The 57,671-nt window shown below is 49.1% G+C and carries 53 protein-coding genes and 3 pseudogenes (1 of these 56 running past the window's edge); 24 read left to right on the plus strand and 32 right to left on the minus strand.

The genetic code is table 11. The features are described from left to right. Nucleotides 1-38: 38 nt before the first annotated feature. The 13 genes from AC2FC2_RS22660 to AC2FC2_RS22720 form a co-directional block, all read right to left on the minus strand. Nucleotides 39-494: a hypothetical protein gene (locus AC2FC2_RS22660; protein WP_129942263.1), complete on the minus strand. Its 456-nt coding sequence runs from the start codon at nt 492-494 to the stop codon at nt 39-41. A 195-nt stretch (nt 495-689) separates the two neighbouring features. Further along, nucleotides 690-929: a hypothetical protein gene (locus AC2FC2_RS22665; protein WP_129942262.1), complete on the minus strand. Its 240-nt coding sequence runs from the start codon at nt 927-929 to the stop codon at nt 690-692. 502 nt (nt 930-1,431) lie between these two features. After that, nucleotides 1,432-2,157 (minus strand): plasmid SOS inhibition protein A, encoded by a 726-nt coding sequence (locus AC2FC2_RS22670; RefSeq protein ID WP_129942261.1) that lies wholly within the window; start codon nt 2,155-2,157, stop codon nt 1,432-1,434. After that, nucleotides 2,154-2,591 (minus strand): conjugation system SOS inhibitor PsiB, encoded by a 438-nt coding sequence (gene psiB / locus AC2FC2_RS22675; RefSeq protein WP_048795550.1) that lies wholly within the window; start codon nt 2,589-2,591, stop codon nt 2,154-2,156. Before psiB ends, AC2FC2_RS22670 begins: the two co-directional genes overlap by 4 nt. A 34-nt stretch (nt 2,592-2,625) precedes the next feature. Beyond that, nucleotides 2,626-4,689 carry a ParB/RepB/Spo0J family partition protein gene (locus AC2FC2_RS22680; RefSeq protein WP_129942260.1) on the minus strand — a complete coding sequence of 688 codons (2,064 nt, stop codon included), beginning with the start codon at nt 4,687-4,689 and terminating at the stop codon, nt 2,626-2,628. Nucleotides 4,690-4,776: 87 nt separating this feature from the next. After that, nucleotides 4,777-5,067: a ribulokinase gene (locus AC2FC2_RS22685; protein WP_129942259.1), complete on the minus strand. Its 291-nt coding sequence runs from the start codon at nt 5,065-5,067 to the stop codon at nt 4,777-4,779. Nucleotides 5,068-5,758: 691 nt separating this feature from the next. Then, nucleotides 5,759-6,163, minus strand: a complete 405-nt coding sequence (locus AC2FC2_RS22690; RefSeq protein ID WP_129942258.1) for a DUF1380 family protein — start codon at nt 6,161-6,163, stop codon at nt 5,759-5,761. A 56-nt stretch (nt 6,164-6,219) separates the two neighbouring features. Further along, nucleotides 6,220-6,645 carry an antirestriction protein gene (locus tag AC2FC2_RS22695; RefSeq protein WP_129942257.1) on the minus strand — a complete coding sequence of 142 codons (426 nt, stop codon included), beginning with the start codon at nt 6,643-6,645 and terminating at the stop codon, nt 6,220-6,222. Between the two features lie 423 nt (nt 6,646-7,068). Next, complete coding sequence (locus tag AC2FC2_RS22700) at nt 7,069-7,290, minus strand: YubE family protein (protein WP_129942256.1); 222 nt, start codon at nt 7,288-7,290, stop codon at nt 7,069-7,071. A 16-nt stretch (nt 7,291-7,306) separates the two neighbouring features. Further along, on the minus strand, nt 7,307-7,951 hold the full coding sequence (locus AC2FC2_RS22705; protein WP_129942255.1) for a DNA methyltransferase: 645 nt from the start codon (nt 7,949-7,951) through the stop codon (nt 7,307-7,309). 571 nt (nt 7,952-8,522) lie between these two features. Further along, nucleotides 8,523-8,864, minus strand: a complete 342-nt coding sequence (locus AC2FC2_RS22710; protein ID WP_129942254.1) for a hypothetical protein — start codon at nt 8,862-8,864, stop codon at nt 8,523-8,525. After that, a complete protein-coding gene (locus tag AC2FC2_RS22715) occupies nt 8,857-9,240 on the minus strand; it encodes a plasmid partitioning/stability family protein (protein ID WP_129942253.1) in 384 nt (127 codons plus the stop codon). Before AC2FC2_RS22715 ends, AC2FC2_RS22710 begins: the two co-directional genes overlap by 8 nt. A 5-nt stretch (nt 9,241-9,245) precedes the next feature. Further along, the gene (locus tag AC2FC2_RS22720; protein ID WP_129942252.1) at nt 9,246-10,202 is read right to left on the minus strand and encodes a plasmid segregation protein ParM; all 957 of its coding nucleotides are present in this window, start codon (nt 10,200-10,202) and stop codon (nt 9,246-9,248) included. 285 nt (nt 10,203-10,487) lie between these two features. On the opposite strand from AC2FC2_RS22720, the gene umuD reads away from it, so the two are divergent. Both umuD and AC2FC2_RS22730 read left to right on the plus strand, forming a co-directional pair. Continuing rightward, nucleotides 10,488-10,913, plus strand: a complete 426-nt coding sequence (gene umuD / locus AC2FC2_RS22725; RefSeq protein WP_207213227.1) for a translesion error-prone DNA polymerase V autoproteolytic subunit — start codon at nt 10,488-10,490, stop codon at nt 10,911-10,913. Beyond that, on the plus strand, nt 10,913-12,187 hold the full coding sequence (locus AC2FC2_RS22730) for a Y-family DNA polymerase (RefSeq protein WP_129942250.1): 1,275 nt from the start codon (nt 10,913-10,915) through the stop codon (nt 12,185-12,187). Before umuD ends, AC2FC2_RS22730 begins: the two co-directional genes overlap by 1 nt. 59 nt (nt 12,188-12,246) lie before the next feature. Here AC2FC2_RS22730 and AC2FC2_RS22735 read toward each other — a convergent pair whose 3' ends face one another. The 5 genes from AC2FC2_RS22735 to AC2FC2_RS22755 form a co-directional block, all read right to left on the minus strand. Continuing rightward, nucleotides 12,247-12,552 carry a molecular chaperone gene (locus tag AC2FC2_RS22735; protein ID WP_129942249.1) on the minus strand — a complete coding sequence of 102 codons (306 nt, stop codon included), beginning with the start codon at nt 12,550-12,552 and terminating at the stop codon, nt 12,247-12,249. Between the two features lie 56 nt (nt 12,553-12,608). After that, complete coding sequence (locus AC2FC2_RS22740; RefSeq protein ID WP_129942248.1) at nt 12,609-13,292, minus strand: ParA family protein; 684 nt, start codon at nt 13,290-13,292, stop codon at nt 12,609-12,611. Between the two features lie 201 nt (nt 13,293-13,493). Further along, nucleotides 13,494-14,279, minus strand: coding sequence for a site-specific integrase (locus AC2FC2_RS22745; RefSeq protein WP_219016820.1), 786 nt, complete (start codon nt 14,277-14,279; stop codon nt 13,494-13,496). Continuing rightward, the gene (locus AC2FC2_RS22750) at nt 14,279-15,100 is read right to left on the minus strand and encodes a hypothetical protein (RefSeq protein WP_129942247.1); all 822 of its coding nucleotides are present in this window, start codon (nt 15,098-15,100) and stop codon (nt 14,279-14,281) included. Before AC2FC2_RS22750 ends, AC2FC2_RS22745 begins: the two co-directional genes overlap by 1 nt. Nucleotides 15,101-15,242: 142 nt before the next feature. Then, entirely contained in the window at nt 15,243-15,482 is a 240-nt protein-coding gene (locus AC2FC2_RS22755; RefSeq protein ID WP_490659947.1) for a hypothetical protein, read from the minus strand. A 582-nt stretch (nt 15,483-16,064) separates the two neighbouring features. Here AC2FC2_RS22755 and AC2FC2_RS22760 point away from each other — a divergent pair. Beyond that, nucleotides 16,065-16,754, plus strand: a complete 690-nt coding sequence (locus tag AC2FC2_RS22760; RefSeq protein WP_128865557.1) for a hypothetical protein — start codon at nt 16,065-16,067, stop codon at nt 16,752-16,754. A 31-nt stretch (nt 16,755-16,785) separates the two neighbouring features. Here AC2FC2_RS22760 and AC2FC2_RS22765 read toward each other — a convergent pair whose 3' ends face one another. Beyond that, nucleotides 16,786-17,475: an RES family NAD+ phosphorylase gene (locus AC2FC2_RS22765; protein ID WP_128865556.1), complete on the minus strand. Its 690-nt coding sequence runs from the start codon at nt 17,473-17,475 to the stop codon at nt 16,786-16,788. A 449-nt stretch (nt 17,476-17,924) separates the two neighbouring features. Between AC2FC2_RS22765 and AC2FC2_RS22770 the strand changes: the two genes are divergently transcribed. Further along, nucleotides 17,925-18,548, plus strand: a complete 624-nt coding sequence (locus tag AC2FC2_RS22770; protein WP_129942245.1) for a DNA-binding protein — start codon at nt 17,925-17,927, stop codon at nt 18,546-18,548. A gap of 246 nt (nt 18,549-18,794) precedes the next feature. Here AC2FC2_RS22770 and AC2FC2_RS22775 read toward each other — a convergent pair whose 3' ends face one another. Continuing rightward, nucleotides 18,795-19,073: a hypothetical protein gene (locus AC2FC2_RS22775; protein WP_128865618.1), complete on the minus strand. Its 279-nt coding sequence runs from the start codon at nt 19,071-19,073 to the stop codon at nt 18,795-18,797. Between the two features lie 486 nt (nt 19,074-19,559). On the opposite strand from AC2FC2_RS22775, the gene AC2FC2_RS22780 reads away from it, so the two are divergent. Continuing rightward, nucleotides 19,560-22,262, plus strand: coding sequence for a TrlF family AAA-like ATPase (locus AC2FC2_RS22780; RefSeq protein ID WP_128865624.1), 2,703 nt, complete (start codon nt 19,560-19,562; stop codon nt 22,260-22,262). A gap of 495 nt (nt 22,263-22,757) precedes the next feature. After that, the gene (locus tag AC2FC2_RS22785) at nt 22,758-23,063 is read left to right on the plus strand and encodes a hypothetical protein (protein WP_165366496.1); all 306 of its coding nucleotides are present in this window, start codon (nt 22,758-22,760) and stop codon (nt 23,061-23,063) included. Here AC2FC2_RS22785 and AC2FC2_RS22790 read toward each other — a convergent pair. The 5 genes and pseudogenes from AC2FC2_RS22790 to AC2FC2_RS22810 form a co-directional block, all read right to left on the minus strand. Then, nucleotides 23,059-23,225: pseudogene (locus tag AC2FC2_RS22790) on the minus strand (IS6 family transposase); the annotation flags it as partial. The gene AC2FC2_RS22785 and the pseudogene AC2FC2_RS22790 sit on opposite strands and share 5 nt — an antisense overlap. Nucleotides 23,226-23,379: 154 nt before the next feature. Further along, nucleotides 23,380-25,854 carry a DEAD/DEAH box helicase gene (locus tag AC2FC2_RS22795; protein ID WP_128865617.1) on the minus strand — a complete coding sequence of 825 codons (2,475 nt, stop codon included), beginning with the start codon at nt 25,852-25,854 and terminating at the stop codon, nt 23,380-23,382. Nucleotides 25,855-26,406: 552 nt separating this feature from the next. Beyond that, nucleotides 26,407-26,676, minus strand: coding sequence for a PAAR domain-containing protein (locus tag AC2FC2_RS22800; protein ID WP_128865616.1), 270 nt, complete (start codon nt 26,674-26,676; stop codon nt 26,407-26,409). Further along, nucleotides 26,673-27,827 carry a type VI immunity family protein gene (locus AC2FC2_RS22805; RefSeq protein ID WP_128865615.1) on the minus strand — a complete coding sequence of 385 codons (1,155 nt, stop codon included), beginning with the start codon at nt 27,825-27,827 and terminating at the stop codon, nt 26,673-26,675. Before AC2FC2_RS22805 ends, AC2FC2_RS22800 begins: the two co-directional genes overlap by 4 nt. 16 nt (nt 27,828-27,843) lie before the next feature. Beyond that, on the minus strand, nt 27,844-28,932 hold the full coding sequence (locus AC2FC2_RS22810) for a VRR-NUC domain-containing protein (protein ID WP_128865614.1): 1,089 nt from the start codon (nt 28,930-28,932) through the stop codon (nt 27,844-27,846). A 575-nt stretch (nt 28,933-29,507) separates the two neighbouring features. On the opposite strand from AC2FC2_RS22810, the gene AC2FC2_RS22815 reads away from it, so the two are divergent. Together AC2FC2_RS22815 and AC2FC2_RS22820 are read left to right on the plus strand one after the other, a co-directional pair. Beyond that, nucleotides 29,508-30,080, plus strand: coding sequence for a cytochrome b/b6 domain-containing protein (locus AC2FC2_RS22815; RefSeq protein WP_001515348.1), 573 nt, complete (start codon nt 29,508-29,510; stop codon nt 30,078-30,080). Nucleotides 30,081-30,279: 199 nt separating this feature from the next. Next, nucleotides 30,280-31,203 (plus strand): cation diffusion facilitator family transporter, encoded by a 924-nt coding sequence (locus tag AC2FC2_RS22820; RefSeq protein WP_000167917.1) that lies wholly within the window; start codon nt 30,280-30,282, stop codon nt 31,201-31,203. A gap of 256 nt (nt 31,204-31,459) precedes the next feature. Here the strand turns inward: AC2FC2_RS22820 and AC2FC2_RS22825 are convergent, their stop codons facing one another. Next, nucleotides 31,460-32,101, minus strand: coding sequence for a recombinase family protein (locus tag AC2FC2_RS22825; RefSeq protein WP_001567361.1), 642 nt, complete (start codon nt 32,099-32,101; stop codon nt 31,460-31,462). Nucleotides 32,102-32,268: 167 nt separating this feature from the next. Between AC2FC2_RS22825 and AC2FC2_RS22830 the strand changes: the two genes are divergently transcribed. From AC2FC2_RS22830 to AC2FC2_RS22865, 8 genes and pseudogenes are all read left to right on the plus strand, one after another. Continuing rightward, nucleotides 32,269-35,256, plus strand: a complete 2,988-nt coding sequence (locus tag AC2FC2_RS22830; protein ID WP_000124025.1) for a Tn3 family transposase — start codon at nt 32,269-32,271, stop codon at nt 35,254-35,256. Nucleotides 35,257-35,282: 26 nt separating this feature from the next. Further along, nucleotides 35,283-38,011, plus strand: a pseudogene (locus tag AC2FC2_RS22835) (Tn3 family transposase); the annotation flags it as partial. Between the two features lie 501 nt (nt 38,012-38,512). Then, a complete protein-coding gene (locus AC2FC2_RS22840; protein ID WP_175320712.1) occupies nt 38,513-39,109 on the plus strand; it encodes a fimbrial protein in 597 nt (198 codons plus the stop codon). 52 nt (nt 39,110-39,161) lie between these two features. After that, the gene (locus AC2FC2_RS22845) at nt 39,162-39,863 is read left to right on the plus strand and encodes a fimbrial biogenesis chaperone (protein ID WP_112913013.1); all 702 of its coding nucleotides are present in this window, start codon (nt 39,162-39,164) and stop codon (nt 39,861-39,863) included. A 12-nt stretch (nt 39,864-39,875) separates the two neighbouring features. Beyond that, entirely contained in the window at nt 39,876-42,371 is a 2,496-nt protein-coding gene (locus AC2FC2_RS22850; RefSeq protein WP_175320713.1) for a fimbria/pilus outer membrane usher protein, read from the plus strand. Further along, nucleotides 42,362-43,354, plus strand: coding sequence for a fimbrial protein (locus tag AC2FC2_RS22855; protein ID WP_413510885.1), 993 nt, complete (start codon nt 42,362-42,364; stop codon nt 43,352-43,354). The genes AC2FC2_RS22850 and AC2FC2_RS22855 overlap by 10 nt, the downstream gene beginning before the upstream one ends. A 58-nt stretch (nt 43,355-43,412) precedes the next feature. Beyond that, nucleotides 43,413-44,030, plus strand: a complete 618-nt coding sequence (locus AC2FC2_RS22860; RefSeq protein ID WP_413510884.1) for a fimbrial protein — start codon at nt 43,413-43,415, stop codon at nt 44,028-44,030. Nucleotides 44,031-44,481: 451 nt separating this feature from the next. Further along, nucleotides 44,482-45,179, plus strand: a protein-coding gene (locus AC2FC2_RS22865) for an IS1 family transposase (protein WP_209634078.1) whose coding sequence is annotated in 2 segments (ribosomal slippage) — nt 44,482-44,731 and nt 44,731-45,179 — 699 coding nt in all. Because the reading frame shifts where the segments join, the coding sequence is not laid out codon by codon here. Between the two features lie 7 nt (nt 45,180-45,186). Here the strand turns inward: AC2FC2_RS22865 and AC2FC2_RS22870 are convergent. Continuing rightward, nucleotides 45,187-45,696, minus strand: coding sequence for a ComF family protein (locus tag AC2FC2_RS22870; RefSeq protein ID WP_209634110.1), 510 nt, complete (start codon nt 45,694-45,696; stop codon nt 45,187-45,189). A gap of 252 nt (nt 45,697-45,948) precedes the next feature. Here AC2FC2_RS22870 and parA point away from each other — a divergent pair, with 252 nt between their 5' ends. Both parA and AC2FC2_RS22880 read left to right on the plus strand, forming a co-directional pair. After that, nucleotides 45,949-46,569 (plus strand): ParA family partition ATPase, encoded by a 621-nt coding sequence (parA, locus tag AC2FC2_RS22875; RefSeq protein ID WP_008815938.1) that lies wholly within the window; start codon nt 45,949-45,951, stop codon nt 46,567-46,569. Nucleotides 46,570-46,608: 39 nt separating this feature from the next. After that, entirely contained in the window at nt 46,609-46,836 is a 228-nt protein-coding gene (locus tag AC2FC2_RS22880) for a plasmid partition protein ParG (protein WP_008815937.1), read from the plus strand. A 130-nt stretch (nt 46,837-46,966) separates the two neighbouring features. Here the strand turns inward: AC2FC2_RS22880 and AC2FC2_RS22885 are convergent, their stop codons facing one another. Both AC2FC2_RS22885 and AC2FC2_RS22890 read right to left on the minus strand, forming a co-directional pair. After that, nucleotides 46,967-47,251 (minus strand): type II toxin-antitoxin system RelE/ParE family toxin, encoded by a 285-nt coding sequence (locus AC2FC2_RS22885; protein WP_008815936.1) that lies wholly within the window; start codon nt 47,249-47,251, stop codon nt 46,967-46,969. Next, on the minus strand, nt 47,244-47,486 hold the full coding sequence (locus tag AC2FC2_RS22890; RefSeq protein WP_008815935.1) for a type II toxin-antitoxin system ParD family antitoxin: 243 nt from the start codon (nt 47,484-47,486) through the stop codon (nt 47,244-47,246). The genes AC2FC2_RS22885 and AC2FC2_RS22890 overlap by 8 nt, the downstream gene beginning before the upstream one ends. Before the next feature lie 316 nt (nt 47,487-47,802). On the opposite strand from AC2FC2_RS22890, the gene AC2FC2_RS22895 reads away from it, so the two are divergent. Next, nucleotides 47,803-48,291, plus strand: coding sequence for a DinB family protein (locus AC2FC2_RS22895; RefSeq protein WP_187501639.1), 489 nt, complete (start codon nt 47,803-47,805; stop codon nt 48,289-48,291). A gap of 119 nt (nt 48,292-48,410) precedes the next feature. On the opposite strand, the gene AC2FC2_RS22900 is transcribed toward AC2FC2_RS22895, so the two are convergent. Both AC2FC2_RS22900 and AC2FC2_RS22905 read right to left on the minus strand, forming a co-directional pair. Then, nucleotides 48,411-48,863: an acyltransferase gene (locus AC2FC2_RS22900; protein WP_033761045.1), complete on the minus strand. Its 453-nt coding sequence runs from the start codon at nt 48,861-48,863 to the stop codon at nt 48,411-48,413. A gap of 255 nt (nt 48,864-49,118) precedes the next feature. Then, entirely contained in the window at nt 49,119-49,355 is a 237-nt protein-coding gene (locus AC2FC2_RS22905) for a hypothetical protein (protein ID WP_155483167.1), read from the minus strand. 352 nt (nt 49,356-49,707) lie between these two features. On the opposite strand from AC2FC2_RS22905, the gene AC2FC2_RS22910 reads away from it, so the two are divergent. The 3 genes from AC2FC2_RS22910 to AC2FC2_RS22920 are packed head-to-tail and all read left to right on the plus strand — an operon-like array spanning nt 49,708 to nt 52,469. Continuing rightward, the gene (locus AC2FC2_RS22910; RefSeq protein ID WP_308317909.1) at nt 49,708-50,688 is read left to right on the plus strand and encodes a PD-(D/E)XK nuclease domain-containing protein; all 981 of its coding nucleotides are present in this window, start codon (nt 49,708-49,710) and stop codon (nt 50,686-50,688) included. After that, nucleotides 50,685-51,788 carry a hypothetical protein gene (locus AC2FC2_RS22915; protein WP_265694613.1) on the plus strand — a complete coding sequence of 368 codons (1,104 nt, stop codon included), beginning with the start codon at nt 50,685-50,687 and terminating at the stop codon, nt 51,786-51,788. Before AC2FC2_RS22910 ends, AC2FC2_RS22915 begins: the two co-directional genes overlap by 4 nt. 12 nt (nt 51,789-51,800) lie before the next feature. Next, nucleotides 51,801-52,469, plus strand: a complete 669-nt coding sequence (locus AC2FC2_RS22920; RefSeq protein WP_265694614.1) for a hypothetical protein — start codon at nt 51,801-51,803, stop codon at nt 52,467-52,469. 375 nt (nt 52,470-52,844) lie between these two features. On the opposite strand, the gene AC2FC2_RS22925 is transcribed toward AC2FC2_RS22920, so the two are convergent. Then, the gene (locus AC2FC2_RS22925; protein WP_013578376.1) at nt 52,845-53,423 is read right to left on the minus strand and encodes a recombinase family protein; all 579 of its coding nucleotides are present in this window, start codon (nt 53,421-53,423) and stop codon (nt 52,845-52,847) included. A gap of 160 nt (nt 53,424-53,583) precedes the next feature. On the opposite strand from AC2FC2_RS22925, the gene AC2FC2_RS22930 reads away from it, so the two are divergent. Continuing rightward, a complete protein-coding gene (locus tag AC2FC2_RS22930; RefSeq protein WP_325779464.1) occupies nt 53,584-56,568 on the plus strand; it encodes a Tn3 family transposase in 2,985 nt (994 codons plus the stop codon). A gap of 14 nt (nt 56,569-56,582) precedes the next feature. Further along, nucleotides 56,583-57,671: pseudogene (locus AC2FC2_RS22935) on the plus strand (Tn3 family transposase) (its annotated part continues 1,758 nt past the right edge of the window); the annotation flags it as partial.

The raw sequence follows: 57,671 nt of genomic DNA on the forward strand, positions 1-57,671 counted from the left end.
AGAGACTTTGTTTTATTCACGTAGCTACATCTGCATATCTATTGACATCTTTCGGCAATGTCAGCGTTTACCATTTCTCTCACGAGGTTTACTGATTTTTTACTGGCAGGGGTGGAGCGGTATTTTGACGTCTGCATAAATACATAGGTATTACCACTTTCGACATAATAAACAAATCTAGCCCCGATACGACTTATATCTGTTCGGCCAGAGACAATACCGCATACAGCGGCGCTATCTTTATGATGATAAACCCTAACATTGGAAAATGTCAGTCCAGCAGAAGGTTTAAAGTCTCTATCGCAGTTTTCTAAAACATCACTTTCACTGCTTACGCGAGCCAGAATTTTTGCTGAAGCGCACATATTCCTGCCATAATCATTCTCCACTTTGGTCTGCACGGCTTTTTTAGCCTCAGAGATCGTTTGTTCATCGGATTTATTGCAGCTTACTAATAGTGCTGTCGAGATACATACCACTAAAATTTTATTCAATCTGATTAGTTCCTGCTGGGGCATGTTGCGATAAATTTTTCGGGTGTCGTCACTGGTCCTCCGGTGTCTGCATTCGAGCTTGATCCAAGCACCGGAACCCTATTATCTTAATTCCTTTCTTCATTGGACACACAGGTAATTCTGCCCATCGCCCACCAAAAAAAATCTTTCATGGCTTTATCAAAGGGGTGAGGCTTAGTTTTCTATGTTGTGGGATTCAGCTATAAGACGAAAAATCTGAGTCATGTGATTAGCATCGACAGGGTCGGATATTTCATCTGGATGAGAGTATTTTGATACTGCGATTAAATCACGAGCATAATCATAAACAGGTGAAATCCCCGATTCCATTAATACACGATAGATATACCGGCAGGTGTCGATATTGTAGTTACCCGTTTTTTCTGGTTCGTTTCGAAGTTTTACTCTCGTCATATCAAGCACCTTTTGCGAATTGGATGTTCAAAAACAGTATATCGGCAACCTATCTCCAGATCTTGGTCTTTTTGACCTTCCATTTTGACGTTCAAGTAATTCTGTCCAGTTATCCCGCCCTTATCCCCGCTTCTGTGGATAATCTACATCTGGTGCCCCGCTGACCGGCGCACCACTCTGGTACCTTCGCGCCCATCCCCGCCGTACAGAGTGCTCCCGCCCTACGCAAATCGCGCGGTACTGCGTGGACGTTCCGGCACATTCGGAATAAATGTCCAGTGAACAACACGTGTAGATCGGAATTAAAGTTCTTTACTTAATCCAGAGATTTAAGCTTTGTTGTTTTCATAAATACATACGTCAGCTGTTCGCTCAAAGCAGACTGTCAGATTTGATTGTGTAGTGCCAGTGAAAACTGTCTGATCAAATCTGAGCTAATACATATCAGGCATGGCGACGTCATAGCCGCAGTGGCGAAGCCACCGCAGCTTGACGTTCGGTTTTATCGGCACACCAAGCGATTGGGAATACGCGCACGGTTATCCGATCGGGCCGCCCCTGGCAACACGGCGCTGATCTGACCTACCTGTAACCGCGCCTCCCAAAACGGCATCGCAGCCCAATGGTAGCGATCCAGCTCGGCCAGACAGGGGAAACGCGTCGTCCACGCAAAGACCATGTTACTCAGGTCAAACTCTTCGATCCCCTGCTGTTGCCAGCGTTTTAACCAATCCTCGTGATCGCCCGGGGCCACAAACGCCAGCTCAATCTCCGCCTGTGCCAGCCTGACCTGATAGCGGCGTCGCTTATGCCACTTCACCTGTTTTTCTAGCCGTTGTTGCCGGGTCTGTTTCATCGCCAGTTTGTGCTCAAAACGCTGCCGACGGCGGCGGCTGACCTCGGGGAACAGCGTATCTCGCGTATCACCGGGCAGCGGGGAATAACACTGCTCGCCCCGGCTGGCAATCAATGTATTCAACGCATCGACATAGTCTTCCAAACAGGAAGTCCGATGGCGATCGCCGGGGCGGTAGGTAATGTCGATCATACGCATGTCCTTGGCTGAAATAGTGGAGCGTCCGGTCAGTTGACGAAAAAAGGCGTTGGCATAGGCATAGACAGCCTGCCGTCTGCCCGTCTCGCGACGGGCCTCAACCTGAGCAATGGCAAACCATACCGCCTGCCGGTAGGGGTGCCACGGCACCAGAGCCATATGGTTCGGGATCACAGGCAATGTCCTCCCATCCGCAGTGCAACTGCCAGTTTCTCCGGTCGCCAGAACCCCTGCCGGTAATACACGGCAACAGTCGTCAGTACGCGATTAACGATCGCCGGTGTATAGGTATCATCCAGGTACAACCACGCCTGAGACTGACCATCGTCAAAGGGAAGTATCATCGACCAACCCGGAACATCGGCTCCCGCGCTGCACAGATACACCGCCGTGGCCTCATCGCCTGCCGGGCTTATACGACACACGACCGGCACCCGCCCGCAAAATTCACAGCCTTCTTCCGCATTGACCCGCCAGCCTTCCGGCACCGTCAACTGACTCAGTACGGCACAATTGAGCATCACTCGGTACTCCATACCCTGCTCACGGTACTGCTCCAGATCGAGCGGACTCATGCTCATCAACTGCTCAAGGTTCAATTTTTTCATGATGTTATTGCCGCCCAAAGGGCGGCACCTCCGGTCAGGCAGCAACGTTATCAGGATGGGCAATATCGTCAGCAGCATCAGCTTCATCGCTAGCGGGCAGCAGGCAATCAGGCACCCAGCCGCTGGCGCTCAGTTCGTCCTCGGCCAGCTGCGCGGCGTCGCCCTTCTTCATCTTGAGCACCGAGGCCGCCTGCGCCACTTTTCCGGCATCAACCAGCGCATCGCTCATGAGCTCTTTACTGATACGGCCAAAGTAATTGGCCTTGGTCGGTTGCCACCACTCGCGCAGATTGAAATCCAGCGCATGCTCGAGTGCCGTCAGTTCACCGCCAACTTTGCCATCCCTCGCAGGCCACAACTGGATGGCATCGAGAGACTGGCCGACGCAGTACGCCAGCAGCGCCACGACGTCGGCCTGTTCCCACGTCAGCAACCATGTGAAATCGGTATTCCACTCCGGCGGCAATTTGGCCTCCCACTGCGCGTGCAGCTCGCCCAGTTGGCGATCGGCGCAGCTTCCTTCCGCTGTCGGAGCTTTGGTCAGCAGTTCCGCGCGTTTGGGTGTCAGGTCGGTTTTGAGCAGCGAACCGGCGTAGCGTGAGCCGAACACCTTCACGGCCAGTGTGTGGGTGTGCAGTGCCAGCGCGACAGTCGGGTTCTCGACCAGCGCACCCATCACCGCCAGCGAGCGCTCTGCCGACAGGCAGGTGATCAACGCCGCTGACAGCCCTTTCTCCTTGGTTTTCGGTGCGGTTTCCGTGGTCGTCACTGTCCCGTCACCGTTGTCATCTCCGGCAGGCGCGGTTGTCGCTTCGCTCGCACGTAACACGATACCGCGCTGGTAAACCACGTCCCCGCCACGCAGAGACACCATTACCCCGCCAGTACTGCGCATCGCCTGCGGCCATGACCGGATAGTCGCCTGTTCGGTGAGCCGCTCAATATCGGCCTGAACAGCGTCGCTTTCGGCAATCATCACGTCAGTATCAGTATCGGCATCCGCTTCTTCGAATGCCGCTTCCAGCGCAGCAAACCGCGCTTTCAACCGGGTGATCTCGGCCTGTTCGTCGCCTGTGAATTCCGGCAGCGGTTCAGCCATCTCACGGTACAGCTCAGCATCTTCACCCCACGTTTTAATGGCCGAAATGCGGCCTTCCGCCCAGCTCCAACCCTCGGACTCGGCAACCTGCTGCGCCAGTGCGTGCAGTTTTTCGCGGGTAAGACGCTCCAGCAACGCCGGTTCGGTCAAAAAACCTTCGTCGGTAAACAGATCGAATTTGAAGGTGCCGCCAGCCGACTCGTAGGCTTCGCGCCCGACGAACGCCAGTTGGCTGTTGTCTTTGGCCGAGACTTCGTCTGTCAGCACGGCCTCGCGCAGGTGCTGCGGCGCGGCCGCCCAGCCGTGCGCGTTGATCCACACGTCACATTGACGTTGATGATCTTCGGTTGCCGACAGCGCTTGCAGCTGGTCGAGTGTGATTTTGTCGTCGGCCAGCGCATCGAGCAGTGCCGGTGCCATCGTCGCCAGCCTCAGGCATTTTTGAACGTGCTTGGTGCTGAAGCCCAGCAGGCCGCCAATCTGTGCAGGAGCACGCCCTTCTGCCGACATTTCACGGAAAGCGAAGACCTGATCAGCCGGGTGCATCTGCTCGCGCTGGCTGTTTTCCGTCAGGGAAATGATGCGCGCCATCTCCTTGCTGACGATCAGTACATCAACCGCGTAACCCGCATTGACGATGCCGTCCGGCGTAGTCTTGTCGGCGTCGTCTTCACGCCCCATCAACCACCGCAACGCCAGCGTGCGCCGCTCACCGGCGGCTACGCCAAACTGACCGTCCTCCATCTCGAAGACAATCAGGTTCTGCAACAACCCGACCGAGCGGATACTGGCGGCCAGTCCTTCGATCGATGCCTGTGAGGTTTTTTTCTTGCGCACGTTCAGGCCGTCCAGTTCCAACTGGCCGAGCGTGGCCGTTTTGCGCACGGCTTTTGCCAGTGCCGCTTCGATATTTTCCGCAACGACGCTTTTCTTCGTCGCGGATTTGGCCGTGCGGGTTGCTTTGGCCGTGGCTGGTGCTTTAGACTCGATAGTTGACATGTGATAGCTCCTTCAATGTTATTGCTGTTGTGCCAGTCCCGATGGCGTCAGGACTGACGGTGAGAAAGCAGCGGAAACGCTGCTTTTTTATCGCCTGAAATTCAGGCTCCAGTGGGTCAGGGTCATCTGATCACTGGCCGCAACCGGCCAGCCGTTGACGATCCAGACCGCGATGGTGTCGAAATCCCCAAAATCCGCGTAAACCTCCACCGCCCCTGCCGGAACAACCGGAGGCTCACTGGTGCCAGTCGAACGGCCACAAACCGCCTTCACGAAACAAAACAGGTCATACACTTGTGGTACGGTCAGATCGCAGTTGGTCTGTGCTGATGCTGCTGTAGGCTTCGTTGTCGCGTCGTTGACGTTTTGTTGAGCCATGTTGAAATCCTCCGTGGGTTGAAAACTGATGCCGCTGTGAGTATTCGCCGTCGCAATAAAACTGATCCAGCACGGCGAGGAGCGGCGGCAAGGGGCGGAGACAAAAAGTTTTTAAGACCGGAGGGAGGGAAAAGTTTTTGACGGAGTTCATATACCCCTTGCCGTTTCAGCGAGGCGTTGTGCTGTTATCAGTTGCGGCGGGAAGACTGACTGCGGCTAATGCAACCCGGCCGATTGAATAGGGATCAACCCGACACAACGGGCGCGACAGCGAACGTTGGGGCGGCCTTAAAGCGTGGACGGAACGACCGGCTACGCGGTTTTCCCTGAGCGGCGCGGCCTGTGGCCGCTGCAAGCGTGTCGTTGCGTCATGGGATGGAAGCCCGCAGGGGGGCGACGGTGTGCCGGCGCCATGCGCAGCACGACAGCCCGCCCGGACGCCCGATACCGGTATCCACTCAGTACAAAGCCCCATAACCAAAAATGCAGAAACAGGAAGCATCACTCGACCAGGACGATAAACCGTCATGCCCAATCCACCTAAACAGCCCCACGCACAGCAGCGAAAGAGGGCGGCGCAGCCGCCACCTTCGGTAGCCTGACGCCGAAGGCGGCTGGCAAGGTTTTTCCGCGCGGCCAAAGTACACAGGGCAAGCAGGCCGCCGCTCTGACGGCCCTTTGTGGTGATAACCTAGGGATGTAACGCGGCCCGCAACGCCTCGATAGCACATTGTCCCCTGGATGTGTCTTCATCCCAACTTTCCGGGTCGTCTATATCTATAGTAATCGCGGCCAGTTCCAACACGGTTTCCAGTGCGCTGGCGCTCACCTCGACCTGTCGAGTCCGGCTGCGACTATCGGCGATTTTCGTTATTGCATCCTGAATGTATTGTTGATTGATACCGTACCGCTGATAGTCTTCAATATCAGAGCAGCCAATGGTTTCCAGTATTGCCAGCACATCGCCGTCGTTAGGGTTCCACTCCTGTGCAAAGTAACGCACGGCGTGTGCGTCCCATATCAGCACGGTAATAGGTTCGTCGCTGCCATACTCACGGAATAATTCCGCACACACGTCTTTCACGCTGCCAAACATAATTCACCCTCCTTCTTTAATGAGGGGCGGCATAGCCGCCCGTATTCAAATCCCTGTCAGTCCAGCGCGCGGCAGATGTCGGCGCGTTCCGGGTGCGTCTCGATATAGCGCCAAAGCTGCTCTTCCCGCTGCATAAGCAACTTCACCAGTCCGGCATTGCCCCGATCGTGATGCAACCAACAGCGGCGATTGATGGCCAGTGCCGTCAACACGATACCGGCGGCGTCACCGCTGAGGGTCTTGTCAAACCAGTTATCAGCGTTGATCAGGTGCACACGATCGCTGTCAGGTGCCATATAGCCGCCCCCCTCCGGTAAACGGATGAAGTGCCAAAACCCGCCGGTGTACTGCGGCAGATAGCGATCGGCGAGGGAATACACCTGCATTTCAGCGGGCAAAAAATCCTCGCCAAACAGATCCGGCAGAAACGACAGACGATCGGATTCACAGACTTGCAGCGTGACGGAATGAGCATGTTGCATGGGACTACCTCCAGAGTTTCAGGGTTCGCGACACCGGCCGGTGCCGTACCCATTCGAAAGGCCGGCCCCGAGGGAGGGAGGCAGGGGCGCCACCGCAAGCCGCAGCGCAAGCCCGTTGCGGGCTGAATGCGCCGTAACGGGTGCGAACGGGTGAGGAGGCGGCGAAGCGTACCCTTGCAGCCCGACCGTGCCGGACTAGCGTTTGGGTACGGCACAGGCCGTCACTACGCCGGGGCCGCAAAGGGAAAAGATTTAGAGAGGTGTAGGCAGGCCCAGCCAGCGTCCTTTGCGGCGCCGGCATCGCCGGCAAGTGCCGCGTGGCGGTTCTACGGACGCGGGGCGTTCGATGCGCCCTGGCGTCCGCAGGCTTACAGCGAGGCAACCCGGGCAGGTTTCCCTGCCCGGCTGCATAATGCCTGCGGTTCAATCTTTGAAATGGTGATCCAGTTCGTTGATAGCCTGATAGATTTCGACGTAACGATCGTGCGCGTCCCGCAGGATCTGACCGGCCAGGCATTCAGCCAACACCTCGCTGTTCCAGAAATACACGCTGACCAGCTCGCGCAGCCGCAGGTGCATCTCACACATGTCGTTGGACAGTGCCGCAATTGCGGCGCGCAGGTCTTCATTCCCGGTGTAGTTCATCGTTGATTTCCCTTTATTATGCTGCGTACTGGGCGCGCAGGCGATGCAACCGCTGCTGACCGATGGTGTGGTACTGCGCCAAAAGCTCGATGCCGATATAGCGCCGCCCGGCCTGATCGGCGGCGACACAAGTCGAACCTGAGCCAGCAAAGGGATCGAGGACAATCGCGCTGGGCTGAGTGAACGACTCAATCAACGGTTGCAGAATGGAAACCGGCTTTTCAGTCGGGTGGTGACGATTGCCGGTGTATTCCCAGGGCTGCACATCAGAGCGCGGTTGCGCCGGCAATGCCGGGCGCCCTTTCGCCAAAATGTAGGCACACTCATGCTGGTAGCCGACAAAGGCCGATTTGGAGGCGTAGGGTTTGGTAAACACCATATGCCCGACGACGCGGAACCCGGCCTGTTTCCAGGCGGCCATAAAGGTGTCTACCCGGTTCCAGCCGTAGAAACTCACCGCCAGACTGTCAGGCTTGAGCACCCGGAACATTTCACGGAACGCCGGCCGCACCCATTCATCATTTTTGTCGTTGGCAATGCTGCGACCGCTGCGGTCGGTATAGCCGACCAGATAAGGGGGATCGGTCAGCACAAAGTCAATGCTGTTTGACGGAAAGTCGGCCATCACCTGCACGGAATCACCCAGGATATATCGGGACATAAGGAATACCTCGCCATTCGAGGGGTGCAGGAGGAGGCCGGTACGGCCACCGTTCCCTGCTGCCCGATGTCATGGCAGGCAGGCACCGCCGCGTGTCAGGCCGACCGTGGAATACCGAGTCGGGGGCCGTATCGCCGGCGAGGATATGCCGCGAAAGCGGCTTGAAGGACGGGCACAGCCCGCCGCCACGCCATCAGCGGGGGCTGCCAATATGTCATCGGGCTGCAGGTGTGATTTAACAGGTGGTGATGAAGATTCAGGTGAATTATTTTCCGCCGTCAGGCGGCGAGGAAAACTGAGCGCAGCGACATCCTTTTTGATGAAACCACACCACGGGCTAACAGCACTCAACTGATGAGCAGGGAAAAAATCCAGCTCCGGACGCAAGGCCGCAGCGCAAATGACTGACCAGGGGGAAGGAATGCGAACGGGCACAGCAGCCGGCGGCTTGAATTTTTCCGGCACGGTGCGACTGTTAAGCGGAGGGAGGGAGTAACTGCTGACGATGGAGTGAAGGTTGACTCAATAAGGGGGGCGGACAGATTCGCCGCCAATTCATAGTCTGGCAGTGTCAGCGCGGATCGTGGGTTTTATCCAACAAACCAAGACGCACCATGTAAGTAATAACTGATTCTGGACGACGCTGGTATTCCTGAGCAAAAGCATCGACATCGAGCATGCCAGCTTGAGCCAGTGCGACCAGTTTTTCTTTTTCGTCTTCTTCCCAGCGCGCACCATGTCTTGGATAGTTCTGCTTAAAACCCGCACCAAGAGAAGAACGGTTGACAAGCTCACCCTGAAGGGCTGCCAACGTCTTATTTTCGACATCCTCTATCAGCCCCAGGGCCTGCAGTTCACGAGCAGCCTTCAAAAACTGACGGACTTCCCGGCCATGATCCCTAACCTTATCCATTATTCGAGGTCCCGAATAACCCCCGGGCATTGGCCCGGGTTTCTTCATCCGAAGAAACGGGATCGGGTGCAGGTACGGCTGGTAAGACCGTCGCTCCCCTGCCCTGTCCCTGCAACAGCGCTTCCGTTTCTCGCGGATAAACTGTTTTCAGTAACTGAAGCAGATCATCAAACGAGGTGTTGTTATTCAGCAATTCGCTGAATAAATATGGTAGCCGTTCATCCTGCTTGCCAAAAGCAAAACCGGTCAGCAACGCCGCACGCCACAAACGTCCCCTGTCTCCCTGAGGGGTTTCGTCTGTTTTCTGGCAGACAAAACGGTCCGCTTCATTGGTTTCAGGATTCAGGTAAAACGTTATTTTGCGTCGCGTATCCATATTGATTATCCGATGAGGTACATGCCGTTAACAAGGTCGAACTGAGACGAGCTGGTTTTGTAGAAACGCCCTTCCCTGACCGCACAGTGTTTTCTGACGGCATCTGAAATGAGTTCCGCACCACCTCCGATGACCATCACATGAGAGTATCCCTCAAAGCGGCTTACTGCATCAATCACGCGATTCACCAGTTTGGTATGTGCACCTTCTATGGCTTCCCGGACAAGAGCTATGCGGGAGGTGTCATTGATGCGGGACGCCAAATACTCAACGTCGTTGCGGTGAATGATAATGTCGTCTGCAAGATAACTGCTCCCCTTAGTTCTAGCCAGCGAGAGAGCATCCTTCACGGCTCCGGTAATCAGCGATACCCCCAGTGAGGAATCACCAAAAATACGGGAAATTCCACGCATTTTTCCCATAACCTGAGAAATATCCAGCGTTGTTCCCCCCAGATCAATAATCAGTAAAGAGTCCAGCTCATCGAGATTCTTCACCACCTCAAAGCCGGCCGGGATAGATTCAGGCATCACATCGACTTGGCGGATAGTAAATGTACTGCCGCCATTCAGCTCGACCGGACGTAAAAGGTTATCCACCTTACGCTTAATATTGGCTTCGTTTGGCTGGTTGTTTTTATCGTAATACTCAGCCAGGGGCAGAGTAACGATAATGTCTACTTCCTGAGGAGAAATGCCGGAAGTAAGCAAGGCATGGTGAACAGCAATGACATTCACGTCACTGTATTGCCAGGCCACATTCGTCGTTACAACTGCGTCAGGGCTGATGGCATCAAAGGAATAATGCTCTCCATTGAGGATATAGTTAAACGCCTGCTGGGCACCAAACGCAACAGCCCATTCACGCTTAAAACTGTTAGGGCTGATGGACTGTTTAGTCACGCCCTTCTCATCCCACTGCAATTTGATATTGGTTGAACCATCATCAATAAAGACTTTCATTGTACCCACCTTTGTCGTCACGAGAATAATTTGAGAATAAATTGAGAACAATATGAATTGTACTGCATTGAAGGTGTTAATCAAGCGAAAATGAGAACAATTTGAGAATAATTTGAGAACTAAAAGCGCACAGACAGCGCTTGCAATAGTCCTCTGAACCTCACTATTTTTCTCGTTGAAACAGAGTATTGAAATAAACACTGCTGCTACATCTTGCTTTATCTAAAAATCCCCAAAATAATGACTGTATATAAATACAGTGAATAGGTGAGCAAAATGACATCAATACAGTTTATAAAAGCAGCAGAGGAACCGGATATGCTCGCATTACCGCTATTCACTGACAGAGTTCCCTGTGGGTTTCCATCACCGGCCCAGGACTACATGGAAAGCGAGCTTGATTTGAACGATTACTGTATTCAGCGGCGCAGTTCAACGTACTTCGTCAGGGCCATCGGCGAATCTATGTCCGATATTGGGCTTCACAGTGGTGATCTGCTTATTGTTGATAAAGCCGAACGAGCGCAGCATGGGGATATAGTGATCGCCGAACTGGAGGGCGAATTCACTGTGAAGCGCCTGCTGCTTACCCCCCACCCAGCCCTCCAAGCTATGAACCCTGCATATCCCACCCTGTATCCTGACCCGGAGCAGTTGCAGATATTTGGAGTGGTTACGGCCTTCGTCCATAAAACACGGAGTTGCAACTAATGTTTGCTCTCGCCGACGTCAACAGCTTCTACGCCAGCTGTGAGAAAGTGTTCCGTCCGGACCTGAGGGATAAGCCAGTGATCGTACTCAGCAATAACGATGGCTGCGTGATTGCCCGTTCGAAGGAAGCAAAACAGCTCGGTATCAAAATGGGGGTACCATGGTTCCAGCTAAAAAAAACCTGTATATCTGGAAAAATTTATGTTTTTTCAAGTAATTATGAACTATATGCGAGTATGTCTAACAGAGTCATGGCTCATATCGAGGAGCTGGCAGCACGTGTCGAGCAGTACAGTATTGATGAAATGTTCCTTGATATCCGAGGTATCGACAACTGCATGAATTTTGAGGATTTTGGCAGGCAGTTGCGTGGTCACGTCCAGAATGGTACAGGTTTAACGATCGGCGTAGGAATGGGTCCAACAAAAACGCTAGCAAAATCAGCACAGTGGGCTTCAAAGGAATGGGCCCAGTTTGGAGGCGTGCTTGCGCTGACTCCCGGCAACCGTAGACGAACTGAAAAACTGCTTTCACTGCAACCTGTCGAGGAGGTCTGGGGCGTCGGCCGCCGCATTTCGAAGAGGCTGGCCACTATGGGGATCACAACGGCCCTGCAACTAGCACAGGCGAACCCAACATTCATCCGAAAGAACTTCAATGTCGTGCTGGAACGAACGGTCCGAGAGTTGAATGGAGAAAGTTGCATCAGCCTGGAAGAAGCGCCTCCGGCGAAGCAGCAGATTGTCTGCAGCCGTTCTTTTAGCGAAAGGGTCACCACACAAGTGGCCATGCACCAGGCTATTTGCCAGTATGCAGAACGCGCTGCTGAGAAGCTGCGCGAAGAGCACCAATACTGCAAGCATATTGCGGTGTTTATAAAAACGTCGCCCTTTGCCGTCAACGAACCATATTACAGCAACATGGCCAGTGAGAAGCTGGCAACGCCAATGCGTGATACCAGGGATATCATCGCCGCTGCTATGAAATGTCTGGAGCGCATCTGGCAGGATGGATATCGCTATGCCAAAGCTGGAATCATGCTCAATGATTTTACACCAACGGGTGTCTCACAGTTGAACCTGTTTGACGACGTGCAGCCCTCTCCGCGAAGCGATGAGCTGATGAAAGTACTCGACAGCATCAACCATTCGGGGTTGGGAAAAGTTTGGTTTGCGGGGCGAGGGATCGCCCCAGAATGGCAAATGAAACGAGAGATGTTGTCACCGGCTTACACTACACGCTGGAAGGATATACCGAATGCCGTACTTAATTAATACAAAAAGAATACCTAATATGTACATAAAAAGTATTTTTAGTGTATCAATAAGGTATTTTATTTATTTTTATCAAAGGCCCCGTCTTTTGCCAGTTTTTCCCGGAAAGCTTCCAGGATGTAAGGAGTCATAAGCAGGCTGGTTGTATTGTTTTCTTTAAGCCAATCGTATGCCTCCCACAGGTCTTCCGGTATCTGCAAATTCTTAGGCTTTCTGCCAACCTTCGTTTTCTTTACCGCAGGTACTGGAGTCTCCTGTTCCTGAAGAATGCGTTTCTTCACATCACCGCCTGCGCTTTCTTGCAAGGGAGCGTTCTTTGACGCCTCAGTAAGGCGGTTGAATAGGTTTTTTTTGGTAGTAGACATAATAAACCTTTTAAATACAAAATATGTACATTTTTAGTATCGAAAACATGCTTAAATCATACTTTTTCGATAGCTGTTCTCATATCAAGGAACAGTGATCGCATTGCATTTCCAGCTCGGCCATGGCGAGTCGCAACCAGTTCAACAATCCCCATCCCTTCACCAAATCTAGCCGGAAGAGTCTTGTCTGTAGGAATAGCCGTATCAAAGCGAACAAGGTTATCGAACTGGCTTATGAATGTATCAACATCTGTAAAATTGGTACGCTGGGGATGAACCTTGTTTAAAAGAACATGGGCTATTTTCTTCTCGCCCATATCCTTTGAGATCTGCTCCAGTACTTCACTGAACTTTTGCAGTCCAAGAATCTCCGAAGGATCGTCAATAAATGGGGAGATAATCAGATCTGCCGCACCAACAGCAGCACGTGTCAGCGCTGAGTCAAAGCCGCCACAATCAACAAGAACGGTTTTACCCTGCTCTTTTGCTGCTACTAGCTCAGTAATGAATCGGTTGGTAACGCCTTCCATATCATCTGTAAGACGAATGACGTTCCAACGCTTGCCCTCTGGCCTGAAAGAATTGAATGTAGAAATAGATGAAGTGTCATCCGTATCGTAAAACACATCAGGGTTAATCTCAGGCGCAATATTCAGAGCAATCATCGACTTCCCTGTACCACCCTTTTTAATCCCAACAGCAACTATCATTCCAGTGTATGGATTTAATGCCTTTTTCATATCTTAAACATCCATAAAATGTACATAATAAATACCCAATAAGTACAAAATAGCACAAACACCAATATATACCCAAAAAAATCCCATTTAGATACAAAAAGTGTACATAATATGTATCATTAAAAATGAAAGCACTTCAATACACCCTGGTATTCAGCCTAGCATCAGCGTGCCTGGCACCAGTGAGGGATTAAAGATAGCCTACAAGATTAGGTTCCTCTTCAGCATGGCAATGGCGTCAAGTTCCGGCATCTGAAACTGAACACGATGCCGTGCAGCCACGTCGAGCGCAAACACCTTCGTGTACACCTCCGTCGAACTCACTGACTTATGGCCCATCAGGCTTTGCAGCACCTTGAGAGGAATACCCGCATACAGCATGTGCATGGCGTAAGAGTGGCGGAACGTGTGTGGTGTCACAGGTACGGAGAACGTCACGCCGTCGGCGGCAGCTGCTTCTACTGCTTCGTACAGCCAAGTCCGCACCGTCCGGTCGGTGATTTCCCAGATACGCGCCTTCTCCATTTTACCGTTTTGCTTGTTGCGTCGCTCCAGTGGAATTTTCAGCGTGGCCACCATGGTCTGCAATTGCGCGACGTACTGCGGATCAGACAGCGGCACCAGGCGGTGTGCCGAGCTGCCGGCCGGGAGCCGGCCTGCGGTTCGCGCGGCCTTCTCTGCCCGCTGCTTGAGCGTGGCCAACTGCGCGAACGGGTAGGGCGGTGCCAGCGAAAAATCCCCCCTTGTCAGCGCCAGCGCTTCGTTAATCCGGGCGCCGGTATTCCACAGCGTAGCCAGCAACATCTTGCGGTGCAGATCCGGCACATAGTGGAGCAGGGCGCTCACCTCCGGAGCCAGCAGGTACTTCGGCAGTTCGTCCTGTACCAGTGCCATCTGGCGCAGCGCCAGCGCAGCCGGGTAGTCGATGGACACTGGCAGCTGAGCTGCAGTTCCTGGCTGCTGCCCCAGGGTAACGAGCCCGGTCATCAGGAGGCCTCTCCGGCTGGAGGTATGTTCAGTGCTGACGCTATAATTTCCCGGTTTTCCTCATTACGCAAGTTTCCGAAATAGCCCACTTCCAGGCGCAGGGACTGGTGTGCAGCCTCTATAAGGTCAGAGACTCTCTGCAGGGCATTCTGTAGCTGCTGCGCGGATATCGTTATTGGCACATCCTGTTCATCCACGCCGTTACGGTGCACCAGGTCGTTTCGCCAGTCTGCGATGATGCCCAGCGGCTTAACCGGCCAGATGGGTGGGATGTGCAGCACGGTCCCGAAATAGCGCTCAATGGTTTTAACATTATGAAGCGTCATTCGGGAAACATAATTCCGAGCCGCTGGCCTGAACAGGTCAATATCCATTGTGCGCGCCGCGAGTTTCTCTTTATTACTTACCCGTGGTGCGGATTTCAGGTAGAACTCATCAAGAAACCGTTTGAGAGGCCAGTCATGTTCCAGCAGGGCCCTGGCGCAGTACATCAGGTACGCCTCCATCACCGTCACGGCATGGACGAACGACATCCTGTACACCAGTTCAGGCTGCTCTTTATCGAGCAGGGCATATAACTTCTTCAGCTCCTGATTTGCGTGCAGGTAACGCTGATGAACATTGTTCAGGGAAGCCACAAACAGCCCGTGTTCATGATCCCACTGAGCCTGATCGGCAAGCGCCTCCTGCTCCCAGTAGTACAGGTTCGCGGCATGCTCCCATTCTTCAGAGTCGGGGACAACATCCGGGTAATTTTCCGCAAGCCATTCATCAAATCGTTCCGCTTCAATATCCAGCATCAGGTCTTTCATGCTTCCCATAACGCCAGTCCCTCTCTGTATGACTCTATAAATGATAAATCCCGTCAGCCCTGGTTGCCATATAACGGCCTGGCTCAAACGGCAACAATTGCCCCTTAACATAACCCGACAGGCTATGCGCCCGGCATAAGGCTCACAGTCTCTAATTGAGCCAAGCAGGACGAAGATCCGGACACTCGAACTCACTATCCAGTAACGACATATGCCAACACACCAGTTCTTCATCCGAGAGATCAAGTGCCATCGCACTTGTCGGCAGGGGGAACAGAGGAGGATCTCGGGGATAGTCGGTCATTTTCCATCCATTACTGCCCGGGGCGTAAAGGCGCCGGGCCACTTCCTCTCCGGCGTCGTCCAACAACAACAGTAAGGTCATAGACACAGCGTCATCATCGGTAGGCTGGCTCGTCCGGTAGAACCACAGGACATTGTCATCCCTTTCATCCCAGACCATGCCCAACAGTTCAGGAAACTCCATATAATTTCTGTCCTTATCATCACTATATTGATAATACGAATAATAGTTATTAGCTATAGAAAAGATCACGTCAGTTATCGTTAACTGGAATATAACCACATAGCGCAATTACCGGATACCCGTCCCGGCATGATCCGATTTTTTTGCATTTAACGATTTTCCGGAAGTGTACCACGGCGCCGAAAGGCGCAAAGCGCCCTTTTTCGCCCCTGCGCGGTAGGTCAGGGGAGAAGGGGTAAACACAACATGCGTGGGCTCTAGCATCACCGAAGATACCACATGATGTGTTTTTAGCGGGAGCGACAACCGGACAGAAAGGAAAGATCCGGGACACCAGAACTCGGATCTGAAAATGATGTGATAAGTAAAAACAAAAAAAGCACATAGATTAATAGCTAAAAACTATAAAAGCGGAGCAAGAACAAAACTTGCACAACTTAACGATTTATCGTAATATGTAAGGCATGAAATCGAAAAGGAGGTTTTATGAACACACCAACCCAAAAACGAAACGGTAATGATCGTTCCTCCACTATGCATAATTTTATGGGCAACAGCATTGCTGCAGAGCGTCTTCAGAATTTTTTTCAGGATCTGGCAGAGGAAGTCCGGTCAGGGAAAACACCGATTGATCCTGAGAGCATGGGGAAGACCGACGCGATTTTTACCATGGATACCATCCTGAAGTTTCTTGAAAATCGTGCGGTTAACAGCCTGACGCCGGAAAAAAAACGTCAGCAGCGACGTTTACACAGTAAGGCCCTTTTCCTTCAGACGCTGGAGAATGACGGCGGGGTTTACAACTCAGCTAAAGCTGCAGAAATGGTGGGCAAGAGTAAACCCACTGTTAAAACCTGGAAAGATACCGATCAGTTACTTGCCCTTGATATTGACGGTGAGTTTTATTACCCGGTGTTTCAGTTCACTGATGAGGAAGAGACCTCGGATAAAGGTGTGCTCCGGGGTGTGGCCGAACTGCTGCCTATGCTGAGCAGCTTCAGTGACAGAATGAAATATTCTTTCTTTATGGAACAGAGAAATACTGTCCTGGATGGCCTGAAACCTGCAGGACGTACGTTTACCGTCGCCGACGTTCTGAAAGGCAATCCGGATGAAAAAGTGATGAATGAATTACGCCGGCTGGCTCGCAATTACGGCACACAGAACGCAGTTTAATGAAAGGGGGTGCTTGCCCCCCCTTTATCAGTTATTCCTCAACAGGAATTCCCAGTTCATAAACAAGAATATCCGCCGCTTCCTTACCCTGATATTCAAACTGACTGAGACTTGTCTGGCTCCGGGTTGTCGCCAGCCCGGTTCCGGCTGGATCGTCATGCCATAGAACAAGGCATGGGTCACCGGTGACATTTGACGGAAACTCCATTCCGTCAAACCCTGCTGAATGAACCTTTTCAGCCAGATGATGAGTAACTGCACGTGTTGCCGTTGTCACATCATTCAACCTTAAATCACTGCCTTTAATCAGCTTACTGACCTGAAGGACCCTGATATCTTTCTCAATAGCTACGGTGCCCATCATGTAATTATCGAGATCCGATTCCCTGAGCCCTTTTTTATGCTGAAACACTTCCTTCATTGCCGTGTCAGGAGTTTGGGCCACGTACATGGAGCCATTCTCACCATCATTAAGACTGTAACGGCAATCCTCGCCATTACGATTGAAAAAGACACTGCTTCCGCCGTGACTACCGAGCTGAAGCCGGAACACTTCAGTTCCTGATGGCACGGTCATTCCGTACCGCTGGAGCTGTTCGTCCTGTAACTTCCCGATTTTATCGAGAGCTGCCACGTCCTGTTCATTCATGTCTGCATTTACAGAAGTTTCAACAGTCTGATTAACTTCGTCGTTTAGGTTTACCCCTGATTTTAAACTCATATTGATCACCGCCTTTCTGGTAAGGATTTACATAAGCCATAGGCTTAATCTCCATCGTTTTGATGTTTTGTCCCCCGGGCAGAATGCCCGGCAGGACGATGTATCTGTCGCTGTGCTGACAGACCCTCAAAGCATAAACGATTGAGAATGTTAAACAATGGCTTGTAATGCACAGAGGTACAGAAAAATTACGGGATACAGGGATACAGGGATACAGGGATACAGGGATACAGGGATACAGGGATACAGGGATACAACCGTTCATAAAAGAAAAAGTGCAGATCCGCTTATGCCGTTTTTCGGATCTGACTGGAAAAAGAGAGACACTGACTATATTGTGCGTACTGTATGTATTAACCGTATCGTACTGTATTGGTTGTATTGGCTGTATTGTATATTTTTCAGACACAGGATACACTGTGCATATAACGCACCCACGGAGACACTCCATGAGCAAACTGCCTTCCCCCGACATGGTCCGTCGCATTGAGGACGCCGCGGCGGCCCTCATCGCAGCCGGCACCCCGAACCCGACCAACGTCCAGGTACGCGACCACCTCGGCGGCGGCTCGCTGGCCACCATTTCCCCGGTGATGCGCGCGTTCCGCGCCCGGCAGCGGGCGCAGGAGAACGACCAGGTGTCGGCGCTGCCGGCTGAGCTGGCGCAGCTGCTGACCGGTCAGTTGACCCTGCTGTGGCAGGCGGCCGTTAAACAGGCGGAAACCGGGGCGCTGGCGGCCCGCGAGCAGGCCGACGCCGATATTGAGCAGGCCGACCTGGAGCGCGACACCGCCCTGGCGCAGGTGGCGACGCTGGAGAGCGAGCTGGCGGTGCTGCGGGAAGTGGTCACCGAGCGGGACCGTCTGCTGGCAGAGGTCCGTGAGCTGCGGGCCGAAGCGCTGCCGCTACGCGAGCAAGTGGCGCGACTGACCGCCACCGACGAACACCAGGCGGCGCAGTTGCTGGAAACGAAGGCGGAGCTGAAGGCCGCAAGAGAGGAAAACCGGACCTTGCAGGGCGAACTGCTGGCCCTGGCGCGTCAAGAGTTGACCGGCGGGAAGGCGAAGGCATGAAGACAGAAGTCCGGAAATGCGTGAAAGCATTTCGTCGGACGCTGGAGCTGGCCGCTGGCGAACATAAGGAGCAATGGAATGGAATGGCTCGCTGGCGCACGGATGTCAGGGCATTTCCGGATGGTTTATGATGTGGTCCGCTTGGAATTAGGAAATTATCCCACGCCAAGACTGTTTTGGGGCTGAAGCTCGGTGGAACAAAACTCACTCTGCCTGCAATAGTTAAAAAAGGGGGATTGCCCCCCCTCACTTACCATTTTTACGGTTTTTTTCAGACTTTACGAGCTGATTGATTCGGCCTGGGGTAAGGTTCAGCATGCGACTAACCTCGGCTTGTGATCCGACTTCAGCTACGAGAGCGGCAACGTAACGAGATTTCCCGGATGAGGTCATTCCCTGGTAAGTTGCCCTCGCGTGTTTAGACTGCGTCTCTTTTAGCTGGGTTAATGCTTCTTCGACTTTGCCAAAGCCGATCATCGTTGCATCTTTTAACGCCTTGATCGCATCTGTTTCTGGTTTTGCCATTAAAGACACTCCTTTTGTTTAGTTTTTTATTACTCTTTTTCCTTGTCAAGGCTAGATTACACAATGGTTATTTGTGATTCAAACCTTTTTTTAGCTAAAGATTTTCGTTTAGCTTTTTGAGGGGCTAAATTAAACGAAGGGAAGAAAAAAGCCGCAGTTGCGGCTCAATCAGTGGGCGGTCCTGTTAACCCTAATTCAAGGTGGTACCGCCTGATCTTCAGCAACTGCTAACTGGCCAGTTGGGACTGCAGTGGCTGGCGGTCCGTAAGTATGGGGCAGTTTGGATATCGAAAATTATTGTACGTTTAGGCTATTTTTTGACCTTTCGATTTTAGAAGGTGCTTCGTTCCGATAACCGGGTAATCCCAAACGTCGTTTGTAATGCCCCACAAAGCCGTGACGTTACTGTGGTGCGCCTGTTAAGTCTGGCTTATGATTGAGCGCACACACACAGCAGGTAAACAGCAGGATACGGAGAATAAAAAAATGAAAGGCTCTGAGTGGAATAAATGGGATTTGCATATTCACAGTCCCATGACGTGGATGGCAAGTACATTTAAAGGTCAGGAAGATATTCCGGCATTTATAAAAAAACTGGGAGAGTCAGGAATAACGCTTATTGGTCTGACAAATTATTTTTTCCTGGCAGAAAACGAGATTGAAACCATACGAGATGAAATAGATAGGCAGGGATTGAATATCACTGTTTTGCCAAATGTAGAATTCCGTCTCGCACAACCAAACAAACAGGGAGACTGGATAAACATCCATTGTTTATTCTCTGAAAAAATCCCGACCTTTAAGATAAACCAGGTATTGTCAAACCTGACGATAGCAACGAAATCTGCCGCAGGCAGACCTGTTTATTGTTCAGAGTTGAGTCTGAAAGAAAGTGGAAAAAGTATTTCCGAAATCACTGTCAACTTCGAAGCTCTTTGCGAACATATTTCTTCGCATTTTGAACTTTTCCGCGAAGCCATTATAGCTGTCTGTCCAAATGGCTATGGTGGCTACAGGCCAAACGGTGAGGGGCGATCCAAAGAGGTGGCAACACAGATAGATCGTGAGGGGCATATAATTCTCGACAGCTCTCAGGACTCTCTACCTGTTAGGAAGTTTTTCTTAATGACAGATCGCTATCCCGGCGCTAATAAAAAACCGGTCTTCAGGTGTTCAGATGCACATGGCCTTGAGAAAACAGGCACGTTATTTAGTTGGGTAAAAGCAAAGCCAAGTTTTGAAGGTCTCCGCCAGACGCTGCTAGAACCAGAGGCCCGCCTGAAACTTGAGGAAGACTGGCCGCGGCAGCGCACTGCGAAAGTGCATTTCAGCAGAATAGAGGTCGAGGGGAAGATTTTTGATGGTCAGGAAATCCGCTTCAAAAAGCTTTCAATTCCACTTAATGAGGACATGGTCGCTATTATCGGCGGCCGGGGTACCGGTAAGAGCCTGATACTGGATGGCCTGCAGTCGCGGTTTACGCCATCACGCCCTGAAAACGTACGCGCACGTCCTGTATCGCCGCAACGGCTTTCTGTCCAGCTCAGTAAAACAGATGGGGAGTTTAAGGAGTTTGACGGCATTGATAACTCTTACAGCTATCTTCACGTTTCTCAGGGTGAAATTAAGGATCTGTGTCAGGAGCCTGAAAAAATCAGCGATGAGATAAAGAAAATGCTCCGTCTTCCCCCCCAGTCCTTCCCTGTACCGCTCAGAAACGAGCTGGAATCGAACCTGAATGAATTCCGCAGCCTGTTCGAATTCTTCAATATGAAGAATGAGAAAGGTCAGTTTATAAACCGCGAGGAATATCATACCTCGACTATTTCTGCTGTACAGAAACATATTGATACACTGACCAGCGAGAAAAATCGCGAACTAATTAGAATATTTCAGGAAAATGGTAAAAGCCTTTCGAATATTAACTCTAATCTAAACTGGTTAAATAACTTCCTTAAACAATTATCAGATAAAGAAAGCGAATTAAACGACCAAATTGACTTCATCAATGCGAAGGGAGCTGAAGAACACGTCATACCTCATGTCAACTTCGAACCACAGCGTGGCGTTATCAATAATAAGATCATACTGGCGAAGTCAGAATCTGAAGTAAAGGGAGCGATAAATCATGATATTATTAATCAGTTCCGGCAACAGGGAATAGAACAAGACATATCCGGTCTTCTCGATAAAGTCACCGAATATCAGCAGATGATTAACCGTGCTGAACTTGAGCGTGAAGAGTCGCAGCGCAGGCTGGAACTGGGTAAGAAAAATCTCGAGAACAGAAAAGAGCTTATTAATCGTGTTCTATCACATATCCGGCAGGAAAAGGAAACGGTGGATGCGGCGTTCAATGCCCTTACTGAACCTAAGGAGCATTATACTGCTGATCAGCAGACTCTTGTGGTGGAAATCCTGCAGGATATCGGGATTTATGGTGAGGTGACGTTTGACCGGGATGCGTTTTATGCGGGTGCCCTAAGATGCATGAACGGTGGAAAATTTCGCGCCTCAAGGGAGGGTGAAACCCAGACCGACAAACTTGCAGCACTTTTCAACGTTCACTCCGTTGAAGATTACACTCGCCTGATCAGCAATGAAAATATCCTGAAGATTCAGGACGACAAACAGACAATGACAGACATGTCTCTGAATAATCTGTTGTGGAAGCAGGAATATTTTAACAGTGCGGGGCCTCACGAGCTTCTGGCCCACCTGTTCAGTCCGGACAGGATCTCCGCCTATCTGGGCGTCAAGGCGCAGTTTACCTATAAAGGTAAGACCGTCGAAAAGCTTTCTGCTGGTCAAAGAGGTACGTTCTATGTCTGCCTCAAGCTCGCTACTGATCCGTTTGGTTCACCTTTTGTGTTCGACCAGCCCGAGGACGACCTTGATAACGACTTTATCATGCACCATCTCGTCCCACTGTTCCGTAAGATAAAGCAGTACAGGCAGGTCATCATTGTGACTCACAATGCCAATCTGGTAGTGAACTGCGACGCTGAGCAGGTTCTGGTGGCCAGCAACAATGATGAGGTGATCACCTATCGCTGCGGAGCGCTGGAAGCAGGAGAGTTGGCGCACGGAAACACCATGCGTCAGGCCATCTGCAACGTGCTGGAAGGCGGACATCTTGCTTTTGAACAGCGTGAACGTAAATACGGTCTGCTGAGGCCAGCTCTCTAGCGTTATCAGACGGTGGGCAGCACTGGCTGTCCATCATCCAGGTACTGTGTGGTGCATGTATTTTTCAGATTGCTTATTTTCAGAGTAAAAAAGCGGAATTGGCCTTCAACCCCCTAGGCTGAAGCCTAGCAAAATCTAAAAGGTCAAAAAATATCCATAACGTAAAATAATTTTCGATATCCAAACTGCCCCCAAGTAGGCTGACTACGGCATCGATCGGGCCGACCAGGAACGCGACGCTGCCTTGGCAACGGTGACACAGCTGGAGTCCGAACTGGCGGTACTGCGGGAAGTGCTCGCCGAACGCGATCGGCTACTGAGTGAGGTACGTGAGCAGTGGGGCGACTCACTGCCGCTGCGCAAGCAGGTAACCCCCCAAGTCTTATCACTTAGCTGGGGTATAAGGCGGTCAGCAACACCCCCGTTACCGCCGCCACCCCATATGCAGACGTGCAGGCGTCTGATACTCAAGAGATTATACCGCAGTCTCCAGTAATGGCTACCATCGCCAGCGCAAACAACGTAAGGCTGTTAGTTATTGATGAAGCCGGAGACGAAGACTGGATCGATGAGGACGGCACGCCGTTCCTGCAGACCGTTCACCTCCGAGGTACGATGAGTTCAACGCCCTCATTGACGCATTTTTCCCCTGAAATTGACGGCAAAGGGCTGACTGAGGAGCATCTGCAGGAGGCAATGCAGATCCTGGATCAGTTTCCACCAGACTGGCACATCGAAGACCTTGACACGGGCGAACGGTATGACATGCGCCAGCTTCAGGTAAAACTGCATCATCTATAACCCAACGATGCAGAGTGGAGTGGTCAACAAGAATACCGCGCTCTGCCATCATCTCTTCGAGGGTACGCAGGCTCAGGGCATAAGCGAGATACCAGCGAACACACTGAGCGATAACATCAGTGGGGTATGCAGGCGACGGAAGGCTTTTCGGATGAGAGACATGGGCAGGCAACATCGTAAAAAAAACAGCATGTTACCTGACGACGCCTTAATGCGACAGAACCGTTTTATCAGTCGGGGCAAGATGACGGTGGCTCGCAAGCGAACTTTAATCGTGCATCACCCGACACCGAATAACGGGCCAAAATGATATACGTCACTTGGCACCTTGTGCGACCGTGCACAACGCCTCAATATCTTCCGCAGAAAGTTTGTGATGTTTAAGTTGTTTATGCACTACTTGCGCGTCAGCATACCCGCCATTACTGGCCAACGAGATCGAATATGCTTGAATCGCATTGCGCATCCTAGTAAGCCCTTGTCCGTTGACGATTCGAATATCGGAATGGGGCGATGCAGCATGTTCAAAGATGGTCTTGGGATGCACCAAGATGGGCGTCCTTGTACAGGTGTGGCCGTACTTTTCATCAAACCAGACGATGGACCCATTTAACTGGTTCGTATCATGTTTGGAAATTCGTTCGGCCAGTACAGCTCCGCTCTTGCATTCGATCACGAAATATCGTGAGTTACCGAGAGCCCAAAGGTTATCTGGTCCTCGACCTACTAGATCTTCTGGCCTTTCTGATCCGAAACCGAGAAATACTCCTAGTTCCTTTATGGCAGCCTCAAACCGCTTTGACCCTTCTTCACCCCACTGTAGATCATCTAATAACCCGTTGACCCAGATGATGAGGTCGTTACCTTCGAGAAAGCGCGTCATAAAGTTAACGGCTGCGGCCGCTTGTCCGCTGGCTGGTGCACTGAGACGATGGTATGTCGTTCCTGCCAATGGCTTAAGAAGCCGGTAGTTGTCGCTGAGCGCAGCCAGTTGCAGTTCCTGCGCCTCTGAAAGGTCAGTAAAATTCGTGTACGCTGCTAGCTGCTGTTTCAGGTAGCCTTTGATCTGACGCTCACTCGTTGCGTTCACCGCTATCTGAGTCTTGTTCTTGGCGATATCAGGTCGCGACACGCGTGCCGCATCGAAGGCCTCCCGCAAGAGCACCTGATTAGCGTCAATGCGTCCCTCTGCGATAGGAGGCGCGTTCACAACCGCATTACGGCCAGCCTGCACCCAGTTGTCGTCTTGGGCCAGACATAGGTTCATAATCTCTTCAAGCTTCTCGAGCGATTGCCCACGCAACTGCTCCGCCACACTTTTGCCGAGGTCAATCTGAGCGCGAGTGGCGGAAGAAAACATCGTTTCGGCCTCAGGTTGATGGAGTCGTTGCGTCAGCCTGCCACCAAGCAATAGTACGACACAATGATCGTCACTGGACCGTACACCACGACCCATTCCCTGTTCGATTCTCTGAACTTGACGCACAAGCTGGCGTTTGGTTCCGTCCAACAGTGACATTTCGCGCCGTTCGCCGAGCCCGTAAACCTCCGGCAAGCCGTCAATAACGAGCAACTCACAGGCCTTTCCTGGCAAGTCGATACCGTCGTATTTATTGATCAGCACGGTTAAACCCAGAATACCGTCCTTAAGATGCTGTATACCTGCTTGAATGTTGTCCTTGTCAAGAGTTTGATGCGCGACATCTTTCCAGAATTTCGCTCGCTCTTTAGAGGGGACGATAACAACGACGTTCAGGTTCTTTGCGATCGCTGACACAAGTTTGCGGATCTCCTCCATCTTGAAGTCCGGATTGATCTCTTGTGGAGCAAGAATCATGCGGTCTCCAATATCGCCACCTCCTTTAGGTCGAATCGGCTTAACGACCTCATCCGCCAAGGCCCCGAAGTGGCTCACTAGGATTGTGTCGTCCGCTAAGGTGGCCGTCATATAGATCCGCCGCTGTGCAGTGTCGAAGGACGGAATGCGATCGATCGGGATGAAATGTGGCGAGATTTCTAGTTTGCCACCGCCGAACAGGCAGGTGCAAAGCGGGATACAATCGCGCAGCAAGGGCCAACTCCACTCCAACGCTGCGGAAGCCCGTTGATTATGCAGCAGCTCGATGACTTGCTTTTGATGAGACTGCCAAGCCCAATAGGGCACCTCCATCACGATACTAGGGTCTAGGGCCTGCACGTCGAGCAGACCGGCCGGTGACTGATTTTCCAAGTCGTTCTCAAAGAGATTGAGTAGGCCGTCATATACCGGTGTGCCGACATCGGCCTTAATCGAGAACTGGTCGTGAACCACGCCAAGGCATGCATGCGCATCGTCGACAACAACACAACCGATCGGAATCTTCTTCTGTCCGACTCCAAAAACCGATCGTGCGTTGAAGAGCTTCCACACGTTGGCAACAAGGATGGCTCGACCTGCAAGGAAGTCGGGGTCCTTCTCGTCATCTGTAGCGGGAATTCCAAGCTCCTTCGCCTCATGTAGTACCTGATTGACAAGGAAGCTATCGGGCGTGATGTATACGGCGGGCTTGATGTTTTCGTTAAGCGAACTCTGCAAGCACAGCAGGCCCACTACAGTCTTGCCGCCGCCGGTATTCATCTTAAGCGTCAAATCTTTGGCCTTCCTCCGTGCATACCAAGCGTCGAGTACGTCAGCCTGCTCATCCAGAGGCCGCTTGAAACGGGCGTCTCTCTTGAGCGTAGTAAATATTTTTCTCGGATCAGTTTGCTTTGCACCGATACCCGCATTCAGCTTGCCAAAGTCTAGGCTCATATAACAATCTCTAGTTAGGTTTGGGCCATGTAAATCGCCACTGTTTTCTATTATGTATTACAATGACCATACAACGAGATAGTCACTGCCCCCAATTGAAACCTCAAAATACTCTGTGCCCAGATAACTTATCTGTGAGCTAGGAGAAAAAACAAGGAGTCTAGTTCCATCAGTCCATAGATGACTGCTCCCCGTTGATTAATGCCCCCTCGTCATCGCAGTCAATACTATCTTTTTTCTCCATCAGAACGCTCCCGGTCAATCTTTGTTAACTGCGCATTAAGTTGATGTTGGGGTTGTATGCCGGAACCCCAGAAAATTCCGTCACCAAAGCTAAAAACTGCCTGATTTGTATGACGTTGAATAAATAACGGGTTATGTGACAGATTTTAACGTCAAAACCGTCGTTTTGTGATGGTCACTCAACCGGTCGTTTGTGTGACAACACCTGCAGTTACTGGGTAGCAGAAAAATCTAGGATTCCGGCGTAGAACCCCAGAGAGAGCACGTAAGCCCATCGAGAAAACCTAAACCACCGTCTCTGGTGTACCTCTATGCTGATGCCACCAACTTGCAGCCACCAGGGCAACCACAGGTAACTTTGTGTCCTTCAAGGGCAATCTCCACACCGGCAATATTGGCCAGTGTGCTGCCTTCACTGATCATGCCGGTTACCTTACAGGCCGGGCAGAAAACAGGATCGCCTTTGCGCGCGAGCGCCTGAGTTTGATTGGCCAAGGGGGAACCACTGAGCACGTTGCCCCCGGTGGAGGTGGTATCCCCCACCAGGATCACTTTTTTCCCCTGTATGATCGTTCTCATGACCGTAGGGCCTGACCATGGCTGTCGTCTTCGACTTCACTCGCCAAATCCCACCAAATCACTTCCCCCTCTTTTCCTGCCGGGGCCATTTCGCCTTGCTTGATAATTCGCATGGTGTGAGGGAAGGAAGGAGTAGTCCAGTTACCGCTCACCAGCGCCGGGGTACCCGATTTTAATGGCGACAGTGATAATGGCCCCTGGTCATAACGGGCGTACCAAGCTTGGGTAGATAGCTCATCAAAATGATTGACCCCGTAGAAGTGCAGGGAATGGCCTTCTTGGTGTTTAACACGTATAGGGCGGATCAACTGGTTGACGGCCAGATATTGCGGTGATAATCCTGCCGCCAATGGGGTTAAATCTGGGTATTGTCCGGCGCGGATTAACAGCCCACCAGGATAATGTTCAACGCCGATCTCCGGGTCATGGGACAGCATCTGGCGTACCCAGTCCTCACCGCCTAACCGTTTGATATAGCGCTTGTCTAAAACGGTGATCCAATTAACACCACGAGTGCTGTGGTTATAATGCCTTTTCGTAGCAAAGGCATTTGTATTTACTTGTAGCGGTGGAAAACGTCTTGCTAATTCATATTCTAGGGAGCAATAGTCATCATAATCTCGTGGTAAGATTAAGCAATATCCGCAGTCTCCGCTGTCGGGCTCCAGTTGTTGGCACAGGTAAGTTAACCAGTCATTGAAACGCGCCATCCCCTGGGTTTCTTTAAGGTAAAACCACGGCAAAATCAAACTGAGATAAGAGTTTTCATCATCATCATCATCACCAGAATCGATATAGTGCATCAGGCAGTTGGGGGCTTCTGACATATTTTTCGCATCGCTGATATACCAGCCACCGTAGTCATAAACACCTTTATTACGGATGCAGCCTTCCACTTTGGCGATATTTTCAGGCGTGTACTTCTTCATCCCTTTAAATTCATGGGCATGAAAACTTAAATGTGTAGCAAACTCGTCACGGAAGCGGCTAAAGCAGGCCAGTATCTTTTCTCGCTTTTCCAGAGTGTAGCCCTGTTTAAAAAACAGGGTGATCGACAAGCCCAACCGACTGACGACCACATCGTTATTGTCGGTAAAGGTAAATTCCGGCACCCGTTGTTCCAGCAATGCCGCATATTCGTGGTGTTGCATAGTTGCTCCTAATAAATTATTGCGCTACGGCCAGGGTACCGCCGCCCACCGCCGCCAGTGCAGAAAACAGCGCGGCGGCGGCGGCTCCGCCTGCTGCTATGGCCGCCGCGACAATGGCCACCAAAGCAACCAGAGCAGCCGCCACAGCGAGCGTAACGATAATGACAGCCACAACCTCAGCAGCCTGAATAAGCAGTTGCACCGTACCCTTACCAATATCGGAAAGTATCTGCACCCAATCGATCTGCTTTAAATACTCCAGGGTCATCTCCGACCCTAACACCACGGTTCGCCATAAGTCCTGGCACTGCTCTACGCTCCAGGTGATGATTTCACCTGTTTTTTTGCTCACCCAGGAGAACACATAATGAGTTTGCTGGGTGAGGGGGTCGAGCACTTGCTCGCAGAACCAGTCCCCTTTCTCGGAGACCCAGGCACCAAATTGGCGAAACATCTGCCGGGTACTCTCGCTGACATATTCCCAGCCTTCTTCTGCCAGGCTGGAAACCTCATGGCCAAATCTTACCCAGTCTTCCACGGAGGGCATAAAATCCCAGGGTGAGGTGCTCAATAACGGCAGATTTTTATGCAGTGGCTGCGGGATACTTCCTGGTGTTCCTTCGGGCGGAGTTACAGGCTGTGGGTGCTCACTGTCTTTGCCACCTTCTTGCAACGGAGGCAAAATATACCGTTCCGCACTGGGTCGAGTCGCAGTATTGTATTCTTTATCGTACTGCTTTTGTTTCTCGGTACGGTTATCATCAACACGCAGAACCCCAAAACGTGCATCCGTTGCTATTGATGAATAATCTATACGTTGTCCATCTGACAATGTGTCCCCTGGAAATTTCACTTCGATCAACATCTTCAAGTTATTATTATGAAACTTGCCATCAAAATAAGTGGCTGCGCGCCCAGGCCATCGCTTATCCTCTTTTTCTACCAGAATAATGTCCGGGCGACGTATTCGGCTAACCTTATGCTTTATCCAATCCTCGGCTGAAGGACGGGCAAAGGGGTTGGTGGATTGAGGCAAATCCTCGCCATATTTCTTCTTCGAAGCTGCACTGCTGGCCAGCATGGGTAGGGGCACAGGTTTTGCCATAGCAAATACGACCTCGGCCTTATAAGGGGTCAGTTTGGATATCGAAAATTATTGTACGTTAAGGTGATTTTTTGTACCTCTGAGCTGTGGTAGAGCTTGACCACTTTGACAGGCAGCTTTGAGCGAGAAGCGGACATTGCAGACTGCCCAGTAGAAAAAGTGCTATCAGAATTATCTAAAGGAAGATCGTATTTACCATGTCTCATTCTAACTGTTTAATAAATTACAAAAATTAAAATTTCCATTTAATATCATCGCGTTAAGCAAGAGAATTAAACCTCTCATTTAATTTATGATTCTTATTTAATTCATGAGTTGGTGTAAAAATAGGTTGCCGCACTATAGAAAGACACATATTTAAACCCAGCAGGAAATCATATTTGAAAGTAATGTGTTTAAGGGGCTGCGTAACAAGAACAGCAAGTAAACACATAGTAATAACAGTTACCATTCCCATTTCGCAAGTGGCCATATCAGAGGTGAACTAATACCTGCTGCAATTTTAAGAATTAAGGTTATCCTAATAATTCTTTTGTATGATTAAGATCATCGATAAATTTACTAAGGACTCATTAATGAAATTGCGACTCTGGAATCTATTACCCCATGATTACGCTCCTTTTTTTCGTATTCTTCACATCATTGTGGCATTTCTAATATTATCACAAATTATTAACTCTAATCTGACAGAGACCGAAGCAATTGGTGAACATAGTCTTGAAGGAGTTATAACCTGGATGCACATTATTTCAGGGTTAGGACTGATTATTTGTGGTTTTATTATGTTAAGTTGGATGCTTACTCAAAGAGGTTTTACTTATTATTTTTCATGGGTAGGGCTTGACTTTAGTGGTATTAAGCAAGATATAAAAACGTTGACTAGTTTCCGACTGCCCGATGCACATTCGGGAGGTATTGCCAGTACAATCCAAGGATTTGGAGTTCTAGCATTGCTAATTGTAGCACTTTCAGGTGGCCTATGGTTCTTGTTGAATACCATGCAGTCAAATCTGGCTGAAACAGTAATCCACTGGCATAAGTTCTTTACTACTTTCATTGAGGTCTATTTTTATGCACATGGTGCAATGGGAGTTTTGCATATTTTAATTGAAAAATATAAAAGCCGCTCAGTTAACCTAAGTGACTAATCTGTTGTGAGATAATATTACTTCAAGTTGAAGAAAACCCTAAAAATAAAATTTAGTTTACTAGAAGATGAAACAGCACTTGCAGAGACTTTTTAATTAAATTTAATAAAAACGAAAAAATATTCATGGCGAAATGATTGTTTAATTATCTATCATGGATAGAAATGTGAGTTAGTCGTCCTATTTTAGGAAGTTAATAATGACTAAAACAAAAGGGTTACCTCGTCCGCTGACGCACTACGCTTGGCTTTCCATTGCCACGGCTATTGCCACTATCGGACTCAAAGGTGTGGCGTGGAAAATGACCGGTTCGGTCGGTCTGCTATCTGATGCCATCGAATCCGTAGTTAACCTCGCAGGAGCCCTAATGGCGCTCTGGATGCTGACCTTGGCTGCGCTTCCGGCCGATGAGAACCATGCATATGGGCACGGCAAAGCCGAATATTTCTCGAGTGCTTTCGAAGGATTTCTGATCCTATTGGCGGCAGCCAGTATCGCCTATACCGCAGTTGAGCGGATGTTAACTCCACAGCCGCTTGAGGAGATTGGTCTCGGATTACTGGTTTCAACAGTCGCATCAATCCTTAATTTTGTGACGGCTCGCATTTTGTTAAGGGCTGGCAGGCAGCACAACTCTATCACTCTTGAGGCAGATGCTCATCACCTGCTGACCGATGTCTGGACGTCGGTCGGTGTCATTTTTGGTGTCGGACTGGTTTATCTGACCGGCTGGTTTTGGGTCGATCCGATCGTTGCATTGCTGGTCGCAGCCAACATCGTTTGGACTGGTTATCAGCTTATGAGTCGTTCAGCTGCAGGTCTGATGGACGTATCGCTACCCACGGAAGAACTCAAAAAAATCGAGTCACTGCTGGCAGGATATCGTGAACAGGGGCTTGATTTCCATGCACTACGTACACGCCAGGCTGGCGGGCGGGCGTTTATGACAATGCACATCCTAGTTCCTGGGCGATGGACTGTTCAATATGGGCACGACTGGGCCGAGCGTATAGAGAATGATATCCGCACCGCACTGCCTTTTATCCATATCACCACTCATGTGGAACCGTTGGAAGATCCCGCGTCAATGAACGACCAAACGCTCGACATTTCTGATCACTAAACTAACCACATGTCGCTGATCGGGCAGGGTAACAAACCTCGCTCTACAAAAATTTCAGGTATTCTCTATAATTCTGAGGGTACTTGATGTGACCTGCGCCCAATTGTTGGGCACGCAATATTTTTAAAAAGTCCGCTTCTGGCACACAGCGGACTTTCCTTACATAGATGATGCGTCAGGCTGCTAATCACAAAAGTTGTTACAGGGCGCTAACTATTAGGCCATGACTGCAAATAAACACCGTTATTCCAGCCTTTCAGGCAGTTTCATTATTTTTATGAAGCGCTTGTATCCGGCAAACCTGTGAAGCACTGTAGCCTGTAGCATCCGCCGTTTCCCGGATACTCAGTTTCTTTACCTGCCGGTAGTACAGGACTTTCTGATGCCGTTCCTGATCGGCCTGCTTACCCCGGTACTTTCCAATTGTATGAGCCCGCTCGATTCCCTGTTTTTGCCGCTGGCGGCGGCTCAGCCAGTCCTTATGTGACATTGCGGCCATCAGATCGATAAGCATGTTATTGATGGCGGTTATTACTGCGCGGGTTATCGGGTCGGCCTGCGAAGGGTCCTTATCTGACAGTGCCTGCCATGATGTGGGCACATCAAGACTGACAATTCGCAGCTCATGTTGTTCTATCTGTTTTTTTAGCGTCATCCAGTCGCTGTTGCTGAGACGTGTCAGACGGTCTATCTGCTCGACCAATAAAATATCATTGTGGTGACTGTCCATCAGTAAGCGCCCTAGTTCCGGGCGCTCAAGTTTTGTGCCACTGATATTTTCCCGGTAGTAGCTGGCGATTTTATGCCCCCGTTCCTGGACGAACTGCTCCAGCATCTCTTTTGCCCGATCGGCGAACTGGTCTTCCGTCGATGCCCTTAAATAAGCTCTGATGAACATTTTCCCACCGCGTTATCGCATTTAGGTTATTGCATTTATTCTATCGCATATAGGTTATGTCATTTATCGTGTGCCGTCACGTTTTGGTTGTGGCGTCAAGGTGTACCCTTATGCGATAAGCATTTCTGTTAAAAATACCGCATCGGATAATTTACGAGGGAAACTATATGGCAAGGAGGCAGATTCTTTCTCTGTCGGAAAGAGAATCATTACTGGCATTACCGGACGAAGAGTTAACGCTGACCCGGATGGCGTATTTCAGTGAACATGATCTGGCACTTATCAGTGCCCACCGTAAACCTGCCAGCCGTTTTGGTTTTGCCGTCCTTCTTTGCTATCTGAAAAATGTCGGCTTTACCCCGGATAAAAAAATCCCTCCCTCTGATGCGCTGCTGAAGCATATCGCCAGCAGGCTAAAACTTACCGGGGATCTCTGGCCAGCTTACCTTTCCGGCAGGGAAACTACGCGACGCGAACATTTAACCGAACTGTACCGCTATCTTGGCTTAAAAGCGTTCACCGGCAAAATACAGCAGGACTGTATTACACACCTGCTGCCGATGGCGACGCGCACCGATAAAGGTATTCTCCTGGCCGAAGAACTACTGGTCTGGCTCCGGCAGAACAACGTGATAATCCCCTCGATTGATGTCGTGGAGCGTTCCTGTGCTGAGGCCATGGCAGGCGGCGATAAAATCGTGTTTCAGACCCTGAATGCCCCGTTAACTCCGGCTCACAGGGATGCTCTGGATTGTTTACTTGAGTCATCGGATAATCAGTCTTCCAGGCTGACATGGCTTCTGCAACCTCCGGGTAAAATCAATGGTAAGAACGTGCTGCAACACCTTGATCGGCTCAGTAGCATTGAATCGCTGGCATTACCGGAAGGTATAGATCGTACCATTCACCAGAACCGGTTGCTGAAACTGGCGCGGGAAGGCCGAAAGATGAGCAGCCGGGATTTGACCCGATTTTCAGCAGCCCGGCGTCATGCGATCCTGGTGTGCGTGCTGGAAGAAGCCAGAGCCACACTGACAGACGAAGTGATTGAGTTGCATGAGCGAATGCTGAACAGCCTTTTCAGCAAAGCCAAAAGAACACAGGCTGAGCGCCTTCAGCAGACCGGAAAGCTGATCCAGTCAAAACTGAGGCAGTACATCAATGTCGGTCAGGCGCTGTCTGATGCCCGTGATTCCGGGGGAGATCCATGGCTCGCAATAGAAAACATACTCCCATGGCCTGAATTTGTCGCCAGTCTGGAGGAAACACGCCATCTCGCCAGAAAAAATAATTTTGACCCGCTGCATATTATTACCGAGAAATACAGCACATTACGGAAATATGCCCCGCGCATGTTGTCAGCTTTACAGTTAATCGCAACTCCGGCAGCGCAACCTCTGGCTGATGCGCTGGTTGTGATCAAGGATATGTACCGGAAGCAGTCACGTAAAGTTCCGGCCACCGCGCCGCTTGAGTTTGTCCCAGAAAGTTGGCGCAAGGTGGTAATTACACCTGCGGGTATTGACCGGCAGTACTATGAATTTTGTGCGCTCAGCGAGCTTAAGGGGGCGTTGCGTTCCGGGGACATCTGGGTCAAAGGTTCACGCCGCTACAAAAATTTTGATGATTACCTCATTCCCGAAAAGGACTTTGACAAACTCACACCGGCGCTGCCACTTCCCGTATCTGCTGATTATCATGAGTACATTACCAGCCGTATGACCCTGCTTCAGTCCAGGCTTGAAGAGGTCAATGCCATGGCTGCCCTTGGTGAACTGCCCGATGTGGAAATATCTTACAGGGGCGTAAAAGTCTCTCCGCTGGATAACAGCGTTCCGGTGCAGGTTTCACCGCTGGCAGAGCTGGTTTACAGCATGCTACCGCGCCCTAAAATCACGGAAATTCTCGATGAGGTAAACAGCTGGACGACGTTTACCCGACATTTTTCGCATATAAAAACTGACATTACCCGTCCCGATATCCGCCTGCTTCTCACCACCATTCTTGCGGATGGCATCAATCTTGGCCTGACCAAAATGGCGGAAGCCTGCCCCGGTAGCACCAAATCATCACTCGAAGATATTCAGGCATGGTACATCCGCGACGAAACCTATTCAGCAGCCCTTGCAGAGCTGGTAAACGCGCAGGGGAAAAGGCCGCTGGCGGCATTCTGGGGAGACGGGACAACATCATCATCAGATGGACAGAATTTCAGAACAGGCAGATCAGGCCGCTACGCAGGGCAGGTTAACCCAAAATACGGGCAGGAGCCCGGACGTCAGTTTTATACCCATATTTCGGATCAATACAGCCCGTTTTACACCTGCATAATCAGTCGGGTCAGAGATTCAACCCATGTGCTCGATGGCTTGCTGTACCACGAAAGCGACCTGGAAATCAGGGAGCATTACACCGATACAGCGGGTTTCACCGATCATGTCTTTGCCCTGATGCATCTGCTGGGATTTGCGTTCTGTCCGCGAATCAGGGATCTCCACGACAAGAAGCTATTTATCAAAGGGAAAGCAGGCCAGTACCCGGCGCTTCAGTCACTGATATCAACAACCAGCCTGAATCTGAAAGAGATCGAAATTCACTGGCGTGAAGTGCTGCGTCTGGCAACCTCGATAAAGCAGGGAACCGTGACGGCATCCCTGATGCTGAAAAAGCTTGCCAGCTACCCCAAGCAAAACGGGCTGGCCAAAGCACTGAGAGAAATTGGCCGTATTGAACGAACTCTGTTTATGCTCGACTGGTTCCGCGATCCTGCACTGCGTCGGCGGGTACAGGCGGGGCTGAATAAAGGTGAAGCCCGTAACGCGCTGGCGCGAGCGGTATTTATGCACCGGCTGGGAGAAATCAGGGATCGAAAACCGGAAAATCAGAGCTATCGCGCCAGTGGACTGACGCTCCTGACAGCTGCCATATCCCTGTGGAATACCGTCTATATGGAAAGAGCTGTCGATGCTCTGAAGCGTAAGGGAGTGAAGATCAACGAGCAACTGCTGTCGCATTTGTCCCCGCTAGGCTGGGAACACATCAATCTGACAGGCGATTATATATGGAAAAGCAACCGGATACCGTCAGCCGGTAAGTTTCGTCGGCTGAGGCCAGCTAAATTAGGCAGGTCAAAAAATAACCTTAACGTACAATAATTTTCGATATCCAAACTGACCCCTATAAGCACGAACGCTATGCTCAGCGGGAAAAAATCTGCGTGCTGTATGGTTACCGCCCGTGGTCATCTTCGCTGTCTTCACAACTTGAGCAACAGGCCGCCCACATTGTTCACCGCGATGTTACTCCCGGTTTTGTCGCCACTGAGTTGATCATCTGGCTCAACGCGCACAAAATCATCCGACCCGGCTATACCACTCTCCAGGAGCTGGTAAGTCGGACTCTTTCTGATGAAAGGCTGCGGCTGGGACGCATCCTGACTGAGCAACTTGATGACGCCACCATCGATGGTCTGAAAAAACTGATTGAACGCGATGATACCCTTTCCCGCCTGGCGATCCTCAGGCAGGATGCACGTGATTTCGGCTGGCGCCAGATGGTCCGGGAACGGGAAAAACGGGCCATACTTGAGCCATTGCACCGTAAAGCCTGCGACATCCTGCCGGCACTGAATATTTCTCAGCAGAATCTGCTTTACTACGCCAGCCTGGCAAATTTCTATACCGTTTATGATCTCCGCGAACTGAAGCCCGATCAGACCCGCCTTTACCTGCTGTGCTATGCATGGGTTCGTTACCGCCAGTTCAGCGATAACCTGGTGGATGCGATGTTTTTCCATATGAAACAGCTCGAGGATGAAAGCCGCAGCTTGGCTAGCCAACTCATGGCTGATATGCAGGAAAAACACCGGCGTGAAACGTCTAAAATCGGTCGTCTGCTGTCGCTTTACGTTGATGACAGTGTTCCTGACCCCACCACATTTGGCGAAGTCCGCCGCCGGGCCTGGAAAATCATGCCCCGGGAGACGCTGAAAACCACCGCACAGCGTATGAGTGTAAAACCCGTCAGCAGACTGGCGCTGCAGTGGCAGGCCGTGGATGGCATGACGGCATTAATACGGCGTCACCTGCGACCATTATATCTTTCACTCGATCTCACCAGTGTGGTCCGGGACAGCCCGTGGGCTGAGGCGCTGGACTGGCTCAGAATGGTGTTCAGCAAAAAGCAGACGCTTTTGCAGCGGCCACTGGCTGAATGTCCACCAGAAACGTTACCAGCGCGGCTGCGCCCATACCTGCTTGAATTTGGTGAAGATGGTGAGCCCACGGGCCTGAACGCCGGACGCTATGAGTTCTGGCTCTACCGCCAGATAAGAAAGCGTTTCAGGCGGGTGAGTTCCACCTCAATGACAGTCTCCGCCACCGCCATCTTTCTGATGAACTGGTATCTGAGGGGGAACAGGCCGCTGTCCTGGCTGAAATGAATATCCCGTTTTTGCAAAAGCCGGTTAAATCGCAGTTGAAGGTGCTGGAGTCCGAACTGCACCGGCAGTGGAAAGCCTTCAACCGTGAGCTTAAGCAGGGGAAGCTGAAACATCTGGAATACGATAAAGAAACGCAGAAGCTGACCTGGCATAAATCAGTGGTCAGCCGTCATAAGGCACAGGAGACGCGATTTTATGAGCAGTTGCCATTCTGCGATGTGACAGACGTTTTCCGGTTTGTGAACGGCCAGTGCCGGTTTCTTCATGCCATGAAGCCGCTGCAACCTCGCTATGCCAAAAAGAATGCCGATGCAGACAGCCTGATGGCGGTCATCGTTGCCCAGGCGATGAATCATGGTAACCATGTGATGGCACGAACCAGCGATATACCGTTCCATATGCTGGAAACCACGTACGAACAGTACCTCCGCCTGGCGTCGCTGGTCACGGCCAATGACTGCATCACCGATGCCATAGAGGCACTCCCAATTTTTCCGCACTATTCGTTTGATCCGGAAACGCTTTATGGTGCCGTTGACGGGCAGAAGTTTGGCATTGAGCGACCGACAGTAAAGGCACGATATTCGCGTAAATACTTCGGCCGCGGTAAAGGCATGGTGGCCTACACGCTACTGTGTAATCACATCCCGATCAACGGATACCTGATTGGTACGAACGACTATGAAGCCCACCATGTCTTTGATATCTGGTACCGCAACACCTCAGAGGTGAAACCCACGGCCATCACCGGCGACATGCACAGTATCAACAAAGCCAACTTTGCGATCCTGCACTGGTTTGGCCTGCGCTTTGAACCGCATTTTACGGACCTGAACAGGCAGTTGCAGGAGCTGTACTGCATCAAAGAACCATCGACCTATAAAAAATGCCTGATCCAGCCCGCCGGACAGATTGACCGGGACCTTATCATCCGCGAGAAAAGCAATCTCGATCGCATCGTCGCCACGCTGGGGCTGAAAGAAATGACTCAAGGGACACTGGTCCGCAAACTGTGCACGTATACCACGACCAATCCGACAAGGCAGGCACTATTCGAATATGATCGGCTGGTACGCAGCATCTACACGCTGAAGTATCTGCGCAATCCGCAGCTGGAACGCAACATCCGGCGTTCCCAGAACCGGATTGAATCTTATCACCAGCTGCGAGCCGCAGTGGCCAAAGTCGGCGGGAAGAAGGAGTTAACCGGGAAAAATGACATTGAAACAGACATCAGCAACCAGTGCGGGCGTCTGATTTCCAACGCAATCGTTTATTACAACTCGGCGATCCTTTCGCGCTTGCTGGAACGACTGGAAGCGGAAGGCAATGCCAAAGGCATTGAGGCTCTGGGCCGGATATCGCCAGTGGCCTGGCAGCACATTTTGCTGAATGGACATTATACCTTCCAAAGCAGCGATGAAATTATTGACCTAGATGCGCTGGTTGCCGGGCTGAGACTGGGGTAACGGAAATTTCGGCGGTTCCGGCGTAGAACCCCTTTTTGGTAAAAATCAAACTTTGCAACAGTGCCCCCCAAAATCCCTTTATCTGTTGACCGCCTAAAAAAACAGTGACTCAACGTTTGCTAACCGACTTCCGTCGTTAATGCGACAGAGCCTGGAATATATTTAATCGATTTTACCTATCAATTTATTGCTTATTTAATATTTAAACAATTATTATTATTGCTGTATTACGGTATAGGATCCGCACCAAAATGGAACGGGTTATCGAGGGGGTATACTTTTCCCTTGATCATGATTGTAAAAACAAGGTTCCTGCGCTGTTGGCAGTGACCAATATTGCCTGTGAATATGGATGTTTGATGTATTTCCTGGGTGACAGTCAGCATTTCCATTTTAGTTAGCGCATAGGGTTACGGGACGGAAAGATTGCATTCCTTATCTTCTGTGTGGATTAACGACTATACCAATTATTTTCGATAAATTCCGACATAGGATACTAAAATGAAGAAAGTATTACTCTCCGCAGTAGCGACCGCTTTTCTGGGAATGTCAGTTGCGCACGCGGCAACGGAAAATGTAGGCGGTGGTCAGGTTAACTTTTACGGTAAAGTAACCGATGTATCTTGTACTGTTTCTGTTAACGGCCAGGGCAGTGATGCGAATGTTTACCTGTCACCTGTAAGCTTGGCTGAAGTTAAAGCAGGCGGTGCTGACACTTACCTGAAGCCAAAATCTTTCACCATCGACGTGACTAATTGCCAGGCGGCTGACGCACCAGTTACTGCTGACAAACTGGGCGTGAATTGGACCGGCGGTAACCTGCTGACTGGAGCTACTGGCAAGCAAGTCGGTTATTTGGCTAATACTGAAGGTACCGGTGCGCAAAATATCCAACTGGTACTGTCTGCTGACAACGCGACTAACCTGACCAATAAAATCATCCCAGGTGATGCAAACCAGATTAAAGCAACCGAAATTGCCGACTTGGGCGAAGGCAAGCGCTTCACCTACTACGTTGGCTACGCAACTGCTACGCCAACTACTGTGACCAGCGGTGTGGTTAACAGCTACGCAACTTACGAAATTACCTATCAGTAATCTACTGAACAAAAGCGGCAGGAGACCTGCCGCTTTCATCTTTGAGGTTATGATGAAATTTATTGCCCTTTTTTTCTGTTTCATTTTCAGTTTCTCAGCATTTGCAAACAACATTATCGTCAACGGCACACGCTTTATTTATCCGGGAAATGAAAGAGAAATAACGGTGCAGCTGTCGAACTCAGCTGACAGGCCCGCGTTGACGCAAGCCTGGTTGGATAATGGCGATGCCAATGCGACGCCAGACACGATCAAAACGCCATTTTTAATCACGCCGCCGATCTCGCGTGTCGATGCTAAAAGCGGGCAGACCTTAAGGATCAAGCTGGCTGACAAAAGCGGTTTGCCGACGACCAAAGAAAGTTTGTGGTGGTTGAACGTGCTGGAGATCCCACCGAGTAACACTGGCCGGCAGCTGGAAAGTCAGAACGTATTGCAACTGGCGATCCGTTCGCGCTTTAAGTTCATCTATCGCCCAAGCAGTCTGGGGAACCGCGAGGCAGCTCCACAGCAACTAGTACTGAGAGCCTCCGGCAACAAACTGACTATGAACAACCCAACGCCTTTCTATATTACCGTGACTAAAATTTCACGTGATGGCGGCGATGCGTTGAATGACCGGACGGTGATGCTGGCGCCTCAAACCGCCATGACGGTGACTGTTAACTCGGCAGTCAGAAATGGTGAGACGCTGGTCATCAATAACATCAACGATTACGGTTCGGATATTGCAATTAAGAATACAGTAAAATAGGGAAGTTTTAACATGAAACAGTGGGTGTCAATAAAAAAGTGTGGCCGCAAGCTCCCTGTTACGATAATAGTTTCTGTTTGCATTTATCCTGCCTATGCGGCGGATACACTAGATAATAAAGACCCGCTTTATCAATTTAACGATGGATTTATCGTTGGCAGTAAAGAAAAGATCGATCTGGCTCGCTTTAGCACTCAGGCGATCACCGAAGGCCGTTATTCTGTCGACGTTTATACCAATGACGAGTGGAAAGGGCGTTACGACCTTAACATCTCGCACGACAAAAAATCCCAGCTTGGGGTTTGTTATACCGCTAATATGTTGATGCAGTTTGGCATTGCCGTAGACAAGTTCAATGGCGAATTGAGCAAACAGCCTGATTTCTGCGGACGTTTGAATGAATGGCGTAAGGACGAGAGTGTTAAAGATACCTTTAACCAATCGACGCTGCGTCTGGACATTTCTGTGCCGCAGATTTACGAAAACCGCATGTACAAAGGTTATGTCGCCCCTCAATTCTGGGACGAGGGCGTGCCAGCATTGAACCTGGCCTATATGGCCAACCTGTACAACAACCACGCATCTTCCGCTCAGGGACAGGATGATTCCAGCGCCTATTTGGGCATTAATGCTGGCTTCTCCTATGATGGCTGGTTATTGAAACACATCGGCAATTTGAACTGGCAACATCGGCAGGGCAGCGTGCGTTGGAACTCCAACCAAACTTACCTGCAGCGTCCAATCCCGCAGATGAAATCCATTTTTACCAGCGGTCAGTTTTTTACCAATGGCGAGTTTTTCGATAGCGTGGGGCTGCGCGGTGCAAATCTGTCCACCGACGACAACATGTTCCCGGACGGTATGCGCTCTTATGCACCAGAAATTCGCGGTGTAGCACAGAGCAACGCCTTGGTTACCGTTAAACAAAGCGGCAATATCATTTATCAGACCTCGGTGCCGCCGGGGCCCTTTAATCTAGACGACGTTTATCCATCCGGGTATGGCAGCGATCTGGACGTGACGGTCAAAGAGGCCGATGGCTCTGAACAGATATTTATCGTCCCTTATTCTTCCGTTGCGCAACTGCTGCGTCCAGGGATGATGCGTTATGCGTTTTCGGTTGGTAAAGCGGATGCGGACGATCTGAGAAATAAACCCGCGGTGCTCCAGGGCACTTACCAATACGGCTTTAATAACCTGTTTACCGGTTATGCCGGGATAACTGGGTTTGACGATTATCAAGCGTTCCTGCTGGGTAGCGGGATCAACACCGGCATCGGCGCGTTATCCTTTGATATGACACAGTCCAGGCTTAAGTTCAGAGACGAAGACAAATCGGGACAGAGTTTTCGGGTGACCTTCAATCGCATGTTCGCCAGTACCCAGACCAGCATTGTGCTGGCTGCGTACCGCTACTCAACCAAGGATTATTATAATCTTAATGACGCGCTCTATACCATTGACCGCGAGAAGAGCGGTAGCGATCGAGAGGTATGGCGCGAGAAAAATGGCTTTAGCTATACCATCAATCAGGATTTGCCTGATGGTTGGGGCGGTTTCTATTTCTCCGGGCGCATTTCCGACTACTGGAACCGTGGTGGAACAGAGAAGCAATACCAGTTGAGCTATAACAACATGTGGGGCCGCTTGTCCTATAACTTAGGGGTACAGCGCGTGTATTCGTCCAATACTGGCAATAACGGCAGGGATGATCGGGTGTCGCTTAACTTTAGCTACCCGCTGTATTTTGGTGAAAACCGTCGGGCTAACCTCAACTCGAACACGGTCTTCAACAATTCGCGCTTCGGCAACTCACAGGTTGGCGTTAACGGTTCATTCGGTGATGAAAATAACCTGACTTATGGCGTTACTACTTCAGTAGCGCGTGGCGGTGACCATAACGTCGGCTTGAATAGCAGCTACCGTGCACCTTACTCAACGTTTTCCGCCAGCTATAGTCAGGGCGAAGGCTACCGTCAGAGCGGTTTGGGTTCCAGCGGCTCACTGATTGCCCATAGCGGCGGGCTGACCCTGTCGCCAGAAACCGGCACGACGATGGCGCTGATTGAAGCGAAAGATGCAAAAGGTGCCATGTTGCCAGGTTCGCCGGGTACGCGGGTAGACAGTAACGGTTATGCGGTACTGCCTTATCTGCGCCCTTATCGCATCAATTCAATTGAAATCGACCCAAAAGGCAGTTCTGACGACATCAGTTTTGAGAAAACGGTTTCACAGGTCGTGCCGTATGAAGGTAGCCTTGTGAAGGTGAAGTTTAACACCACCGTTGAGAAAAACCGAATTCTGCAGGCAAAACAGCGTAATGGCGAACCATTGCCGTTTGGTGCAGACATTGTTAACGAGAATGGCAAGTATATCGGTGTCGTCGGTCAGGGAAGTACCCTGTTTATTTCGGACGATACGGGTAAAAAGGCCGTAATTAAATGGAATGATGGGCAATGTGCCATTGACCTGCAGCCTTCATCAAATAAGGAAGGGATATGTCAGTAAAAAACATATCACGGTGGGCTATTCTTCTTAGTGTATTGACTGCCAGCCAGGCTTATGCTGCTTGCTCTCGTGTCACTTCGACGCCGACCATACAGTTGGATATGGTAGTTGGGCGGGTGGTTGTGAAACCGGATACGCCGGTCGGGTCGGTGGTGTATGAACAAAGCTGGACCATGAACCAGGGTGCAACCATCTATTACTGTACCGGCTGGAACGATTTTAGCGCCAAAATCGTCGCCAACGGCATACGGGATCTGGGCAACAAGGTGTATTCCACCAACGTGCCCGGCATTGGGCTGCGCTTTCGCCGCGGTGGTGCCATTCAGTTTACCTATCCGGAAGTGAAGTCCTTCAATGCGGAATGGGGGCGTAACTATTACTTGGCCGGTTCGACCTTTACGCTGGAAGTGATCAAAACTGCCGCCATAACCGGTAGCGGCAGCGTCGCCAGCGGCAAGTATACGTCTTACGACTGGGTGTATGGTTCCAACCCAATTTTGGAGACTTATCTCAGCGCCAATGCACTGACGATTGTGTCGCCGTCCTGTACGGTGAGCGGCGGCAATAACCTCAACGTTGATGTTGGGGCGATCAAAGTCAGCGATCTGAACGGCGTCGGTACCTATGCCGGTGGACGCAAGTTCCCTATCCAGCTGCAGTGCAGCGGCGGAGTCAGCGTTGCCGGCTACGCCAACGTCAATATGACCTTTGATGGCAACCTTGCGACCGGTACTTCCCTCTCGCAAGGGGTGCTGAAAAATGAGAAAAGCGGCACTATTGCAGCGCAAGGCGTTGGTGTACAGGTGCTGGACAGCAACATAAACCCGCTGCAGTTCAAAAAAACCTATAATGTCGGTCGTCTGGCAAACAACCAGACTCAGTACATCGATTTGTCGTATACGGCGCGTTTCTACCAGTATTTGGCGAAGATCACCTCCGGTGAAGTCGAAGCCCATATGGTGTTTAACCTGACTTATGATTAATGCGACTTCGCCTTAAGGGCCTGGAAAATAATTTCTTCCTACTAGAAGGAATAATACGATGAATAAAGCTTATTTATCATTACTGATTACAGGTGCGTCATTGTTCTCCATTGCACAAGCTGCGACGCCTGACGTCGACGGTGGACGCGTGGACTTCCTTGGCAAGGTAACAAATATCTCCTGCACCGTGTCGGTTAATGGTCAAGGCAGCGACGCTAATGTTTATCTTGCGCCGGTTTCTTTGCAGGAAGTGCACAATCGCGGTGCTGGCGCTTTTTTAAAGCCGAAGTCATTCACCATCCGCCTATCAGACTGTCAGTTGATTGACGCCAGTACGGTCAGCAGTAATGTGGGACTCAGCAAAATCAACGTCAGATGGACTGGAGGGAATTTGTTGCAGGGCAGCAATAATGAAGACTTGGGATATCTGGTCAACAGTTTGAGCCAGGGTGCCAGTAATATCGCTTTAGCGCTGTCGGTGAACGGTAACGATACCCTGGACAAGTCGAATAAAATTATTCCTGCCGATCCAAACCAAAATAACGTACAGCCGGTATTGGGCGCCAATGATTCCAGTACCTATACTTACTATATTGGCTATGTGACGCAGACCCCAGCTAAGACGACCACTGGCCTAATGCAGAGCTATGCTACCTATGAGATTATTTATGAATAGTCTACTGCTGTGAGGATGTGGTTTTACATGGACACAAGCTCGTGCTAGGAAAGGTAGACTTTAATCAAACATGAATGCTGATCAAAATTGTAGTTGGTTTTTTAAGAGTAAGATCTTAGTTAGACCTAGGATCTAGCTTTTACAGTGAATCTGAATAGTAAGTGAATAAATAATGAACTCCGATGAACCAGTTGTTTTGATGATAAACCTTAGAAAACATTACCCAACTGTTGATATAAGAAACATTATACCGAAACGTAGGGGTTTTCTCGTCCAGGTCGGGGACGATATGATGGCTATGCAATATTTTTTTAGGAAATATAGAACACAAAGGCGGTCGTGACGCAGATTTAGTGTTGTTGTATTCTTAGTCTGCGTCACGACCCAAAGGGGTCAAGTATTCAATATGTTGATTATGGTGTAAGATCTCTGCTTTTGATGCGGGGATATGATGGCTAAAGTTGATGTAAGGTGTCCGTTTTGTGAACAAACAGACCCTGTTAAGAAACACGGTCACGGCAAAAGTGGTCATCAGCGTTACCGTTGTCAGACCTGTAAACGCACCTTCCAGCTCGATTATGCCTATCGCGCCTGCCAACCTGGAATGAAAGAGCAAATCGTTGACTTGGCAATGAATAATGCCGGTATTCGTGACACCGCAAGGGCGTTACATATCAGTATCAATGCCGTTGTACGCACTTTAAAAAACTCTCACCCAGGAATGTAACAACGCTGCCACTGGATAACCTGAAAATTCAACTGATTTGCGAAGTGGATGAAATGTGGTCATTTGTTGGCAACAAGAAACGGCAGCGCTGGCTGTGGTACGTATGGGAGCCGCGGTTGAAGCGGATTATCGCCCATGTTTTTGGCTCCAGAAGCAAGAAAACGCTGTGTAAATTGCTGAAACTGCTGTCGGGGTTCAGTGTGGCTTTCTGGTGCACTGATGGTTACAGGGCTTACAACGAAAAACTACCAAAAGCAAAGCATATCGTTGGTAAGCTGTATACACAGCGTATTGAGCGTGAAAATCTGACGTTGCGTAACCGTTTGAAAAGACTCAATCGTAAGACGCTGGGATATTCAAAGTTAGCAGAAATGCATGACAGGATCATTGGCACTTTCATTGAACGTGAGCACTACGTTTGATGGAGCATCAACACATTGAATACATGACCCCCGGCAAAAGTAATTGACGTCTAATACATTTGCCTTCATTAGAGATAACAGGATTTATGGAAAAGCTGCCGCCAATGGCATCAACTTTTTCCTGCTTGGTATTCAGATTCTTGAGTGAAACACCCCCTGGAGCTTTCAACAGAAGATCGTCAAAGCAGGGGACACCGGCTAATTGTGCCAGCGCTTGAGCAACCTCTGTAACAGGCTGCCGTGCCCGGACGTTAGAAGCGGCCATAGGGAGAATGAACCCGACTTTTTGAAATAGTGGGTAGGCTTTAGCATAAAGGTATTTGGCCAGCGGCTGAACCTGAGTCCAGTCAGATTTATATTTAAGCTGATAAACAGCTTCGCCTACCTCGGTACGCGTAGTGTCATAAATGTTGTGACCCCACTCTTTTTGTCCTGTCACCACGCTGAACTTGCTGTGCTTGTCCAGTACGACACCATGATCCCAGTTACCCGTAATGTCTTTGATGTTCACTTCCATCGCCGCCCCCTCATTCGTTACAAAATATGAATAAAGATACACTCGTTAAGAATTAAAGCACGCTGAAACGTGGAGTGAATACGATGGAGGTTGGCAATAAGTCACTAGTAGCAGTTAGAACCAACATCCCCCGCAAGGTATAATCCTTAAAAACACACATATACTCATTTACACATTCAAAACACATTTACTCATTTGAGTTTATGTGTATAATTAAACTCAAGTGAGTAAACACACAAATGAGGTTTAGACATGAAAATCATCGCGTTCCTCAACCCCAAAGGGGGGTCTGGTAAAACGACTGCTGCAATCAACGTCAGTAGCTGCCTTGCCAGTTCGGGTAAGAAAATTGCAGTTGTAGATACAGACCCGCAGATGAGCCTGACTAACTGGAATAAAGCAGAGAAAGCAGCATTCGATGTTTACACCGCAGCATCAGAGAAAGACGTTTACCAGGTAAGAAAGGATCTTGCTGAATATGACTTTGTCATTATTGATGGTGCCGGTTCTCTATCAGTTATTACTTCAGCAGCCGTTATGGTCAGCGATCTGATTATCATCCCGGTAACACCCAGCCCTCTGGATTTTTCCGCTGCCGGTTCTGTAGTAACTGTACTGGAAGCCCAGGCTTATAATCGTCCGGTAGAAGCTAGATTCCTCATCACACGGAAAATTGAACAAGCCACCATGCTTAACGTCCTGAAAGATAGCATTGCTCAGACGGGTATTAAGCCGTTCAAAACAGCGATCACACAGCGCCAAAGTTACGTTAAATCCGTGATGGAGGGTGAGAGCGTTTTCGATACCAACGATGGAGCAGCGAAGGGCGAGATAGCCATTTTGACGCGAGAAATACTTGAATCATTTGAGTAAAAACTCATATACTCATTTTAGCATATTAAGAGGTTATGTATGGCACTAACTAAACAACATACATCAAAAACAATGAGTTTCGGTGAGCATCGTGATCTTGAAAAAGTCGTCAATAGCACACCCACAGGAAAGCAGAAGAGAGTCAACGTTAACTTTGATGAAGAAATACATATCCGCTTCAAAGCTGCGTGTGCAAAGCAAGGTACATCTATTACTGATGTAATAAAGGACTTGGTTGATAACTGGCTGAAAGAAAATGACAGTTAAAAACTCAAATGTGTAAATACACATTAACTCAAAAACACACTACTTTTTTCCGAGAACACTGATCTGGTGCATAAATTTTTTATGTGCCGGATCGGTGTTGGCCAAGCAAAGCGCGGCAGCGTGTTTAGATTTACAGTAAATGGCGTTTATGGTTCATCTGTTGGTGCAAAATACGTGCAATCAGAATATCCGTATCACGGACCGTATAAAAAATGGCATGTCGCTGAAATTCAATGCGCATCACACCAGGGACGGTATTGTAGTCCCGCCCCATATCAGGCATTCCGGCCAGCGTCTCGAAAAATGCCTCAAGTGCGTCTGTATAATGGTCTGCCTGAGCTTCACCAAATTTTAAGAGCGTATAGTCATAAATCCCGGCGAAGTCTTCTGCCGCCCGTTCGGTGAGTTTATACACGATGTCTCAGTTTTCTTTGTGCTGCAATATCCCGCAGTGATAGCGAGCTTTCACCGCTTTCCAGCCCAGCAATAACAGCCTGGCGAACAACTTCATCGTTTGTTTCCTGTTGCTCCAGCAATCGCAGCGCAGAGCGCATAACTTCACTCGCAGAGCCGTAACGGCCACTGTCTATTAATCGACTGATAAACGAATCGAGTTGTTCGCCAATCGTAACGCTTGTTGTTCTGGCCATAACGCCCCCTGTGTTAACTATCAACACAATGATAGGAATACTTGCTCCTGGTGTCAACGAATGCACCCAAACGGATTTTTACCCCCTTTCCTGCTAGACCAGTTTTTTTAGCTTACTTTTAGCGATGAAGTAGGTAAGGGGGCCGCTTGGAAAACGGAAAATATCCTACGTTAAGCCTGTTTTTTAAGCAGGAATGACAGGCAGCAATGAGCGAAGAGCGGACCTTGTTTATGCTTATACTTTTTGAATTAGAACCCCTGCTACATGACCTACATAATTGATATGCTATTGAAACTGGCAAATCAGGAAGAAATTCATGGACAAGAACACACTGGTTACACTCTTGAAATTCAAGCGCTGGATTGATGCTGAAGCGCTAAAAGCAGTTAAAGCTATCAGCGAATCTGCTTATGCAGAAAAGCGTCATCTGATGCTAAGATTGATGAACCATATTCATGTGGTAGACATGATTTTCAGAGCAAATATTTCGGGACGGCAGCATGGTTACACTGCCCTGAATACCCCTGAAACACCCTCTGTAGATGAGCTTGAGGTCAAAATGGAAGACTGTACAAACTGGTATATTCAGCACGTCAGCTCAATGGCTCCGGCCGATTTAGGAGAAACGATTAAGTTCAGTTTTGTCGATGGTGGAGAGGGAGAAATGACAGCCATAGACATGCTAAATCATATGCTTTTTCATGGAACCTACCACCGTGGGGCAATAGGCTGGTTAATTTCAGAGTGCGGAGGTGTTCCTCCGAAAGATGTGCTGACGGTTTTTCTAAGGGATCATAATCACTGACAGGTAAGTTCTTCAGCCCATCACCTATCCAGCGGCTTTGAGGGCCGCTTTGGCGAGAAGCCTACCTTAACGACCTGCGATGGCGATAAGTTTGGGCTAAAAATTTTCAGAGATAATGCTTAGAGCTCTCTCAAAAGTCTGGCTGGATTGCCAGCATACACCCCTTTAATTAACACAGGCTTTGTAACCACGCTACCTGCACCAATCACCGCACCACTGCAAATGTCCGTTGTTAAGATAGTTGCTCCGCTCCCCACGGTTACCGCGTTGCCTAATACGATATGTATCCAGCTTTCTGCAGAAGCATCAGGACCGCCATTCTTGAACAGGTCGTTAGCAAAGGTTACGCCATGGCCTATAAAACAGTCCTTACCCAAGGTAACGTTCTCACAGATAAAAGTGTGAGACTGTACTCGGGTTCTGTCGCCTATAACGCATCCCTTTTGTATCTCTACGAAAGGTCCTACAAAAACATCATCGCCCAGTTCACACTCATAGATGTTTACCGGCGTGATTACTTTCACATTTTCACCTTGTTTTACGTCACGAATGCCACTTTCAATAACCTTCATATGAGCTGTGTCCTTCCTCGAGATGATTCGGCTAAGAGCTTGAGCAGGTTTTGAACTTCACCAAGTGCCCAAGTTAACCTGCTTTCACTCATTCGCGCACTATGATGATCGCAATGTCCGCTCCTGGCACGAAGCGGACGAGTTAACGGAGCTGAAGGTCCGCTGTGAGCGAACAGCAGACATTACGCGCACAACGACTGATTGTTATCGTTATATTTGATATAACATCCCTGTACGTCCTGCGGCTATGTACGTTCAGCGCCAGCGTTCCATTCGGTACCGGACAGTGATTCCACTCTCAGACATGGTATGAATGTAACCGGGTTGGTTCAAAGTCTGATCGATTGCCTTAGTACGATGCGTTTTATATTTTTGTCTAGCCTCTTCTGGAAAGTTTTCACCAGTCACCATTTCATCCCAGCTTTCATAGGATTTCTCCCCCGGAACCATAATGACTTTCCAGCGTTGAAACCGACGTTCGATCTTCTCCATTTATTGCATCTCACCCAGTAAAGTTATCAATGATTCACCTTAACACACTATAAGCATAACCACTTTAGCTCCACGCACTTTTTGAAGTTTCCGGTTTTTCTATCATCAGCCGGTACTCATCTGGTGACCGGTTATTCAGGTATTCATGAGGCCGCTCGCTGTTGCATTCCGTGAGCCAGCGGGGATTTTGGGCTGAACACGAGCTAAGTTACAGTTGCTTACAAGAGAAAACTATGTATTAAATAAATGACGTTCCAAGCGTACTTACAACCAGGCGTCTATCATATTCAGCTTTGTCTTTGCTGAGGGCGGTAGCGTTCCTTCATATGCTCTCAATTAAACGGAATATCTAATGAGTGAAACAAAGCATATATCTGAAATGGCAGAAAAAGTAGCAGACAACTTGTTCGCAGTTTTTAAATGGGAAAGAAAGGTTGTTTCTGATCATAGTTGGGATTGTAACAGTCCAGAAGAGCATGGTGGAAAAAAGGATCATCCTTCAGATTGTGTTTTTTATTACAGAGATCCTTACGATGGCGAAGTTAAATATATAAACACTGATCTAAAAAGTTATGCGAAAACTACAATAAGTAAAGAGCAAATTAATAAGGCAATCCATTCACTTTCATATGCAACTAATTGTGCGGCATATAATGACAATTGGAGAAAGCTTTTCAAGCCGATAGGGAGTTTTTCAGTTATAGGAATGCTCTTTGTATATAATCATTGCGGTGGTTATAACGGGAATTTTTCAGAAATAGTCGCAGAGATTGGAAGTGATGATAATCATTTAGATAGTGACAAAATGATTTGTATTTTTTCTCCCTATCAAATTACTACTTTGAATAGCATTGCCAGTGATATTAGAGTAATGATAGGCAAGGATGAGCTACCTAAGTTGAATAAATTTAGTTACTATCATCCAAATGAAATGCTAATTAAAAATCATTTTGACCATGATTATACAGAGCCTGCTACCATTAATGTTTTATCTTCTCCTTGGATTATAATAAAACATGCGGAATGTGATAAAGAGAAAGCTGGTTATTTAATATATTATACAAAAGATGGTTCAGAAGAGGAAGAGTTTGATTATTTTATTGATGCATTAAGTTATTATCAAATAATAGATAATACTATTAACGTTAGGATTAAACTTACCAAAAAGAATGATCACGCTGCTAATAATTTAATAACTGCCATATGTAAATATTATAAGTTTTTAGGCCGCAGTGAAGAAGAGTCAAGAGCTTTAGCCAACAACATGGTTAAAGGTACAATTGATCAAGTTATTCCACAATTTTCGCCGATTGAGTTGGGGGTGTTGTCGTGAGTGAGGTAGAGAAAAAATATGGTCATAGCATATATTATATGAATGATCAAAACATAAGAGATGGTCTTTTAGCTCAAAAAATAAAACCTTTGCATTTAATTAAAATTTTAAAAGAGCGAAATATCATTGTTTCGCCTTTAGCGTCTAAAGAAGAATTGATTAACATACTAAAATACCTCAGATTCGACTATTATGAATATGTTTATTTATCCTCTTTACTTGCTAATCAGGATAAAAAGGAAAGTAAGTCGAGTATTGATATTGATAAAAAGGTTACAACAACGCAGATCGTACAAACCTTTGATGCAATAAAAGGCGCCTTAGAGGACCATCAAATAACTGCGAATGTTCAAAAGTTTGGGTATAAAAAAGTAGTAATCAATTATGAATATGTGGAATTTGATCATTCAAAACCACCTATGCGCCAAAAATCATTCCGCAAAGGCATTGTTGAATGTGACATAAATGATAAGGGAGCTATGTTAAATTACCCCGCTAATAAAGTTGGCTCTATTATAAAGGAGCATTTAATTAGTCAACTTTCTGCAAAGCTACAAACAGAGTTAAAACCAATTGAGTTTGATTTTGAATTCTCTAGCATAGAGACAAGAAACAAATTTTTCCTGGAAGTAATAAATAATGTCGAAAGTTATGATGTTTATGATGTAGTCACTGTTGCAGTTAAAAAAGTTGATGAGAAGAAGGAGCAGGAAAGTTCTTTGACAGATGAAAGTGAAAGTGTTGACGAAGCTTTCACTGGAGAGGTTAGGAATGCTATATTAAGAGGAAGGCAAATATTAACCTCTAAAATATATGGTAGTTTAAATGCCGATAACTATTACATTTATAAAATAACTTGGAAGATACGTAAGGTTATTCCAATGGTTGGTTCGGATAAATCTGATTGTTACACTGTTGAGATAGAGTTTAGTGATAAAGATAAGGCTAAAGGGTTAAAATATTGTGTTAAAACAGTGCAAAAATATTCGTCAAGAGATAAACTTAATGTCACTACAGAAAATCCGTTGAAGAGCGATCAAGAAAATATAGGTAAGTTAATATATCAAACAGCTCTTAAAGTATATTCTTCATTACCATAAAGAGACGCTGCGATGGAAAAAAGAATAGTATTTTATGATTTCGAGTCAAAACTAAATCACGAGCAAATCGTTAACCGATTTCTTGAACATCGTTTTACACATGATGCCAATTCTGGTTTTAGTCTAAATAAGAGAAATGATAATGGGATTTATTTTCGGCACATAAAAAAGAATATCAATATTGATAAGGTTGTGACGCCCTTCGGAGATGAGTATGAAAATACGACTATTGATTACGCTATCAATGAAGTTAAAATAAAAGACAATACGCTATATATTACTAACCCGACAAGATCACTAATACCATTCAGGACTGATTTATTGAAAGCTTTGGGTTTTCAATGTATTATTGCTAATAAAATTATCAACTTAAAGGGTGTTATATCGTTACTGTGTAAACAGGAATATGATGTTAATTTGACTGATGTTGAGCTTACAACCAACGAATTGTTCAAAGACTCGCGAGTGAAAATGGTTGTTTCTTCAAATTCTGATCTGATTAGCAAGATGAAAAACTATCTCGGAGATATTGATTCAAACTTAACTAAGATAGGTTTTAATATGAAAATCCTTAACGAGGAGTATTTTGTTGAAATTGGTTATAAAGGAAGCGTCAAAATTAAAGGAAGGTTAGTAGAGGATTTTGCGGAGAATTATGTTATTAGAAATTTTCTATCCTGATAGTTTTGACGAAATTCAATTTTTTGATGGCGTATTTATAATTGCGTAGTTCTTTGTTTTATTTGATGGACACTGCTGGACTTGAACCAGAGACCAAACGCCTATAAGTAAGCCATAAGTATTGTCGCATGGCATCATGGGTAAATCATGCCTAGTAATTACCCGTGAGTCAGTGCGCAATCTTGTATAAAGTCTCCCCCAAACATCCCTGAAAACTCAAAATAGCGAATAATATATTATAAGTTACCGCGTTTAATTTTTTGTATATTAATAGTGAATTGAAACTGGCTAGTCTGAATTGAGTTGTTCACTTCCGCTTTTGGCACATAGCAGACCATCCAGCTAAGAGGTTTTGAGCTGTATTTACACTCAGGATTATTGCTGCCCTGCTTTTACCCGGAGTATGGTTTGCCGGGTAGTATTAAATTCCCGCGCAATGGCGCTGATACTTATTCCGGCGTTAATCCGTGCAATCACCGTAAGTTGCTGTTCTTCCTTCAGTACTGAAGGGCGTCCAAACCGTTTTCCAGCTGCTTTTGCTCGCGCGATACCAGAGTGCGTACGCTCAAGCAGCAAATCTCTTTCAAATTCCGCCACAGCAGAGATGACCTGCATGGTCATTTTTCCTGCCGGGCTGGTCAGATCCACCCCGCCCAGGGCTAGACAGTGAACGCGAATATCTGACGCCGCCAGTTGCTCAACTGTTTTTCTTATGTCCATGGCATTACGCCCAAGACGGTCCAGCTTGGTGACAATCAGCACATCACCATTTTCCATGCGATCAAGCAGTCGGATAAATCCGGGGCGTTCGCTGGCAGCAACCGAACCACTGATTTGCTCCTCAATCAGTCGCTGGGGTCTGATGGCAAAACCTGCCGACTCAATTTCTCTGCGCTGGTTTTCAGTGTTCTGTTCCAGAGTCGAAACCCGGCAGTAAGCAAAAACACGTGACATAGTGATATTTTCTGTACGAAAAGGATGTACGAATTATAACGTATGTCCGATAGTGAATTCACTCACTTTCGTACAGTATGGCTGACTAGTGTACGAAACCGACCGGTTTCGGTCAGTGTAAAGCGATAACCAAAACGAACTATATGCAGAGGAAGCATTTATGCCACGGAGACAAATACTCAGCAGTGAAGAAAAAGAGCGCTTGCTGGTTGTGCCGGATGATGACGTTCTTCTGGCGCGCATGTGTTTTTTGAGTGAACATGACCTCGCTCTTATTAATAAACACCGCAGACCTGCAAATCGCCTGGGCTTTGCTGTTTTACTCTGTTATTTGCGAGGGTCGGGGTTTCCTCCCGACAAAAATATTTCCCCTCACGACGGGGTTGTTTCCCGGCTTGCGGCTCATTTGAAACTTCAGCCTGATTTGTGGGCCGAGTATGCATCAAGAGAGGTCACCCGCTGGGAGCATCTGGCTGAACTATACCGCTATCTGGAATTATCCCCTTTCAACCGGGCGCTGCAAAAAACCTGCATTCGCCACCTTTATCCCCACGCTATGCGGACAGACAAAGGTTTTTTGCTTGCGGAAGAAATGCTCTCCTGGCTTCACAATAAGAATGTCATTTTCCCCTCAGTTGATGTCATTGAGCGGACCCTGGCTGAAGCAGCAACGCTTGCAGACAGGGCGGTTTTTTCTGCGCTTACCGCGCAGCTTGAACCAGGGCACAAAGCGGCACTGGACCGTCTGCTGAGATCTGAGGGTGAGCAACCCTCACGGCTGGCCTGGCTGCTCCAGCCTCCGGGAAAAATTAATGGCAAAAATGTCCTGCAACATATCGACCGGTTAAATGCGATTGAGGCGCTGGCACTGCCTGACGGTATTGCGCTTTCCGTTCACCAGAACCGGCTCCTGAAACTGGCACGCGAAGGCAGGAAAATGAGTAGCCGGGACCTGGCAAAATTCACGGATGTTCGCCGTTATGCCTCGCTGGTTTGTGTTATATCGGAAGCCAGGGCCACCCTGACTGACGAAGTTATTGATCTGCACGAGCGTATTCTGGGCAGTCTGTTCAGCAGGGCAAAACGCACGCAAGCCGAACGGCTTCAGCAAACGGGAAAGCTGATTCAGAGTAAGCTGAAGCAATACGTTACCATCGGGCAGGCATTGCTTAACGCCAGAGAGTCTGGTGAAGATCCCTGGGCCGCAATAGAAGACGTCCTTCCCTGGCAGGAATTTATCAACAGCGTGGAAGAGACGCGCTTCCTGTCACGTAAGGACAACTTTGACCCGTTGCATCTGATCACAGAAAAATACAGTACGCTGCGTAAATACGCCCCCCGGATGCTGTCTGCGTTGCAGTTCAGGGCTGCACCCGCCGCATTGCAGCTCAGTGACGCGCTGGACACCGTCAGAGAGATGTATCGAAAACAACTCCGAAAAGTACCGCCTTCCGCGCCAACCGGGTTCATCCCGCAAAGCTGGAGAAAGGCTGTGATCACTCCCACCGGCATTGATCGAAAATATTACGAATTTTGCGTGCTGAATGAGCTGAAGGGAGCCTTACGTTCTGGTGACATCTGGGTAAAGGGATCACGCCGCTACCGGAATTTCGATGATTATCTGATCCCGTCTGACGATTTTGAAAAATCACTCCGTGATAATCAGCTATCCCTTGCCATTCCGACCGATTGCCATGAGTACATCAAGAACCGTATGACACTTCTGTCATCGCGCCTGGAGGAAGTGAATGCGATGGCGCTGGTCGGTGATTTACCTGATGTTGATATATCGGATAAAGGCGTGAAAATAACCCCGCTGGATAATAGTGTCCCTTCAGCAGCATCCCCTTTTGCCGATTTGGTTTATGGCATGCTGCCTCACCCTAAAATTACTGAAATTCTGGATGAAGTGGACGGCTGGACCGGTTTTACCCGCCATTTCACGCATCTTAAAAATAAACACGTCAGACCAAAAGACAGAAAGTTATTACTGACCACCATCCTGGCCGATGGCATCAATCTGGGGCTGACGAAAATGGCCGAATCCTGTCCGGGAGTGACAAAATCGTCACTGGAGGGCATTCAGGCCTGGTACATCAGGGATGAAACATATTCAGCCGCGCTGGCTGAGCTGGTTAATACTCAGAAACAGCGGCATCTGGCTGCATTTTGGGGCGATGGTACAACGTCTTCGTCTGACGGGCAGAACTTTCGGGTGGGGAGTCACGGGCGTTATGCGGGTCAGGTCAATCTGAAATACGGGCAGGAACCAGGCGTGCAGATTTACACGCATATCTCGGATCAATACAGCCCATTTTACACCAAAGTGATCAGTCGCGTGCGCGACTCCACCCACGTACTTGACGGTCTGCTATACCACGAAAGTGATCTGGAAATTACAGAGCATTACACTGATACCGCTGGTTTTACGGAGCATGTTTTCGCGCTGATGCATCTGCTCGGATTCGCTTTTGCCCCAAGGATCCGGGATCTTCACGACAAGCGGCTTTTTATTAAGGGAAAGGCTGAGCGTTATCCGGGACTTCAATCTGTGATATCCACAACACCACTGAATCTTAAAGACATTGAGACGCACTGGAATGAGGTACTTCGCCTCGCAAGCTCGATAAAACAGGGGACTGTTACCGCATCGCTCATGATGAAAAAACTGGCCAGTTATCCTAAACAAAATGGCCTTGCAAAGGCATTGAGGGAAATCGGACGCATCGAACGGGCACTGTTTATGCTGGACTGGTTTCGCGATCCATCACTGCGCCGACGCGTACAGGCTGGGCTGAATAAAGGTGAGGCCCGCAATGCGCTTGCACGAGCGGTCTTTATGCACCGGTTGGGTGAGATCAGAGATCGGGGGCTGGAGAATCAGAGCTACCGGGCCAGTGGTCTGACATTGCTGACTGCGGCGATCTCCCTGTGGAATACGGTATATATAGAAAGAGCCATAGATTCCCTGAGACGAAAAGGGATCCCAATTAATGAGCAACTGATTTCTCATTTGTCCCCTCTGGGATGGGAGCACATCAATCTGAGTGGGGATTACGTCTGGCGGACAAACCTTAAGCTGGGGCAGGGTAAATACCGTTCATTACGCTCAGTGGATAGTGGTCTGTACAAAAAACAGGCTTAGCGTAGGATATTTTCCGTTTTCCAAGCGGACCCCTTCTTTGCTATCTGAAAAATGTCGGCTTTGCACCGGATAAAAAAATCCCACCCTCTGATGCGCTGCTGAAGCATATCGCCAGCAGGCTAAAACTTACCGGGGATCTCTGGCCTGCTTACCTTTCCGGCAGGGAAACCACGCGACGCGAACATTTAACCGAACTGTACCGCTATCTTGGCGTAAAAGCGTTTACCGGAAAAATACAGCAGGACTGTATTACACACCTGCTGCCGATGGCGACGCGCACCGATAAAGGTATTCTCCTGGCCGAAGAACTGCTGGTCTGGCTCCGGAAGAACAACGTGATAATTCCCGCGATTGATGTCGTGGAGCGTACCTGTGCGGAGGCCATGGCTGGCGGCGATAAAATCGTATTTCAGACCCTGAATGCCCCGTTAACTCCGGCTCACAGGGATGCCCTGGATCGTTTACTTGAGTCCTCAGATAATCAGCCTTCCAGGCTGACATGGCTTCTGCAACCGCCGGGTAAAATAAATGGTAAGAACGTGCTGCAACACCTTGATCGGCTCAGTAGCATTGAATCGCTGGCATTACCTGAAGGTATAGATCGTACCATTCACCAGAACCGGTTGCTGAAACTGGCGCGGGAAGGCCGAAAGATGAGTAGCCGGGATTTGACCCGATTTTCAGCAGCCCGCCGTCATGCGATCCTGGTGTGCGTGCTGGAAGAAGCCAGAGCCACACTGACAGATGAAGTGATTGAGCTGCATGAACGCATGCTGAACAGCCTGTTCAGCAAAGCCAAAAGAACACAGGCTGAGCGCCTTCAACAGACCGGAAAGCTAATCCAGTCAAAACTGAGGCAGTACATAGATGTCGGCCAGGCACTGTCTGAAGCTCGTGATTCCGGTGGCGATCCATGGCTCGCAATAGAAAACATACTCCCATGGCCTGAATTTGTCGCCAGTCTGGAGGAAACACGCCATCTTGCCAGAAAAAATAATTTTGACCCGTTACATATTATTACCGAGAAATACAGCACATTACGGAAATATGCCCCGCGCATGTTGTCCGCTTTACAGTTAATCGCAACCCCGGCAGCGCAACCT

The sequence above is a fragment of the Serratia sp. CoH_122_TC_1 genome (assembly GCF_058191755.1).

Coding starts and splice junctions, on each gene's coding strand:
- AC2FC2_RS22765 (WP_128865556.1), bottom strand. CDS start 17,475: ATGAGTTTAAAATCAGGGGTAAACCTAAACGACGAAGTTAATCAGACT.
- AC2FC2_RS22795 (WP_128865617.1), bottom strand. CDS start 25,854: ATGAGCCTAGACTTTGGCAAGCTGAATGCGGGTATCGGTGCAAAGCAA.
- AC2FC2_RS22805 (WP_128865615.1), bottom strand. CDS start 27,827: ATGCAACACCACGAATATGCGGCATTGCTGGAACAACGGGTGCCGGAA.
- AC2FC2_RS22830 (WP_000124025.1), top strand. CDS start 32,269: ATGGCAAGGAGGCAGATTCTTTCTCTGTCGGAAAGAGAATCATTACTG.
- AC2FC2_RS22740 (WP_129942248.1), bottom strand. CDS start 13,292: ATGAAAAAGGCATTAAATCCATACACTGGAATGATAGTTGCTGTTGGG.
- AC2FC2_RS22710 (WP_129942254.1), bottom strand. CDS start 8,864: ATGGATAAGGTTAGGGATCATGGCCGGGAAGTCCGTCAGTTTTTGAAG.
- AC2FC2_RS22890 (WP_008815935.1), bottom strand. CDS start 47,486: ATGGCCAGAACAACAAGCGTTACGATTGGCGAACAACTCGATTCGTTT.
- AC2FC2_RS22810 (WP_128865614.1), bottom strand. CDS start 28,932: ATGGCAAAACCTGTGCCCCTACCCATGCTGGCCAGCAGTGCAGCTTCG.
- AC2FC2_RS22700 (WP_129942256.1), bottom strand. CDS start 7,290: ATGAACTACACCGGGAATGAAGACCTGCGCGCCGCAATTGCGGCACTG.
- AC2FC2_RS22685 (WP_129942259.1), bottom strand. CDS start 5,067: ATGGCTCAACAAAACGTCAACGACGCGACAACGAAGCCTACAGCAGCA.
- AC2FC2_RS22720 (WP_129942252.1), bottom strand. CDS start 10,202: ATGAAAGTCTTTATTGATGATGGTTCAACCAATATCAAATTGCAGTGG.
- AC2FC2_RS22690 (WP_129942258.1), bottom strand. CDS start 6,163: ATGTTTGGCAGCGTGAAAGACGTGTGTGCGGAATTATTCCGTGAGTAT.
- AC2FC2_RS22920 (WP_265694614.1), top strand. CDS start 51,801: ATGGAAAAAAGAATAGTATTTTATGATTTCGAGTCAAAACTAAATCAC.
- AC2FC2_RS22845 (WP_112913013.1), top strand. CDS start 39,162: ATGAAATTTATTGCCCTTTTTTTCTGTTTCATTTTCAGTTTCTCAGCA.
- AC2FC2_RS22895 (WP_187501639.1), top strand. CDS start 47,803: ATGGACAAGAACACACTGGTTACACTCTTGAAATTCAAGCGCTGGATT.
- AC2FC2_RS22785 (WP_165366496.1), top strand. CDS start 22,758: ATGGCTACCATCGCCAGCGCAAACAACGTAAGGCTGTTAGTTATTGAT.
- parA (WP_008815938.1), top strand. CDS start 45,949: ATGAAAATCATCGCGTTCCTCAACCCCAAAGGGGGGTCTGGTAAAACG.
- AC2FC2_RS22820 (WP_000167917.1), top strand. CDS start 30,280: ATGACTAAAACAAAAGGGTTACCTCGTCCGCTGACGCACTACGCTTGG.
- AC2FC2_RS22750 (WP_129942247.1), bottom strand. CDS start 15,100: ATGGGAAGCATGAAAGACCTGATGCTGGATATTGAAGCGGAACGATTT.
- AC2FC2_RS22745 (WP_219016820.1), bottom strand. CDS start 14,279: ATGACCGGGCTCGTTACCCTGGGGCAGCAGCCAGGAACTGCAGCTCAG.
- AC2FC2_RS22840 (WP_175320712.1), top strand. CDS start 38,513: ATGAAGAAAGTATTACTCTCCGCAGTAGCGACCGCTTTTCTGGGAATG.
- AC2FC2_RS22870 (WP_209634110.1), bottom strand. CDS start 45,696: ATGGAAGTGAACATCAAAGACATTACGGGTAACTGGGATCATGGTGTC.
- AC2FC2_RS22705 (WP_129942255.1), bottom strand. CDS start 7,951: ATGTCCCGATATATCCTGGGTGATTCCGTGCAGGTGATGGCCGACTTT.
- AC2FC2_RS22730 (WP_129942250.1), top strand. CDS start 10,913: ATGTTTGCTCTCGCCGACGTCAACAGCTTCTACGCCAGCTGTGAGAAA.
- AC2FC2_RS22825 (WP_001567361.1), bottom strand. CDS start 32,101: ATGTTCATCAGAGCTTATTTAAGGGCATCGACGGAAGACCAGTTCGCC.
- AC2FC2_RS22850 (WP_175320713.1), top strand. CDS start 39,876: ATGAAACAGTGGGTGTCAATAAAAAAGTGTGGCCGCAAGCTCCCTGTT.
- AC2FC2_RS22780 (WP_128865624.1), top strand. CDS start 19,560: ATGAAAGGCTCTGAGTGGAATAAATGGGATTTGCATATTCACAGTCCC.
- psiB (WP_048795550.1), bottom strand. CDS start 2,591: ATGAAAAAATTGAACCTTGAGCAGTTGATGAGCATGAGTCCGCTCGAT.
- AC2FC2_RS22715 (WP_129942253.1), bottom strand. CDS start 9,240: ATGGATACGCGACGCAAAATAACGTTTTACCTGAATCCTGAAACCAAT.
- AC2FC2_RS22860 (WP_413510884.1), top strand. CDS start 43,413: ATGAATAAAGCTTATTTATCATTACTGATTACAGGTGCGTCATTGTTC.
- AC2FC2_RS22815 (WP_001515348.1), top strand. CDS start 29,508: ATGAAATTGCGACTCTGGAATCTATTACCCCATGATTACGCTCCTTTT.
- AC2FC2_RS22910 (WP_308317909.1), top strand. CDS start 49,708: ATGAGTGAAACAAAGCATATATCTGAAATGGCAGAAAAAGTAGCAGAC.
- AC2FC2_RS22775 (WP_128865618.1), bottom strand. CDS start 19,073: ATGGCAAAACCAGAAACAGATGCGATCAAGGCGTTAAAAGATGCAACG.
- AC2FC2_RS22760 (WP_128865557.1), top strand. CDS start 16,065: ATGAACACACCAACCCAAAAACGAAACGGTAATGATCGTTCCTCCACT.
- AC2FC2_RS22665 (WP_129942262.1), bottom strand. CDS start 929: ATGACGAGAGTAAAACTTCGAAACGAACCAGAAAAAACGGGTAACTAC.
- AC2FC2_RS22925 (WP_013578376.1), bottom strand. CDS start 53,423: ATGTCACGTGTTTTTGCTTACTGCCGGGTTTCGACTCTGGAACAGAAC.
- AC2FC2_RS22800 (WP_128865616.1), bottom strand. CDS start 26,676: ATGAGAACGATCATACAGGGGAAAAAAGTGATCCTGGTGGGGGATACC.
- AC2FC2_RS22930 (WP_325779464.1), top strand. CDS start 53,584: ATGCCACGGAGACAAATACTCAGCAGTGAAGAAAAAGAGCGCTTGCTG.
- AC2FC2_RS22905 (WP_155483167.1), bottom strand. CDS start 49,355: ATGGAGAAGATCGAACGTCGGTTTCAACGCTGGAAAGTCATTATGGTT.
- AC2FC2_RS22880 (WP_008815937.1), top strand. CDS start 46,609: ATGGCACTAACTAAACAACATACATCAAAAACAATGAGTTTCGGTGAG.
- AC2FC2_RS22900 (WP_033761045.1), bottom strand. CDS start 48,863: ATGAAGGTTATTGAAAGTGGCATTCGTGACGTAAAACAAGGTGAAAAT.
- AC2FC2_RS22695 (WP_129942257.1), bottom strand. CDS start 6,645: ATGCAACATGCTCATTCCGTCACGCTGCAAGTCTGTGAATCCGATCGT.
- AC2FC2_RS22680 (WP_129942260.1), bottom strand. CDS start 4,689: ATGTCAACTATCGAGTCTAAAGCACCAGCCACGGCCAAAGCAACCCGC.
- AC2FC2_RS22770 (WP_129942245.1), top strand. CDS start 17,925: ATGAGCAAACTGCCTTCCCCCGACATGGTCCGTCGCATTGAGGACGCC.
- AC2FC2_RS22855 (WP_413510885.1), top strand. CDS start 42,362: ATGTCAGTAAAAAACATATCACGGTGGGCTATTCTTCTTAGTGTATTG.
- AC2FC2_RS22735 (WP_129942249.1), bottom strand. CDS start 12,552: ATGTCTACTACCAAAAAAAACCTATTCAACCGCCTTACTGAGGCGTCA.